Below are 57,671 nucleotides of genomic sequence, written 5' to 3' on the forward strand. Positions count from 1 at the left end.
AGATGCTCGTATGGATATCTTTGAATATATTGAGATGTTCTACAACGTAAAACGCAGGCACGGTTCCAATAATCAATTATCGCCTGTAGAGTATGAAAAGCAGTATGAAGAAAGGCTAACTAGTGTCTACTGACTCGGTGGCTATTCACAAGTGAGTGGTATTGCTATTCAGGGGCAAGATAGCATCGGTGAAGTACAAGAGGGTCTAGCTCAAGTTAGGCAAGGTGTTGAAGACCTAGTCCATTCAGTACATAGATTAAAACCATAAAATATTTGTAGGGTAATTACTTTATATCTGTCTATTTTTTGATGGAATGGTTAGCAAAAAATTATCCCATCTTAATTTAGTAACGCCTTCAATTTGGCATAAACTGTAAGCAAACATGCGAATGTGAGCACCAAGTCCCGTGATAAATCTGAGGGAATATCGGTTCCAAATGGGCGCTACCTGTATTGGTTCAATATATGCAGTGCTTCCATCCCGCCATACAGGAAAGAAGCAACTATTAGTTGGCGTTGACTTGGCATGAATGTATCTAAATTCAAAATCTTATCTGAATCTATTTCTATTTGTCTAAAGGTGTCTCAACTAAATCTACGAAGATCTTTGCTACTTCTATCGAAAGTTGAACTTGGTCGTTACCAGACGAGTTCAAGCTATCCCATAATTCTGTTAAGCGGTTTTTTGTCCTTAGCTAAAACCTCACAAATTCTGACTTATCTGCTAATAATTAAAGAAAAGAAAAACTTCTATCTTTTAGTTGAGGATGAAAAATAATGTTATTAAGCCTTAGACGAGCCAAAGTGAGCTCTCGCCTTACGCTCCTTCTTATAGCAACTGTTGTTATTGCCTCCATTCCGTTTATCAGTATGGTGCGGAGTTACCAAGCTGACCTTATACAAGCTAAGCAAGACAAAACCAAACAGATTATAGAAGTTGCGTTTGGCATGCTTGAACATTACTACCAACAAGAAAAATCTGGGGCAATCAGTTTAGAAAATGCCAAGTTGCTTGCCGCGGATGCCATTCGTCAACTGCGTTACGACCAAGGCGACTATTTCTGGATTAATGATCTCACTCCCAATATGGTGATGCACCCAATTAAACCTCAGCTTCAAGGCAAGAATGTCGGTGGCGTGAAAGACCCTTCAGGAAAAACGCTATTTATTGAAATGGTGGACGTGGCCAAAAGCCAAGGAGAAGGCTTTGTCCATTATCTTTGGCCAAAGCCTGGCTCAGAGGTCGATGTCGAAAAAGTTTCTTATATCAAACTATTTAAACCTTGGGGTTGGGTTGTGGGGACTGGAGTCTATGTGGATGATGTCGATGCACTGGTCATGTCACGTATACAAAGCATGGTGGTATATGTGTCGGGTGCGCTAATCTTGTTGATTGCGTTCTCTTTCATTATCGGACGCAGTATCACTAATCCAAGTAAAGCAACGCAACTTGCATTGGAAGATATAGCCAAAGGGGAAGGCAACCTTTCAACTCAGCTTGCCGTTGAAGGCAATGATGAATTCACGGCGATTGCAAAAGCCTTTAATCAATTTACACAAAAAATTCGTTCCTCTATTCAGAATATTACCCCTGTATCCCATTCCATTACGCAATCAGCACAGCTTATCGATGACATTACCGACATCGCAGCAAGAAAAGCCAATGAACAAATGGTCTCAGTAAATTCCGTAGCTGCCGCGATGACCCAGTTACAAAGCAATAATCATGAAGTGGCCAACTCAGCACAAAATGCCGCGCAAGCCGCGCAGGTAGCCAGTGATAAGAGTAATCATGGACAGGATGCAATTAATAAAGCGTCTTCCTTTATGACATCCCTATCGCACTCTTTGAATGAAACCGAGCAGAGCAGTATTAAACTATCAGAAGAAGCTGCCAATGTAGGCAGCGTACTGGAAGTAATTCGAGGTGTAGCGGAGCAAACCAATCTACTCGCACTCAACGCAGCAATAGAAGCAGCACGAGCGGGAGAGCAAGGACGTGGCTTTGCTGTGGTTGCTGATGAGGTGAGAACCCTTGCAACGCGCACACAAAAAAGCACTGATGAAATAGAAGAGATAGTTGACAGCCTTCAAACTCGAGCGAGAGAACTTTCGACTTCTATGGGGAAAACGCAACGACAATCGACAGCAACGTTAGAGCAAGCGGATTTAGCTAAACAGATTCTCGATGAAATCAATCAGCAAGTACATGATATTATGGCGATGAATCACCATATTGCTGAAGCATCGACTCAACAAAGTGCTGCAACGGAAGAAATTAACCGTAATCTGTCGCAGTTCACTGAGCACGCAGATCAAACGCATCAAGACGTGCAGCAACTCACTCAAACCAGTGAACAATTGTCCAAAGATAGTCATACCCTTAGTGAGAGTGTGAACGCCTTTAAACTGTCATAAATGAAATGTTAAGCCGCGTTCTTAAAGTGATCCCATAAAGTTGGACATTTCTGTTAAGCGGCTTTTGATTAATCACTTCATTAAATAGAAAATTCGCATTATGAATTTTCTATTTAATGAAGTAGTACAAACGTCATTCGGGATACTAAATTAAAAATATCTAACATTGATTTAGCCATTTATTGGCTAAATCATTCCTGCCCCAAAGCTTTCTAGCACTCGTTTAGTGAATCGAAAATTGACGAACTACTTGCCCTAACCGTTCTTATTGATTAACCCTGTTTTTAGCGCTTCTTCATGAGTGTGCGGAACTGGATGGGTATACATTATATTCTAATTTAAGTAGATTTTTGCGTTTTTCCAGATGGTGTATTTGATGGAGAACTGATAAGTTTTTTACATACAGATAGTTAACTGTGCTCGTTTCCACTGTTCTGATCTAACGCAGTAAACGCGCATGCGCACTAATAAAATGTTAGGCATCAAGAAGAATACTTACGAAAAGGATTGCTAATTGAAAGTTTATAAGTTTCGAGGTCCAGAGCAGATGGGCTTTTGTCTTTGACATCTTATTTAACAAGCAACTTTATTGTGCTGAGTGGCATACACTGAATGACCCTGTGGAAGGCGTATTCGTTTACTCTCATAGTGGTAGCAATCAAGAGTCAGCCACCAATTTTATGAAGAAGGTCGAGCAAGCCAAGCAACCTCTCCGTGTTTGCTCACTATCCAAAACCTTTGATGATCACTTACTTTGGGCTCACTACGCCAGCGGTTTTTCTGGAGTTGCTATAGAGTTTGAAATTGATGCTACAGAGGATGAAGTTGTAGATATTACTTACAGAGGCGTATTTGCTGGCGTTAACGAGTCAAACAGTGCAGATCCTTCTTCTGTCGCTAGGGCGGTTCTATCTTCTAAATATGATGCTTGGTCATATGAAAAGGAAATACGTATACTTACGACTGATATTTTTTATAAACTGAAAAATCCAATCAAGAAGGTTATTGCTGGCCATAGGATGTCTCAGCCACTATTTGATGCTCTTATAATCGTCTGCGAGAAGCTGGATATTGAAGTTGCTCGAACAGGTATAGGGGATGAAGGTATCGATGCAGATTATGTTTCGCCGTATGGAGCATCACGCTAGTCATACCTAACAAGCGCTCAATCGAACTATGACATAGAGAGCTTTAGTTGCAGCTAAAGCTTGGGTCTCACTTTACCCTAATTTGGAGTAGTTATTATCCATACAAAGCATTTAAGACGGATTCCCAACGCTCGGCATTTCCGGTTTGCTTCAGCTTAAGTGTTTACGGCACAATACGTTAAGTGTAGTGGTCTGCGTTGCTCACCACTTAATGCGGCGTTAGGTTTCTTTGAGCCACCCCGTAAATACAGGGTGGTTCATTAAAGACTAGACAGTTGCACCGAGGTGGTGTTCAATTCTATCCACCACTTTAGCATCCTCTAACAGATCAAATTTTCGAGCGAAAAGATTAGGGCTCGATATTAAGTTGGAAATATCGGCCATTGTAAACGTCCTTGGCCTTAGCTTTATGTCTCCATCTGGTACCCAATCGATAAAACGCAAATCATCTTGAACTATTTCACCATGACAATCGTTATTCATCATAACCGTTTGGAAAAATCCCTCATCAGCAATAAAAGTATTTTTATAAAATTCTTTATAGGGCTGAGATGCATCCGTATTACAGACAAAATCACAGAACTGTCGCGACACAATCATCCATTGAGTGCCAATAAACGGTGTTATTCCTGACATGAACTTTCTGGCTATTTTAGGTCGGTAAATATGTTCTTCATATTCAAAACACATATTTTCTATGCGATTCATCGTTTCGGGCCTAGCTTCATTTTGGTCTAGTGCTCGAATGAATTCCTTGTCTGGATTATTTGACAAAAAGTCATGAATATATGGCTGAGTTTTCAATGGAAAATCTTGTCCACTTAGGTTTATAAAATGAGTCCAGCTTTTATTCATATTTAATAACTTAGCCATACCACGAAGTTCAATATTAACTAGGCTATATCCACCCCATAGCGCATTTTCTGATTCAAGAATTTCGGCATTTTTGTAGTCACCTATAAACAAAGATATTTCATCTAAAATTTCTTTGCCAGAAGTTTTGTCAACATGGATAACGTAGTGATTATTTGGATGGTATATGGCATGAAATAACCGTTTAAATTGATCTGGATAGCGGTGAACGAGAATAAGATAAGCAATCATTAGATCATTCCTTGAGAAATCTGGAATATTTATTTTCACGCTCCAGTTGTCTCAGTTAGGGAATGTATGTTCTGAGTGGTAAGGCGTGTTCTTATCCTTATACTATATGGGGGCTCTGTCTTGATTAATCAATAGCAATGAAATATAAACCTAACAAACAGCGTAAGCTGGACAAATTTTCCACTCCGCTCCAAATTTGCCCTTTCGCTGGGCGTTATAAGACAAGGGAGGTTACGTGCACGAATTCATACAACTGATAAAGTCACGTTCAGATGAGCACGAAATAGCGTTTTCTCGCATACATGATCTTCCCGGTTCAATGATGTCGATTCTTAGGCAGGAGCTTGATTCATTAATTAGGGTCCTTTACCTATTAGCCATATCAGATCTAGAAGAAAGAAACAAGCTTATGGCATGTACCGTTAATGGTGAACGGTGGAAAATAGCAACAGCAAAGGGAAAGCAACAAGTTGTCACTGATGCAATGATGGTAGAAGTCTCAGAACAATTTGTTGCGGGTTGGGCGCGTTCTGTCTACAAGTTCGGTTGTGCTTTTATTCATCTTTCTAATTTTCATGGTTATAACGCTTCGAATCCCCTTGAAACTCTATCCAATGAGGAAAAGAAAGATATTCTTGATCACATGCGCCATTATCATGATGGCCCTGAATCGGACAATCCGACCTTTCAGGAGCTAGCTCATTACTTTCCAAGGGTGTTTGAAAAAATCAAGGGCAATCTTGAGTGCTATTTAGAGCACTTGGCCGAGGAAGAGCCGTCCGAACATGTCTTATAACAATCGCAGGCACAGCGAGGGTTTTTCCGTTGCGGCTTCCCTACAAAGCCGTGCGTGTTACGGGCGTTAGGCTTCTGGAAGAATACATAAAATGTTTAGTCGAAATTATAGATTACTTACCCAAGAGGGGCATTTGACAATGTCAAGTCTTTTGGGGGGGGAAACTCATTAAGAAACGCTAATATTGATGAGATTCATCGAGGTTTGTTTTATTCGGGTTTATTCGAGCTTGCAACAGGCTTTGAGCGTTTAATGAAAATAGTGCTTATCCTTGATCACCAGCTCAAAAACCATCTCAAAAATCCAACAAACAAAGAGTTGAAAGCTTTTGGTCATGATATAAAAGATCTTTTCAAAAACTGTTCGGTACTACCTCAAGCATATGGATTACGACAAGAATTAAGTCTTAATGATAAGCAAACAAAAATAGTTTCTACTCTTACAGAGTTTGCGAAAGGTTCGCGATACTACAACCTTGATGTGTTAACTAACCACAATAAAAATGATGATCCTATTAGTCTTTGGTTATCTGTAATTGATGACCATATTTGGAGCTTACGTAGCGATGTGCGTATAAAGCTACAAAATGATGCAATTCAAGTTATTGATCGCTCAGGTATGACTAGCCGTTGGCAGCAAAATGTAGATGGTGAGTGGATCACAATGCTCGACTTTTACTATTTGATGTCTGCTACAGAAAAGGCTAATCCTCATGTAGTGTGGTCGGTTATTGAGATACTGCGCCCATTTTATGGATTGTTGCGACACCAATGTCATGAGTTACACGAACTATATGCGTTGCAGGGTAAGGAAAATGAAATACCTTATATGTATGAGTTTTTCCCTTTTTTCCTAATACCAAAAAGTTCCGCTTTGAGAAAGAAACAGTGGGTTTGGGGAAAATAAGCCCATACAAGATTTTAAGGTTTCAAGATATTTTTACTAATCTGATATAAGCGGTTTACCAGATTGCGCGTAACTCACTTTTGTCCGTGCGACCTGAAGTCGTATGAAGCGTTGTTCACCACGACAAGAGTGAACCATCTGTATCACCAGATGCCCCTAGGATTCTGAATAAAGCAGCGAATCCGACAATGTAACGAAACTCGGTTGTTAGACCGAGTGGGAACTGAATCGTGAGAGGACGTTCTTCCTGATAACCACAAATCGGGTAAGTGCTAGGGTGTCAGTATGATGAACGTAAGTGAATCCACGTAAGGCGCGTTATGTGATGAAGCAGCGGAAGTGGTTAATACGCTGTGGCCAAAACGGCAATGAGAGTCGGAAAGATGTTGGACAGTACTCTTTCGTGATCGTTGAACTCTCCGCACTATAGTGGGCATCTAACCTGATGTTTTACGCAACATACGGAACAGGGTAAGCCTGTATATCTCCCTTTCGGGAAAGCAGTCTGCGAAGACTGCCGATAGGTGTGCAGGTAAAGGAGGTTAGAAAAAGCAAATGCCGCTTTGTAATGAAGTGGATACAGGTTTATATCTGGCGCGAAAGCGAGCTGACTTCTAACTGGTCTCCCGTTGCAAGATGATTTGAAGAACTTTATTTAAGGAGAAACGCAAATGGTGGCTTCATCAGAAGTTAGTGCCTCTCCTAATGGTACTCTATGGCAATCCATCGATTGGAAAGCTGTCGAGTCGCACGTGTTAAAGCTTCAAATGCGCATTGCAAAAGCAACTCGAGAGGGAAAACACAGTAAAGCGAAGGCTTTGCAGTGGATCTTAACGCACTCCAGATCAGCGAAATTACTTGCTGTGAAGCGGGTGTCCCAAAACAAAGGCAGTAACACTCCAGGAATCGATGGTGTCATTTGGAATACGGATGCCCGTCGAATGACCGCAGTGGATCAATTGAATCGCAAAGGCTACCGAGCTAAACCGCTCAGACGTATCTACATCCCGAAAAAGAATGGCAAACTCAGACCTCTAGGCATTCCATGCATGATAGATAGAGCGCAACAAGCGTTGTATCTGCTTGCTCTGGAGCCAATTTCGGAAACAGTAGCAGACCCAAATAGCTACGGTTTTCGCCCTAATCGCAGTACGGCTGACGCAATAGCACAATGCTTCAAATGCTTGTGTCTTAAACGTTCAGGTCGCTGGATTTTGGAGGGAGATATTAAAGCTTGTTTTGACAAGATTGGGCATGAATGGCTACTTGAACATGTTCAAATAGACAAAGGGATGCTAAAGCAGTGGCTAGACTCAGGCTATATCGATAAGGGCTTGTTCTACCGAACGTCGGAGGGAACCCCACAAGGCGGAATTATCTCTCCAACGCTTATGTTACTGACACTTGCCGGCCTAGAAAAGCTCGTAAAAGAAGTCGCTAAGAAATCGGGTGAACGAGTTAACTTTATAGGTTATGCGGATGATTTTGTGATAACGGGTTCATCAAAAGATGTGCTTGTTAACGAAGTCAAACCACGACTGATTGATTTTCTAAAAGAAAGAGGGTTGGCTCTCTCGGAAGAGAAAACTCACCTTACTCATATAGATGATGGCTTTGATTTTCTGGGTTTTAACCTTAGGAAGTACAAAGGTAAACTGCTCATCAAACCGAGTAAAACTAACGTTCTCTCTTTTTTGGGAAACTTGCGTGAACTCATTAAGAAGCACGCAACAATGCCAGTCAATGATCTTATCAGGCTATTGAACCCTAAACTGAAGGGGTGGGCGAATTATTATCGCCACAGCGTTGCAAAACGTACTTTCGGTTATCTCGGTCATCAAATCTTCTGGTTACTGTGGCGATGGGCGGTAAGACGCCATCCTACTAAATCAAAAGACTGGGTAAGGCGCAAATACTACATGAACAGAAGTGGTGGTTGGCAATTTCATGGTTGGCAGAAAATCGCGAATATGGACTGTCACTACAACTTAGCTCAAATAGCGAAAACGCCAATTAAAAGGCATGTGAAGATCCGAAGTGCGGCTACACCGTTCGACCCTAAGCACCAAGATTACTTGGCAAAGAGGCAGTTGAAAAAGGAAAGTCGTCACTCTTGGTTTGATCCTGTCTTAACTGCTATCTAGGTTGCTGGGTAACGTAATACGCCTTAGCGGAGGCTTGAGCCGTATGCAGTGAAAGTTGCACGTACGGTTCTTAGGAGGGCGGCACTTGGTAACAGGTGTCGCCTATCCGACAATTTCAATTTACAACTTAGTAACGAAGATGAAATTTTAACGGTCTAATGCATAGGCTAAATTGGGTGTTAAGCTCACAACTATTACCCTTCGTCACTTATATCTTCATAAGTCACCAGATCTTCAATACGACAGTTAAAATAATGGCATAAGGCATCAAGAGTTTTGGTTGTCGTTGTATACCCTTCGTCACGAATCATCTTCGCCATAGCAGATCTTTGAATTCCAATCTCACTAGCAATCTCAGCTCCTGATATCTTGCGGCCTTCTTTTAGAGACTTTGCTTCTATTAATTTCTTTAAGTTATAACGAATCAAGTATATCTTCCAAAATCAATTTAGTTTGTGTCTTGAAAAGACACTCGGATTGTTCTATATTGACCATGTGTCTTGATAAAACACGTGAAAGGAGGTCAATATGGACCACACACTATTAACGGTGAAAGAGCTCGCAGCTCGGATCAAATTTAGCGCCAACTATATCAATTCAAAACTGCGAGACTCGATCTTTATCGAAGGTAAACACTACATCCGACCTTTTAATGGTAGAAAAATTCTTTACATATGGGAAGAGGTAGAAGCGGAATTATATCAAAGCGCTACTCGAAATGCGGTTTATATTCCAATGGCAGCAGGGAGAGTGTGTTATGGGTAGTGTTAATGCAAGAGGCAATAAGTTATATCTTGATTTCCGTTACAAAAGTGTTCGATGCCGAGAGCAGACTCTATTGCAGAACACCGCAGCTAATCAACGGAAGCTGAATAAATTACTTAACCAAATTGACTCCGATATTCGACTTGGTTGCTTTGTCTATAGTGAATACTTCCCTGATTCAAAAAACGCCGTTAAGTTCGTCAAAGAAGATATTCAAGCGAGGCGGAAGAAGGAAGAGTTGTTGGGAGTATATAAAACTGCTGCAAAAGAGCTTCAGGGTATAACAACCATTCCATTTGAAGAGTTTGCTAAGGAATGGTTTGAGGAAAATGAGGTTAGGTGGAAAACCAGCTATGTTCAGAGCATGAGAATCTATCTGTTTAGCTATTTGGTCTCGGAGTTTGGTGATACGAACGTCGACCAAATTACTCGACCTGATATTTTGAAGTACAGAGCTAAGTTAATGCAGCCAAAGCCAGATGGTACAAAGCTATCAACTGATTTCGTGAATCATGTAATGACTCCGCTGAGGATGATTTTGCGTGAAGCTGCTGATAGATATGGATTTCGCTGCCAGTTTGAAAATATCAAGCCACTTCGAGTTGAGCGCCGGGATGTTCATCCATTTACATTAGAAGAAGTACTGCAGTTTCTTGATACGGTTAAACAAGATTATCGTAATTACTTTGCAGTGCGATTCTTTACCGGAATGCGAACATCGGAAATTGATGGCCTCAAATGGCGATATGTCGATTTTAAGCTGGGTGTGATTAGTGTGCGGGAAACGTATGTCCAAGGTAAGATGGATACGACTAAAACGTTAGGTTCTGCACGAGATATTCAAATGTCGAGTATGGTGATAGAAGCACTGAAAAGGCAGTATGACATCACTGGTGACGGTGAGTATGTATTTTGTAATGCGGAGGGCAACCCTCTAGATAAAGGTAATATTCGCGATAGAGTATGGATGCCTGCATTGGAAAAAATGGGGATTGAATACCGGCGCCCTTATGAAACTCGTCATACTGCTGCGACGCTCTGGCTAGCCGCTGGGGAAGCCCCAGAATGGATAGCACGACAAATGGGTCACTCCAATACGAAAATGTTATTTGAAATCTACAGCCGTTATGTGCCCAATTTAACTCGTCAGGACGGCTCTGCATTTGAACGGTTACTGCAGCAGGTTAAGGAGAAAAGCGAATGAACTACAACGCTATGACAGTCCATTGTGCCAGCCTGTGTTTGGATGTGATAAATCAAAACCAGTTCTTTAATTATTCGGAGTCAGACATCTTTGGTTTCCAGCATGAAGTGAAACAACTTATTAAAGAGAGGCTGCAGTCCTCTACCTATAGAATGACAAATGAAGACGAGATAGTTAAGGCATTAGCTGAAGGTGTGATTAACGTTCTATTGCATTACAGACGTCATATCCGTGGTTATTCGACAGAATTCATTCTTGGTTCAATCCAAAGCCAGCTTATAGATCTCTGTATGGATGATATTTATAGACGTAATACATATGGTACTAATGGGTAGGTGATGACATGCTGGAGTACTTAGACAGACCCATCGCATTTCATCGTTCATTTGTAAATTTAGGTATCGGGATAACCGGTGCCTTACTGTTGAGTCAGGCGTTGTATTGGTCAAAACGAACCAAACATGATGAGCGTTGGTTTTACAAGACTCAAGATGAGTGGAGTGAAGAAACTGGAATGACTCGCCGTGAAATTGATACTGCGAGAGGAAAGCTTAGGAAGTTAGGGATTCTTTTGGAGAAAAAACAAGGCATTCCATGCCGGTTACACTACAAAATTAACGAGCCAATCTTGATTGGCTTATTGGAGCAAACTAGTTTGGCGGAAAGCGTCAGACTAGATGTGACAAAAGAGCCAGGCTGTGCTGCACAAAAGTGCCAAACTATTACAGAGAATACACAGAGATTAACAGAGACTACTAAACATAGTGACAGAATCCGCCAAACTGGAATAAGGAGTCAACGTCGTGAAAATATGTTAACGATGAACAGTAAATTTGGATTGCCAGAGGAATTAAAACGATGAATAATCGACTACCAATCTGGGAAAAAATCCCCTCGCACATTACGCCCAAATCGTCTGATGAGATGAAAGCAATTCGTTCTCAAGTCCCACAGTTTAGCATGCCCGATGGAAGTGAGAAAACAATTAAAACCGGGATTGTGGCAGGGGTAGGTGAGCGATTTAAAACCAGTTCATTTGGTAATTATCTAATGCCTACTCAATCTCAGATGGATGCTGTGAATTGCGTACAGAACTGGGCTCAGAAGGTGCAAGACGGACTAGACACCAACTTAGTGTTGGCGGGCAATCATGGTACCGGAAAAACCCATCTTGCTACTGCGGTTTTGCGGTTACTTAGTCTCACCGGTATCAACAGCGAAATTATTACATTTCGAGATATGATGCTTGAGATACGCAGTACTTATCAGTCCAGCACTAAGCAAAGTGAATTGATGATACTGCAACGATTGAGTTCTTGTGATGTGTTAGCTTTAGATGATATTGGTAAGCAGCGTAATTCCCAAAGCGAACAACTGAGCTTATATTCACTCCTTGATAAACGCTACAGTAATAAGAAACCAACAATACTTATAACCATGCTTCCTGGGAAGGCTTTCTGTGAACTGCTTGGTGAAGCGGCTCTTGACCGAATTAGGCAGGGACATCTAGTCTGGGTTGAGTGCTCTTGGAATAGCTTTCGTATACTGGGCGACGAATAAAAGGTACATGACACTGTCTGTTTCAGAAAATGCAATCTCTATTGATTCAGACTAAATAAAATTTTTAATAAGGCGCTTCATATAATTTTATCGTGAGAACTATTTATTAGAAGGAAAATACTGTGTTCAGTAGCTTTACTTGAATTGACATAAATTGTTAAATGATTAAGCATTAATATAAGATACGATAATTATAGGTAATAGAGTTTGTTCTTTAATAGCCCTTGGTGCATAGGGATTGGGCCTTTAGGATTGCTAATAAATGTCGTATTGCCGTTAGCAATCTGTTTCTCTACAGAATCGTGTTGATGACCTGCAACCCAGAATCTCGCCCTTGCTACTAATTCATCGCTTAACGATGCGTGATAGAAATCGGTATAGGCATTAGTTATATTTTCGCTTTTAGCAAATGCTTCAATATTGGGTAGGTGGTGTGAAATAACCAAGTCAACCCTATGCGGTAGATTATTAATGAAGGATTTATGCTGCTCTTCTATAATGCGATGGTTGATGAATTTTAGGTCGTTCATTAACAGGGCGTAATCGGATACTTGAACATCTGAATATTCATGTATCGGAAACCACAATGTACCTCCGTATATTTTAAACCCATCAATTTCTACCGCTTCGTTATCAAGGAATATAAAGTTTTCAATCTCAGCACTATGCCTTTTAAGCTTTGAGATTGGAGAATTTTTCATCACCCGTGTATAGGAAGGGTTAGTGATGTATTCTTTACGGAATGTAGAGCTATTGATACGAGCAGAAAGGTTCTTTTTACTGTACCACTCATGATTGCCTGCGATAGCAATAACTACCCTAAAATGCTTACAAAGTACATGCTCTACATAGTTGAAACCCGATAGCGAATTTGAAACATCGCCTGCGATAATTAATACCGCATCTTTATCAAAATCATTCCAGAAGTCTCGGCGGATACTATACGCATCGATGTGTAAATCTGATGTTACATAAAATTTCAATAGAGTGGCTCCTTTTCAAAAGTAAAATTGTCACTATATCTCGTGCCACTTCAATAATGCTTAAAGATTGCCCTTATGTACACTAATTAAACTAGCTAACCTTACTGACTGGTTTAATTCTTACTGTCTTTTCTAATGCTTAATCATAATGTGGCGTACAACCGTATAGTCTTGTAGACCATACATGGACATATTTTTTCCATAACTTGGCAGTTTTGTCGCCCCCGCTTTATAAGCGTAAATACCCGTTTTTGACCTTCCTTACTCAAACCTAGCGCTACTTGTTAAAAGAGTTCTGAGACAGAGAAATTTGTTGGTGTTTTTTTACTATGCCTATTTTTCTAGATATCGCTTGAACGTATCGAAACTCTCCACGTTAGGATTGGGTGCATCCTCGCTGTTGACAGTCTGTTTCATCCGCTTTAAGTCAAATGTAAAGGAAAGATCTTTTACATTCCATTTAGGTGTGTTCTTGGGATTATATGTTTGGGCTCGTTCTGTTTTCATCTCGACCTCCGACATCAATTAACTTCTCACATGAAGCGTATCAGTCTGCTTAGTAAACATAAATCACAGCAGGGACAGTTACAACAACTCAGGATGTTTATTCTAGCTTTGATTTTATGGTAAATCGACTTGCATATAATTATAAGTTATTGAATATATATTAAATTTAAAAAAATTATAATTGTCTGGTAGTATATTAGCGTTTACTGCGTAGGGAGGTTAGTTTGTTTTTCGTTTGTTAAAGAACCGTACTTGAGACTTGAAGTTTAGGCCAAATTGATAGCAGTTTTTTTATCAGTATAGAAGGGTACTTTTGTTTGGGTATGAAGCCGAACTATAGATTATAAAATAGGCTTTGGGATAGGGTGCTTTGCAGCGCTTGGAGAAATCTAATAATGGAGTAATTGAAATAATAAACGTATAAGGTTTCAAGATACTTTGCCTACCAGCCTAGCTGGCTAAAAGTTTTTTCTCTATTACGTTTAAGCATTCTGCTATTTTACATACAAAGCCATTCATTATGGGCAACTTTTTCTCAGGGCGAATTAGCTTATTGAAAGCTTTGGAGCTTATTTCTTAGCTTGTTGCAAGCGATGAATTTTTCTTAACACCCAGCTAGAACTATTGACGACAAAGATACCAGAAAGGATGAAAACTGAGCCTATCAGGAATTGCTTATCGAGGTGTTCTCCCAGCAAGAGGTAACCAAAGACCACACCAAACAATGGGGTCATAAATGAGAGAATGCCAATTTGTGACGCTTGATAACGGCCCAGCAGCCAGAACCAGACTAAAAAGGCCAGAAACGACACGATTACTGATTGAAATATCAGATTAATCCACACCAATGGCGTCGAATTAAAATGCCACTGTTGCGTCACGGTAGAGGTCATCGCCAGTAAAGTAAATCCAACAATGAGTTGATAGAAGACCACTTGCTTTGCTGGTACTTTCGAAAGGGAAGTACATCGCACAATCACCGTTGTCAATGACCAGGCTAATGCAGCAAGAAAGGCAAGAATATCTCCGATGAACGTACCAGAAGCATCCATTGAGCTCGGTTCCCAGAAGATGATGCCGATACCGGAAAACGCAATCAGAATCCCACCCCATTGAAGTAACGACATTCTTTCTGATGGAACAAACAGATGAAGGATTAAAGCGGTAAAGATGGGAGAACTATATAAAAATACAACGGCGTGAGCTGCGGTCGTTCGGGTTAGTGCTTCTCCCAATAAGAAAAATTCCAATGCGAAGAAGATTCCCGCAAGAATTCCATATTTTATTGCACCCCATTCAGAGACAAAACGTTCTTTTTTATAACGCATGTACGTTAGGATCAAAACGGCTGCAAATAATGAGCGTAAAGCAAGTTGGACGATTGGATCCATGTCGGTACTGACGGCTTTAATGGCGACTTGCTGCCCTCCCATGATCATACAAAAGATGACCATCAGAGAGAAGGCGGTTACATCGATCGGTTGTCGTTGTTGCATGGTTGTTTATCTTCTGGTGATTGTTGTTAATATTTATATTGCCTGTGACGCATTCAAAATATATAGTTTAAAACTGACATGTAACCGCACAGAAGTGACACTTTCGGTTATGAAAAAAAATTGCAGTTTAGTTCCATTTCAAAACCACATCCCTGAGCCGATGTATTTTCGTGTCGCCGAAATTCCTGCCGATTCGTGTTATCCTAACCACAGTCATCCTTGGGGAGAATTTGTCTATTCTTACAATGGTGTTTATGGAAGTGAGGATCGGTAGACGCTCCTACTTGGCTCCCTCTCAGTATGGGATTTGGCTTCCACCGGGAATCGAACATCAAGGTTTCAATCAATATGAGGCAACACATTGTTCGTTATATATTGAGCCGTCTTATGCTAACGCATTGCCAAACAGAGTATGTGCGTTACAAGTCACCCCATTGGTTCGCTCTGCGCTTGAACATTTAAAACAATTTTTACCTGTGTCGCCTTATTCTGCTGAGCAAACTCGCCTAATCCGAGTTATTTACGATCAACTTAAGAAGACTAATTCTATCGAGAGTTTTTTACCTTCTACTGATGATGCAACGTTATCGCGGGTACTTGACCATATCGAAAATCATCTTGATCAAGACATTCCTCTTAAAACGCTGGCTGCTCATTTTTACCTCACAGAGCGTACTCTCATGAGAAAAAGCAACAAAGAATTGGGGATGCCGCTTACTACAGAGTGGAAGCAAAAGCTTAAAGTACTGAAAGCCATGAATCGATTGGAGGTGGGCGATAGTGTTGAAGTTATCGCCCTTGAGCTGGGTTATTCAAGTTCGTCTGCGTTTATCGCTATGTTTAAACGAATCATGGGAGTGACCCCCAAAGAATACGTTAAGATGAACGTGTAATGTTCTGAGCAATATGGCTCCACATACTGACAGGGTTTGAGTACATAGGGAAATGCCCGCAGTGCGGTATTTCTCCCAGTTTTACTCCTTGGCTCTCAATATGAGATAAGTAGGACAGATGTTGATTCTGCTCTCCATACATGAACATCTTAGGGCAAGGTAAGTTAAGAAATTTATCCATCAATTCTCCTTTATCGGACAATTCAACCATGGATGTGAAAATGGGTTTAACCGTATCAACTCGTACTTTGTGCCGTAAACTGGCCGAATATAACGCGCTGGCGTAGTCAGGTGCATGACGAGTTCGGGTAATGAATTCATCAAAGAAATCTGCCGTGTTGTCCGCTGGATAATTGACAATTTGGCGGCTCAGGAAACAATCTTCCGGTGCAATATTTCCTTCAATATCGGTGAAGCTAAGTACACGGTCTGGGTACTGATGTGCCAGCATTAACGCGGTTAATCCTCCCATGGAATGTCCCACGAGATGAAACCGTTTGAATCCAACTTGATCCAGTATCGCAATGGCTGTTTTCAGCAGAAACGGGATCGTTACGGATGTGGGGTCGCTGCATTGTGTTTCGCCGCATCCCGGTGCGTCGTAGGCAAGAAAAGGATGACCGTTAAACTCTGCATAGTGAACGATGTCGGCGTAATCTTCTTTGGTGGAACCAAATCCATGGAGAAAGACAATCGGAGCTTTTTCGCCCGATCTGGTTATCGCGGAAACGCTAAGGTGTATACCTTCTATTAATAAAGGGAAACGTTGGCTTGAAAATAGCTCCATACAATACTCACATCTGTTGTTGATGTTGCCAATGTACAACTTTTGATTGATAGTTAAATTCTAATATTAGTATCTCTGTGATACGAAAATAGAATTAGAAGTATAGCATTAGGCATTTTAACGTACTTCATTGTTGCGTCGTTAGGGACTATTGATGAGTAAAATCGATTACAGGTTGATAAAACAGCTTTATCTTTTTCTGGCGTTTGCCGAAGAAGAGAACTTTGGTCGTGCGGCAAAGCGACTGGGGATGTCTCAGCCTCCTTTAACGGAGCAAATCAAAATACTTGAGCAGTCGTTGAAGCTCACTTTGTTTGAACGCTCTCGACGCGGTACTAAACTTAGCGCGTCGGGAAAAGCTATTTTTCCTCATGTGCAAAAGTTTGTTGTTCAAATGTCATCTCTGGAAAAGATCGTTCGAGAGGTGGCGCACGGACAATCTGGTGTCATTCATATTGGTGCCATCACGTCTGCTATGTTTGAAGTTGTGCCAGCCTTTCTAGAACATTTCAAACAACGTTACCCAAATGTAACGGTTTTTGTGGATGAAATTGACAGCGCTGAAGCCATCACATCGTTATCTTCTGGTGAATTGGATCTGGCGTTTGTTCGGGTGGAAGGTGAGGTCGGTATGGGATTAAGCACGTTTCCTTTAACAGAAGATAAACTCGGCGTTGCGTTACCACTGAATCATCCGATGGGGGAAGCGAAGAGTATCTCGTTGAGAGATTTGAAAGAGGAAGCATTTGTTATGTCTTCCAGGCGAGTTAATCCAACGTATTTCGATCTATTAACTTCAGCCTGTAGAAACCATGGGCTTAATCCACGCATACTCTACGAAGTTCGTTCGGTTACTGCTCAGATTGCCTATGTGAGTTGTGGTCAGGGGGTTGCTTTAGTACCTATGAGCATGGTCAGCATGATCCCCACTAATGTAAAGCTTGTCCCGCTTGAAGAGCTGATATCCATCGTGACCGCCGCGTTAGTATGGGATCCTAAGCGAGGACACCCTTTAGTCGAATACGGTATTAAGTGGTTGAAAGAACATATCACTGATAAGAAAAACGTATCAAACTATTAGTTAAATAGTATTTTTCACCCATTCAAGAACGACTGACAATAGTACTTCTTTCTTTACTATAACGAGTGTCATCTTGGATACCTATTTCAGTTTTGCTGCTATTGCATTAGCCGTTGTATATATGCCTGGCCCAGGTACCTTAAAATCCATCACGAACGCGATTAACTTTGGTTTTCAAGGATCGGTCGTTGGGATATCAGGTCTAACGCTGGGCGTTTGTTCTGTCGCTCTGTTCTCTGCTACAAGTCTGGGGCTGCTGTTGGTGTCCTCGCCTATGGCTTTTAAAGTGGTTTCTTATTGCGGATCTGCCTACTTATTTTACTTGGGACTTAAACTGTGGTTTAGCAGCCGCAAGACTCAGGTGATTTCTACTGACGTGGTTTTCAAAAAGAGGCAAGTGTTTGGGGAAGGTGTCCTGTTACAATTTAGTAACCCGAATGCTATCCTGTTCTTCTTTTCTGTTTTCCCTCACTTTATCAAGCCAGATGAAAGCTACGTTGTACAGTTTTCGGTGTTGGTAGGGATATTCAGTCTGGCATTTATCTGTGCGCATTCAACCTATGCGTTACTCGCCTATAAGGCCAAAACACTCTTCCTGGGCGAACATCGGCACTGGTTGAATAGGAGCAATGCTATCCTGTTTATATTGTTGGCTATCTACTTAGTATGGAGTTCATCCGTTTAATCACGTCATAACTTCAAAGGAGAAAGGAATTTGAACATTAAGCACCTTGACCATTTTGTTTTAACCGTGGCTGATATTCCGACATCGGTGGCTTTCTTTCAATCGGTGATGGGTATGAATGCTGTCACCTTCGGAGAAGGACGAGTCGCCTTGGAATATGGTCAGCAAAAGATCAATTTGCACCAGCTAGGCAGTGAGTTTGAGCCTAAGGCACAACATGTACAAGCGGGTAGTGCCGATCTCTGTTTTATCATTGACGGGGACCTAGAAAGCGCAATGCAACATGTTCAGGCTCAAGGGATAAAAATTATAGAAGGGCCTGTCAATCGAACGGGAGCGCTGGGGCCGATTACTTCCTTTTACTTTCGCGATCCTGATGGAAATCTGATTGAGTGCTCCGTGTATTATTCTTAACACGTTGAAAATGCTTTAATTAACTCGTATTTATATGAATCAAATAGGAACTCGAAACCACTTTGTCCAAAGACTAGTAACTCAATCTAATTAATAGAGATAACACCAAGGCCACTCCAAATAGAATATGCGATACCGAAGGGCATAGATTTAAGAGGTAACGACAAAAAAGATAGATACTAAAGCCTAAACCTGAATGAAGAGAGCGGCTTAGTAAAAATCATCTATATACTTCAAACTCAAATCGTAATTAATTTGCCAATATTGTAATTTGAGGTTGACGATAGCACACTCTTAAGTGTGCTATCCATTCGTAGTTATTCTAGGTTTACCCAAGTAGCGTTTTTATATGAATCCTCAGCAGCATCAATGACTTTTGTTACTTCCCAGGCAGCTCTGAAATCAGGCCACATAGGCGCATCACTGGCAATTCCTTCGATAAGGTCACGAATTTCGACTGCTTTCATATCGTTATATCCAAGACCATGACCGGCTGAAACACAGAAATTTTCATAATCAGGATGTTCTGGTCCGGTTAAAATTGTTCTGAACCCTTGTCTGGCTTTTTGATCTTCGGCAGTAAATAATTGCAGTTCAGACAAATGTTCCTGATCATAAATGATGGTTCCCTTGGTTCCGGTAACTTCAAACCAAAGTCCGTTCTTGCGTCCCCAGGCAATTCGCGATGATTCAATGGTTCCGATCGCGCCATTTTCAAAACGCACCATCATATGAACCTGATCGTCGTTTTCGATAGTTTGAGGCGTCGTATTATTTGGTTCGTATCTGGTTTTGTTGACCGTGCTCATATCCGCACAAAGGGAAGAAATTGGTGAAACAAGGAATTGAGCCATATTGATAATATGTGAGCCCATATCACCTAACGCACCAGTACCGGAAAATTCACGTTTTAAACGCCAGCTGAAAGGTACTTTTTCATCAGCCAGATAGTCTTCGTTAAATGTACCTCTGAAGTGAACCACATCACCAATTTCACCATTAGCGATGATCTGTTTGGCCAATTGAACGGTAGGATTTTTAATGTAGTTAAAACCGGTTAGTGTTTTTACTCCCGCTTCTTCTGCTGCCAATGTCATGATTTTGGCATCTTCAGAATTTAGGGCCAGAGGCTTTTCTGAATAAACATGTTTACCATTTTTAATCGCGGCAAGTGCAATATCTTTGTGTAAAAAGTTAGGAGCGCAGATATCTACAATATCGATGTTTGGATCGCTAACCAGTTGTTGCCATTCGTCTGTATAGCGATTAAATCCAAATTCTTCTGCTTTTTGTTTTGCAAGATCAACATTAACATCAGCAATCATTTCACATTCGATCGATGCGGTAAGTGGGAACACAGCACTGGCATTTCGATACGCAATCGCATGTGCTTTGCCCATATATCCAGTACCAATCATACCAATACGTAGATTTTTCATAGTCCAATCCTTTTTATTCTTCATGTTATTTTTTGTGTGAGACAGATTCATAAATTCAATTTAGTTTCACGCTATTCTTTGTCCACGAGATTAATCATAAAATTAGAGAAGGCTGTGAGTACATGTCCGAAATATTCGACAATATATCTGAAATTAATTTCGATGGTTTGAAGGAGGTCTATTTTGGTAGTGTAAAATATCCGCCTGGAGGTTACCATGGCCCGAGAATTCAGCGTGGGTTGCAGCTATTTCATTTGCTATCTGGTGAGGTGACTTTTTATGTTGAAAAAGTTGAAGTGAATCTCAAACCAGGTGATTTTTGTCTGTTACTTCCCGGTCAGCATGAATTTCATCAATTCAGTAAAGATCAGGAAAGCCACCATACATGGTGTCAGTTAGATTTTTATGAACGACCTGATTATTACAACGATATTATTAAAAACGCACCGTTAGTGACCGAGCAGAATATGGATTTGCTGCGTTTTATGGAATTAGGACTGTCTTTAACCAGAAATCCCGTTATCCCGACAGTGGAATCGTTGATGTTACTCGGTCCGGCACTCATTCGTTATTACATTAACTATGCGAACGGTTATACATCTGAGTCTTCAGAAACAAAAATACCGCGCGCAATTACCAAAGCCTGTGACTATATGAGTGCGCACCTTGCCGAACCGATCACGCTCTCACAAATAGCTGAGGACGCAAACATAACAGCCAATCATCTGGTGGTGATTTTTAATAAATATTTATCTATTACACCGATGAAATACTTGTGGAGATTGCGCTGTCAACAGGCGGCGGTACTACTTAAAGGGACCAGTATTCCCATCGGTAATATTGCGGACCAATTTGGCTTTAGCACGCAATATCACTTTTCCAGATTATTTAAGCAGCATTATGGTGTCGCTCCTTCCATATACAGGAAAAATTAGCGCCATTTGATACGCAAATGGCGCTCAGCTTATTGATTAAGTTGCTCTGGCAGTTGTAATAATTTTCTCAATTCCTTTACATCTTTTTCGGATACTTCATTCGCTGTATTACCCCAACTATTTCTAATGTAGGTTATAGCAGCTGCAACTTGTTTGTCGGATAATTTCCAGGCAAAGCTCGGCATAGCGCCACTTGTTGGATTAGATTGTGTCACAGCTCCTCTTCCTCCCTGGAGCACAGTCGTAATGAGAGATGATGCATTAGGCGAGACTACACCAGGATTATTTGCTAACCCTGCTGCTAGATTTGGAATGCCATGACCATTACTATTGTGGCATGCAGAGCAATTTATACTGTATACAATTGAGCCTAGCTTCATCGATTCATTTGTGGGTGGGGGCGAGGAAACTTTTCGGTGTGGGGAAGGTGGTGTTGATTTTAAATACACGGAAATAGCTTGTAGATCTGTGGTGCTTAGATATTGCGTTGAATTAAAGACCGCTTCAGCCATTGGTCCTGATGCAACGGATACATGATTACTACCGACATGAAGGTAATCCATTATCTGCGCGTTAGTCCAACTACCAATGCCAGTAGTCGGATTAGACGTTATGTCTGGTGCAAACCAATTCCCTAGTTGTCCTCCATGTAAATACTCGTCTTTATCACCACCAAAAATATTTTTTGGTGTATGGCATGACGCGCAGTGTTCAAGTCCTTGGACAAGATATGCACCACGATTCCATTCCTCAGAAGCATTTGAAATTTTTTGGAATCCTTTATTATCAAAAAATAGAAGATTCCAACCCATCATAGCCAATCTAATATTGTACGGAAATGGAAGATTAGTTTTGGGAGAGGGCTTACTAACAGGTTTTAATGACCGAATATACATCCATAAGTCATGCATATCAGAATTGCTGACTTTCACGTAAGCATTATAAGGCATTGCAGGATATAAAAATTTTCCATCTTTACCCCTACCGTGTCTCACTGCGTTAAAAAAGTCTCTCTCAGTCCAATTACCAATACCGAACTCGGGATCCGGAGTGATATTTGTAGAGTATATTTGGCCAAATGGTGTTTCAATTGCATATCCACCAGCATATTTATCTTTACTCTCTGGAGATGTATGACAAGCAACACAGTCTCCCGCAAGCGCTATATATTTGCCTCTTTCAACGGCCGCCATATCGTTTTTGGTGAGTGGAGTTTTTGCTGTTATTACGTTGTCTGCTACGTCATCTGATGATGTATCGTTATTTAGCAATAATAAAAAGCCAACGGCGAGCATACAAATTATTGTTATGCTGAAAAATACGGTTGTTTTTTTCATTTATCAAACCTCCACCAATGGACCAGGATTTTGACGATACTTCTCTATAATCGCTTTTGCTGTCCATAAGCTGAGGGCACCGATGGTTCCTGTTGGATTATATCCTGCATTATTTGGAAACGATGAAGCCCCAAGAACGAAAACATTATGTTGGTCCCACGATTGTTGATAACGGTTTATAGCGCTTGTCTCTGGGTCATTGCCCATTACTGCGCCACCAATAGTGTGGTCGCTTGCGAAGTTATAGGGAGAGTAGTGTCCACTAGCAGAATTAGTTCCTATTACTGTTTTTGCGCCCATAGCTAAACCAATTGCAACGCTTTTCTCCTCGATAAATTTAGCGGACAATCGATCATTATCATTGTAATCAAATGTGACTCTAAGTAGCGGTAATCCATAGTCATCGGTATATTCTGGGTCGAGGTCTAGGTAATAGTCTTCGTGTGAATAACTAGTGCCTTGTCCAAAAATAAATGTCGCGTTTTGAAATGCATGCGTATACGCTTTCTTCCAATCTTTACCCCACCTAGGTGTCCCAGGAGGAAGTGCATCTGCATTTCCGATAGGGCGAGCTCCTCTGGCGACAACTAATATTCCAGCACCTCCAATGAAACCTAGAGATTTATGATCAAAATTATCTCCATTAAAGTCGTCAATTTGAGATGACAACGCACCAGCACCAATAAACTGGTTTAAATTCTCATCTTCAAAAAACAGATTTGCTCCGGATACAGTTTGAAAGCTATACGCTCTACCAACTACACCTGTTTTAGTCACTGGATCATAGGGCGTTCCTAATTTCGAGAGCAACATCAGTCTTACATTCTGCATTTGAAAAGCGGATAGAATGACGATGTCTGCAGGCTGGTACCATTCTTTATTATTTTTGTCGAGGAACGTTACGCCCGTCGCGGTTTTACCGTCTTCTGATTTATCTACTCTGATAACAGTCGAGTCAGTTAGTACGCTAAAGTTGTCTCTTTGCATTAATGCGGGTACTACGCATGCATTTGGACTTGATTTAGAAAAATTACCACAACCGTAGTAAAGACAGTATCCACAGTAGGTGCATGGTCCCATTCTTACACCGAGTGGGTTGACATAAGCTTTAGATGCTTGACCTGCGGGAACCATAAAAGGGTGATAACCAAGACTAGATGTTGCTTCCGAAAACATGTCAGTGAGACGCATACTTTCAAGAGGTGGTAGGGGATACTCACTCATTCTGTTTCCCTCGAATGGATTTCCACCGGAAACGATTTTACCTTTTAATTTGCCTGCCTTACCGGAAACCCCTGCTATTTTTTCGAAACGCTCGTAAAATGGTTCCAGTTCCTCGTAAGTTACTCCCCAATCTTGCAAAATAAGTCCTGGACTAATTTGAGATTTACCATAGCGTTTAACTGTTTGAGTGTAGGGTTGGAAATCATATGGTGAAAAGCGCCATGCCATTCCAGCCCAGTGTGTTCCCGAACCGCCAACGTTATAGCCCATTTCATTGAGGTTCCAATCTCTTGATGGAAGCGCTTTTTGACTAGAATCATTTCTGAATGTCGTTGTTTCTACGGCGGGTGGAAGTAGCATACCGCGACGAGTATCCCAACGAAGTTCGTCGGTATCAATTGACGGTGGGAAATCAGTAGCTGTTTCCCACCAAGGACCACGCTCGATTGCAACAACATTAAGTCCTGCTCGTGTGAGTTCTTCGGCCATCAAGGAACCACACCAGCCTAACCCAACAATAACAGCATCAACTTTTGGACGACTATTGCTCATTTTTTTTCCTTTACGACTTAAGATTATAAAGAGTTATCTATCAAACTAGTGGGAATGATGTCTAAGCGCTGACCTTTCTTACCCAGCAGGTCTCTGAAATCATAACGAGCGCCAGGAAAGCCAATCATCTTCCAACTTGTCATATCTTTATTGCCGCCATAAATAGGATCTGAAAGAAAGCCCTCCCTGACATTTTGTAAAAGCAATTCAAAAAACTCTTTTGTATCTATTTCTTTGCCAAGATTATATTCATTTTTCTCCATTGCGCTGAGCACAAGGTTTTGCTGTGACTCAGCAAGATCTTTGAAATTTTTATTGAAATCTGCGTTCGTCGAGAGGTCCAAAGCAATCAGTCCTCTACGATATCGTTCTGCGGGTGTATAGGGGGTTTGAGGCCCTTGCTCTTTTGTGCCCTTTATAAAACGTCCTCTGCGATAGACCGTTGATGCTTTTCCATAATCACCTGCAAGCTGCCTATCTATGAATATGGCACATCCAGCGTCTCGTCCACCTAAACTAAACTCGTCAGAGGGGATAAATCGCTCTGCGATTTCTTCGATGGTCTCGAGTTCATGTTTTGATAAAAATTGGAGGCCACCATGCTTTGAAGATATTTTTGGAAGAGATACTTCACCTGGTGTCCATGGTTGACCACCACTAATTTCTTTACCGAGTACGGTCGATGCGGCTCCAAGTGCCGCGATAGAACCGAGAAATGTTCGTCGCTTCATATTATTTCCTGTGTACTGACTTTATGAAATTGTTATTTATCACGAGCGAGACTTACTCAATATACAGAAACGTAATGAGGACATGCATTAGATGTAGTGAATATGAATATTGGAAAGGACTCATGATTAAAGTTTGATGATTAACAAAGAAGACGATTAAATTCTGGGGCAATTCAATTACTCTTCTTGTTAATCATCACTACTAGTGTAACCAAATATTACAAAAGTTAATAACCTTATAATGATGGCTTTCCATCATTTAAAGTATTGATTTTTAATATGTATTTAATATAAATTTTCTATTTGTTTTTTTATCTAGGCTAAGTGGTAAAATTACGAATAAGTTAATAAGTAAGATATTAAAACGATGAAAAAATCGACACTTTCTTTGATTGCGGAAAAAGCTAAAGTTGGAATTGCTACTGTTGATAGGGTGATAAATGAGAGAGGTGGAGTCTCTCCTAAAACAGCAGAAAAAGTGATTAAAGCAGCAAGAGATCTTAACTTTAATAGAATATTACCTGAAATATATCAACCTCCATGGGAGGTGGAGATTATTTTAAGTACAAATCCATCGTCTTTTTTTAAGTATATTTTGTCTGGCTTTAATAAAATAATTAAGTATCACCAATATCGTAATGTAAGATTAAGATATACGTTAATATCAGAAGAAAATCCAGATAGACTCGCTTCTCACTTATTTAATAGTTCTGAGAATTTTGATGGTATTATCGTTTTCGCAAATGATACGCCTGAAATATATAGTGCGTTAGAGGAGTGCTATAAAAAAGGCACTCCAGTCATAACTCTCGCAACAGATTTACCCTTTAGCAAACGCCTTTGCCATGTAGGTATAGATCAATATCAGATTGGTCGGACTGCAGCATCACTTATGGTAAAAACGGCTCAGAATTATGGGAATATTCTGTTGATTAGTGGACGATTTGATTATCAGGCTCATATACAGAGAATGCGCGGGTTCACCGACGTAATTAAATCAAAAGAAAATTTCTGTGTCAGTCAAATTAATTATGGTAATGATAACCCAGACATTATTGCAAAGTTACTTGTAGAATATAAATCAAGGAGTCTGGTTGGTATTTATAATTCTGGCGCTGGTAATAGTGCGATAGGTGCGTGGTTGAAAATGAACAAGAATGACATGAAATGTTCATTTATTAGTCATGAGATCTATGAAACAACAACGACTCTTCTTGAACAAGGCATACTTTCTTTTGCATTAGATCAGAATGCCCTCCGTCATGCCGAGCTATCATTAGATATTATGTTCAATTATTTATCTGGTAATCTTATGCCATCTGAATATGGTGATGGTAAGGTGAATTTTAATATATTTACAGATGAGAATTTATATTAAACTGATTGTGTAGTTACAACGCAACTAATTGAGTTTTTTATACTCTGTAATTATTGTCTATTGTACATCGTGTTTTAAAACTATTGATGGGATTTAATCAAAAAAGTTCTTATGTAAGAAATTAAAAATCGACACCCATCTCATACACACTTTCTCAGAGTGAATAGAATCGTCCATACATTAAATATGTAATTTAAATTTCTGTACTCTCATAATTATTCTATGAATCTGAGGAAAATGTATGACTCTAAATATTGGTGTTATTGGCGTTGGTGCAATAGGCAAGGAACATATAAAGAGAATTAATTACTCTCTCCAAGGGGCAACTGTTGTTGCTGCAACTGATGTTAACCTTGATGCAGTGCGTGATTTTCTAAAACAAGAAAAAATCACTGCAGAGGTTTATGCTTCTGGCCAGGAATTGGTGAATTCATCTGATGTTGATGCCATTTTGGTTACATCGTGGGGCCCAACTCATGAGGAGTTTGTTTTAGCAGCTATTGCAGCGGGTAAACCCGTTTTTTGTGAAAAACCATTAGCGGATACTGCTGCTGGCTGTAAACGTATCGTTGATGCTGAAATGGCGACGGGCAAAAAGCTAGTTCAAGTTGGTTTTATGCGCAGATATGATGCTGGTTACAAAATGCTAAAAGCTGCAATTGATAATGGGGATTTAGGTGAACCGCTATTGATCCACTGCTGCCATCGAAATCCTGAAGTCCCAGAAGCCTACTACGGTGATATGCCATTTTCAGATACATTTATCCACGAAATTGATGTACTACGCTGGCTTGTCAATGACGACTATAAGTCGGTACAGGTTATTAATCCTAAACGAACAAAATACACTCATGAGAAATTACAAGATCCTCTTATGGTGATTGTAGAGACTCGTGGCGGTATTCACATTGATGCTGAAATTTTCGTCAATTGTAAATACGGTTACGATATACAGTGTCAAGTCGTTGGAGAAGAGGGGGTTGCTAATCTTCCCGAGCCGATGAGCCTATTAACTCGTAAGGATGCTAAGCTTTCTACAGATATTCTAACTGATTGGAAAATACGTTTTTATGAGTCATATGATGTAGAACTTCAAGACTGGATCGACTCAACGATCAAAGGTGAAGTCAATGGTCCAACTGCATGGGATGGGTATTTTGCTGCTGTGACATCTGATGCTTGCGCAGAAGCAAGAGTTTCAGGGAAAGTCGTCAATATAGACATGCCAGAAACACCAGCTTTCTACAAATAATAATCGATTTTAAATTCAGAAAGCTAATTACGTTTTCCTTTCAGTAGTGCTTATTTTTATGCACTGGATTAAGGAGGTTGTATTTTGCTCCACAACAACAGCCTCCTTATTTTAGAAATTAATATAAGTCTATCCGGAGGCTTTATGTCCAATAATGAAAATATTAATAAAAGTTATAATTTAAAATATATCTTAGTCATATGTGCTGTAGCAGCTCTTGGAGGATTGTTACTAGGTTATGATACTGCTGTAATATCAGGTGCTATAGGTCCTATTCAGAACTTTTTCGAATTGAGTCCACTTGGTGTGGGCTGGGCGGTTTCCAACGTTGCGATTGGTTGTATTGTTGGTGCCTTTTTATCTGGTAGCATTGCGGCTAAATGGGGCCGTAAAAAAGCTTTAATTCTCGCCGCCGTATTGTTTACGATTTCTGCGGTAGGTGCTGCGGTTGTTGATTCCTTCTTCTGGTTTATCGTCTATCGTATGATTGGTGGTTTGGCAGTCGGTATCGCATCATCTGTTTCTCCTATGTACATGTCAGAAGTCTCACCAAAACAAATTCGTGGCCGAGCTTTGAGCTCACAGAACTTTGCAATTGTATTTGGTCAGGTTGTTATCTTTATTGTGAACTTTCTAATCGCTAAAGGTATGACTCACGAATGGATGACTGATATTGGCTGGCGTATCATGATTGGCTCTGAAGCCATTCCTTGTACTCTCTTTGTGCTAGCTTCATTCTTCATTCCTGAGTCCCCTCGTTGGTTAGTTATGATTGGCAAAACCGAAGAAGCGCAACGTATTTTGGGTCGCATCTTTAATCCCGAATATGCACCAATGGTCGTTGCCGATATTCAACGCTCATTAGATGCAGAGAAAAAAGAGAAAGCGGAGCAATCTAAACTTAAAGTGCACAAAGAACGTCGTTTCTGGTTGTTTGTGTATATCGCTGGCATGATTGTTATTTTCCAACAGGCAAGTGGTGTGAACGTAATTATGTACTTTGCTCCAGTGGTATTGGAAAAAGTCACTGGCGATAACGAAGTTGCTCTGTTCTTGACTATCTGGGTTGGTGTGATTCAACTTGTTGGTACTTTCATTGGTTCATTACTGATGGATAAAGTAGGGCGTTTGCCATTAATGAAATTGGGTTCTTTGGGTGCAACGGCTGGTTTATTATTAACTTCTTATTTTATCTACCAGTCTGCAGGCCTGGAAGGTGAAGCTGCAATTCAAATGGGTTACTGGACTCTGCTTGGGATGATGGCATTTATGATTTGTTTCGCCTTCTCATGGAGCTTAGGTGCCTGGATCATCGTTTCTGAAATCTTCCCTAACCGTTACCGTGCATTGGGTATGTCTTTCGCGGTTGGTGGATTATGGGTAAGTAATTTCATCATCGGTTTGGTATTCCCGGTAATGAACGACAGTCCATATTTGAATGAACATTTCAAAGGTGCTTTCCCAATGTGGGTATTTGCGTTCTTTATGGTTCTGTCTTACTTCTTTATCCGTAGATATCTTCCTGAAACCAACGGTGTTTCACTAGAAAAAATGGAAGATCACATTATGGCTAAACAGTATGCCCGTAAAGGAATCATAGCAGAAGAAGCTGCAGAAGCGAATATGTAAGTTACTACTGGCAATATAATATATCTTTGAGACAAAACCCCTTGAGTGATCGAGGGGTTTATTTTTTTCTGGTCGAATATTGTATATATTGGCAGGATAGTCATTGCGCACAGATGTATCAGTATCGGAAACCGGATATGCTCAAAAATATCAACTTAAATCTCTTGAGATCGCTATATGCGCTTTTGCAGGAAGCTCATGTGAGTAACGCAGCGAAGCGACTGCATATCACCCAATCAGCGGTAAGTCGTCAGTTGGCTCAGTTAAGAGAGTTGTGCAATGACGAGTTACTCGTTCGCAATGCAAACAGTCTGGTGCTAACGCCAAAAGCCGAGATACTCAAAACTAAATTAGATGTATTTTTTGGAGATATTGAACATTTATTATCGGATGTTAGCTTTGAACCGGAAACGTGGACCGCAGAATTGGTCATTTCTTCAAGTGATTATGTTGCTCAGTATGTATTACCCGATATTTGTTCTCGACTGAATCGTCAAGCACCACAATTAAGCATTACTTATCATTTATGGAAACCGGAATATATCGGGCAGTTACATGATTTGGGGATAGATATTGCTTCAACGATGCTTCCTGAGGAACCTAAAGGGGTGTCGAGCCAATGCATTGGCAGTGATTATCTGGTTGTCGTCATGAGTCGTAACCATTTATTAGCCAATAAAAGTCAGTTGAATGTCGAAGACATAGTTCAGTACTCGCATATAAAAATAACAGGCGGAGCCGATAAAGACAGCATAGTTGACGAACAATTAAAGCGATTCAATTATCACCGCCATATTCAATTGCAGGTGCCGTTTTTTACTGCAGCGGTAAGCCATTTACAGCAAACAGATTGCCTGATGGTAATGCCATTACATATCGCGGAGAATTTATCGAAATACTGGCCTATTACGCATAAGAAACTGCCATTCGACGTCAGTAGTAATAAGTATTGGTTAATATGGCATCCAAAATTTGATCATGACTTAAGCCATAAATGGGCGAGAGAACAAATTGTTTCTGCAATGCAAGATTGTGATAGTTCGATACATCTTTGATTTTTTAATTTCGGCTATGACTTAAAATCATAGTCATAATGATTAATTATGATTTCCAAGAATGATTTGGCTGGACTTAAGATACCACCAAATGGAGGAAATCATGACAGCTACATTATTTATCACTTTATTACCGATATGTCTTTTAGGTGCGATGTCTCCCGGCCCAAGTCTGGCTGTTGTCGCTAAACATTCCTTATCTGCGGGGCGGATACATGGAGTGGTATCTGCATGGGCGCATTCTTGCGGAATTCTTATTTATGCATTGCTAACCATTAGCGGGTTATCCGTGGTTCTTCAGCATTCTCCCGTTTTGTTTAAATGTATTAACTATTTAGGCGTGTCCTATTTGGTATTTCTGGGGATAAAAGCGCTGCAATCCAAAGGCGGAATTGCAGAAAAAATGCGAACAGGGGAGAAAGGAACAAAAATTCAAGCGGCAAGAGACGGTTTTGCTATATCGATATTAAATCCTAAAATTGCCTTGTTTTTTATTGCGTTGTTTAGCCAGTTTATTAATCCGTCGTACACCATTGATGAAAAGGCAATGGTTACCTTGATGCCAGCATTTATTGACGGGGTATGGTACACAATTATTGCGATGATCTTGTCGAGTTCTGCAATGGTTGAACGCATACATGGAAGAGCTTCTTTAATCGATAAAGTTTCAGGAATCTTTTTACTGCTAGTGGCGATTATAGCGATAACTAATTGAGAGTTAATATTATTTTTTGATTATTCATACTTTGTGTTTTCTTATTTTACAATGATTAGCTTATAGCTATATCTTTTATTGGATAGTATACGCAACCTGTTTTAATAATGTATCCACGCTTGTAAAAGGATAAGTATCTTTTTATGATTTGTAAGAAAATACTACTGGAGAATCTCATCTATTCAAATGATGGCTATGGTAAAATAAGAGAAAGATTATTGATTAGTGCATCAAATAAAGATATTTAAGAACTGATTTCCTTTATCATCGAAGAAACTCCGATAAATCTATTTTTTAAAATAGAGAACACTTTATATATAAAAAATATATATTATGGTATTGAGGTTCAAGTGAGTATAGAAAACAATAAAGTAGTCTCAGCAGGCAGACTTCGGTAATAGTTATATATTCCTTAATTTTATTTTATATGTTTTTAAATATTTGACTAGAAAGGGTTTTATATAAAAATTCGACGCATATTCTAGTCTTTGCAGATATGGCTAAACGGTTTGGATACACAGCCCAAATATCGGCTGGTTGTGAATATTCAGGAAGAATTTGTATTAGTGCTCCAGTTGTGATTAGATTTTGAATATCCTATTGGGAGCGTAGCATGATCCCACAACCATTTAGAGCCCATTGTCTGACGATATCTCCGTTATTCGAAGATAGCGAACCTGCTATTTTTATAAAATGGTTTTTATTTTTTCTATCTGTTAATTTCCAAGCTCCATTAGTGACATGTCTGTCTTTGATTACTAAGCATTGATGCTGTTTTAAATCATGAATATGTTGAGGAGTCCCGAATCTATCTAGGTAATTTGGAGAAGCATATAGAATGCGAGAATTTTTGGCTAGTCGTTTGCTTATATGTTGCTCAGGAAGATCATTTCCAATAAATATTTCTAGATCAAATCCTTCCTGTACCAGATCAATTGTCCGGTCAAATACTTCAAAGCTAATATCCAGTTCGGGATATTGTCTTGATAGATCTGCGACAGCAGGAGCTAAATGTGCTCTCCCAAAACCAAAGCTACTGCATATATTTACTTGACCGTGTGCAATTAGCGCATCGAGCGATAAAATACTAATTAGCTGATCATAGTTTTCTAGCATTTCAATAGCCCACTCAAATACATGATGGCCATTGGTTGTTAAAGCCAATTGTCGCGTTGAGCGGTGTAGGACCCTAGTGTTGAGTGTACTCTCAAGTATTGTTATGCGCTTACTAATGTATGCTGGTGATTGACCTAATGCTCTTGCCGCCTGAGCAAAACTACCAGTTTGGACTATAGCGATAAATACATTTAAATCCTGTGGTAGTGGATACTATTTACGAATCGTGTTCTCAGGTGTCATTCTTATTATCTTGTCATTACATATTGTGCTTAATACTATTACGTCATTTTCCCTGTAGCAAATTAATTTAATGACCACAAAAGTTTATATCTTTAGTGAAAACGTGACGCGCTGACTTTGTAACGCAAAAAATCGAATTGCATCTGATTAGTAAGAAGTTTTCACGTAATGCGCTAAACGGTCAGCGCCAGTAGAACGTATTGTTGTTTTGTTATCGAAGTTAAAGTAGATACTGCATTGAAGAACCTGAATAGATAAGGTTTTAGAGGCTATTGAAGGTACTGTCAGAAGTACTCACGTGAAGGACCGGCCAAAATCATTTTTCGAAAAATCGGCCAGGAATTTTATTAAACTTGAAACTTTTTAGGGAGAGTAGCTCGTTTTAATATTTTCGGTTAAACATTGGGAGCCGCATCTAATATGCCGTTTGGATCACTACCTTTTGATTCCGGAAATAAATCTTCTATTTTAATTGATGGTTTTTCATCTTAATTTTGTGATTCATTATTGTTAATGATTTATTTATGATTGCTATTATATCTTTCGTTGATTTAATGCATCAATAAACATCAAGAGGAAGAGATTATGATTAAAGCCCTACATGGAATATCGACAAACTATTGCAATGTAATGACAGAAACTCGAATTGCACATGAAACTGGATATGATGCAATGGAGTTTATCCAAACAAAATTGCTCAGATATTTAGATAACGGTGGAACAACTAAAGAGCTCAAACGGCGAGTGGATAATTTTGGTCTTAATACAGCATGCGTCAATGCACTACTAAGCATTGAAAGGCACCAAGGTGAAGAACGCGACCAAATGTTGAAAGAGGCAGAACGTCTGACACAGATTGCCCATGACTTAGAATGTCCTACAGTGCAAATTCTACCTTTATTCAGTATTGATCATTTGCCTAAAGAATCCATAATGAAAATTATGCTAAATAATATTGATGCTATATCCGATATAGGTCTGAAATACGGTGTTAAATATCAGATTGAAATTATAACTGAGACTCAATTTAATACCATTGAACAAGCAAGTAACATAATAAATACTTTAGATAAAGGTAATATTGGTATTGTTGTCGATTTTTGGCACTTACACTGCTCTGGCTATACTGCTGAAGATATTGCTAAGTTAAATAAAGATATTATCTATGGTGTTCACTTTTGTGATGGACGCAGGCCTTATGCTGGTGAAGAGTGGAATGAATTGGTCCAAAGAAACTACTTCCCAGGCGAAGGTGACGTTGACATCCAAGGTTTTTCTGACGCGGTTAAGTCAACAGGATTTGATGGGGTATGGTCTACAGAACTCTTCAGCCCGAATAGATGGGAAGATGATTTATGGGATGCTGCAAAAGCGTGTATCGATAACATGAGCAAATTTACAGGTTAATATTCTAATAACCTTTCGTGTAGTACGCAGAAGTTTCATAATTCTTAAAACAAAAAGTGCAATATGTTTAGTAGCAAGTGAAGTCTTTTATCATGTAATAGCGAAAACATTTTAAATGTTAATACTACGTCGAAAAGCTAAATTGGCGTGCTATTCAAGTAGCACGTCAGTGCATTTATGCATTAGAGTGTTTAAGCATGTAGCTGCTATCCCCAATAAGTCACACAATGGCTCGATGGTATCTTAGGAATATTTAGAGTTTAAATTTAACATCATCGAGTTTATGGAATCTTTGTTCTGATTAGTCAGGTTGAGTCAGGTCACTGTAACTCAATGTATTGAAACGTCATTAGTAGTGGTATTTCGACTAAAGAGGATTGCTAGTAATTACTGTGCAGTCTAATTGGCTGAAATAATCTTTTGCTACGGTATTGTTTGGAGAGCAGATTAGGTAATCAACATCTTCAGATGTCATAAACGGGTATGGGCCTAATGCCTCTATTTTGTCCTCAGTACACAGCGCAACAATAGCTCCGGCTTTAGATGCTGCATGGCGTTTGAATTCGCCATCCTGATAGTGAATAGCGCTGAACCCTGCTTCTGATGACCAACCACAAATCCCCATAAAGCAGAGATCAAATCGAAATTTGCTTAACGCTTCTACGGCGCTAATGTCTATGGCACCACCCACTGCATAATTCAGTTCGCCACCGATAAGAATGGTTCTAATATGTTGTCTTTCCAGTAGTCGGGTTGCTATAGCAGGGCTATTGGTAACGACAGTCAGACCAATATCGTTAGGTAACAGGCTTGCGAGTAACATATGCGTACTGCTGGCATCTAAGAAAATGACTTGCTCTGCTTTGATAATGGTTAACGCGGCGAGCGCCAGAGCTTGCTTTTCGCTATTTCTGTTTTCTAAACGTTGCTCTTGCGTCCCTGTCGGTGGTACGAGAGACAGCACTCCACCATGAATTCGTTTACACAATCCTTCATTGGCAAGAAAACGTAAATCTCGACGAATAGTGGCTTCGGTCGTTCCAAGTTGTACGGCTAAATCGGTCGCCATTACTTTGTTATGAGATTCCAGTAAATTCAGGATTAACTGATGACGTTCTTCTGGTGAAAATTTTTCCATTATCATTTTCTATTCGTGAGCGATGACAATCATTATAAACAAACACGCTTTATGTTCATATCTGTTCGTTTACACTTGTCGCATTTTGAGCTTTAAGTGGTCACGCCTTTCGTCACGCCCACTTAAAGAAACCGATTATGATTTTCTTTGGAGTGCCAGGAGCTGTAATATCGTGTGCATTACACCATCCTCATCATTCGAACGGGTAATATAGTTTGCCGCCGCTTTCGTTTCCTCAAAAGCATTACGCATAGCAAAGCTAAAATGAGCACGTTCCATCAGCTCAATATCATTGAATCCATCTCCAAATACCATGGTTTCAGCTTCCGTCGCTCCGACGATGGATTGTAGCCTTTCAACGGTGGTGCCTTTGTGAACCCCTGCATTCGCAATATCGATCCATGCGGCTTCCGATACAACGATATAGGCTTGTTCGTCAAAGTGAGAGATTTGAGGACGGATTGTTGGGCACTGTTTATTCTCGTCATAAACCGTGATCTTAACGAAATCAGAATCAATATCTGCATATGAATCGACCAGTTTTACCTCAGCATATGAACGTCTCACTAAGGTGCGTAAATGCTCGGGAGTATCTCGTTTGATGGCTGCAAAATCGGGAGTACACGCAATGACAATATGTGAACCTTCGATAGATTCTAATTGCTGAATAATATTAAGCCCTAATGTGTTGTTGAGAAGAGATTGATAAATAAACACTCCCTTGTGTTTGATGCGAGTGGCACTGTCTCCGAGTATCCAAAAATCTTTGCTTTGTTCACCAAATAGTTCTTCAACACGTTCAACTTGCTTGCCAGTACAAGGGGCAAATTTCACACCATGCTCCTGCATGCTGGCCACGACTTCCTGAAATAATTCGCGGTTGTAATCCCCATGGCTGTTTAGAAAAGTGCCATCCATATCAGTGATAATCAGTTTAATCATTTTTGCGTTTCCCATTTATTTATTCGTTTTTACTCAAACAATAAGAACACAAATGAACACATGCATCAATATATGAACAATTTATTTGTTTTATTGTGTTCGCTTTTGTTTGTTTTTGTGTATACTTCCTTCCGAGTAGTACTTGATGGTTTGACGAAATAGCGATTAGTCAATTTGTATGGAGAGTTGTGCGATGGTAACGATGCAGGACGTTGCAGATTACGCTGGCGTATCTAAAGCTAGTGTTTCAAGAGTGGTTAATGGTCTTGCAGTATCACCTGAAATTACTCAAAAAGTAACGGCCGCAATGCAAGGGTTAGGATATCGTCCCAATACACTGGCACGAGCGCTTACAACAAGAAAGAACTCAGTCATTGGAGTTATCATCTCTGAAAGCCTGAATAAGGATCCTGTAGTAACAGAATTTCTTTCTCAGCTCTTAGAGATAACTAGTCAATTGAATAAACCGTTGATAGTGCTGCGAGACCAGAATGAGCACTTTTCACGACTGAAAAGCTTCCAGACATTGATAGAGCAGAGATGTGAGGGAATTATTCATGTGTCCTCAGGTAATAATCCATACCTGGACTCCTCATTATTTGAATCGGGACTGTGTGATGGTATTCCAATGGTTGTTATTCAAAATAAAGAAGAACAGGTCAATTCTTGTCTTCAAGGTCATGAAAAGTTACTCGTTAGTACTACCGATTGCAGTGTTGTGATTAATTCAATAAAACGTCAATCTCTGAGCATAGGTGAAAGTATTAATCGCATCATTTCAGTTTTTTCAATTCAGGCAAGGTAATGATTTGTGGATGAATTTCAGAAAATGCTCGCTGGAGAGCTATACAATCCAAGTGATAACAATTTGAGTCTGATGCGTGCCCGAACAAGGAAATTGATTGATAAATTTAATCATTCCTCTTTTGAAGAAGAAAGTCGTCTGAAGCTTCTGAAAAGCTTACTGGGCAAAGCGGGTGACAATATCTCGATTCATCATAACTTTTATTGCGACTACGGCTGCAATATCTATGTTGGCTCCAATTTTTTCGCCAATTACGATTGCGTGATTCTGGATTGTGCTGAAGTACACTTTGGCGATAACTGCCTGCTGGGTCCCCAAGTGGGTATCTATACCGCGACACACCCACTTGACCCAATTGAGCGAGCCAGTGGGCTAGAGTCAGCAAAGCCGATTCTCATAGGAAATGATTGCTGGATTGGTGGGCATGCGACGATAAACCCTGGTGTCACTTTGGGTAACAATGTGGTTGTTGCCTCCGGAAGTGTGGTCACTAAGAGTTTTGGTGATAACCTAGTCATTGGTGGTAATCCCGCTCGCGTTATTCGCGAACTTAAATGTTCATCGGTCACTGCATCAGAAGAGAAGGAATCGAAATAATGAAAACCAATTCTTATGTTGGTGAAGTGGTGTTGAATGAAGTTCAGATTCAAGAAGGAGTAAAACGTGTTGCTCAACAGCTTAATCAACAATTCGATGATGCTGTCGTGATTACCGTTGTCCCTGGCGGAATATTATTTACGGCTGATCTTGTTCGCCAGTTATCCTTTGATATTAGTATGGATTATATTTCTTGCCCGCATACTCCCGGAAATAGAAACAATAATTCTGAAATTGTGTATCACCAGAGCATCAACATTACGGGAAGAAATGTCATTTTGGTTGATGATGCGATTGAATCTGGAGGTACTATGAAGCGCCTGACTGAGAATTTGAGCAACAAATTTGATATTAAATCTTTATCAATAGCAACTCTGTTTGTGAAACCCAGTCGAGTAGATATTCCAGTTCCTCAATACTTTGCTTATGAAATGGATAATGACGAGCTGTTAGTCGGTTATGGCCTACCGTGGAAAGATAAGTCCCGCAACCTACCTTTTATATCTAAAGTGATTTAATTTCTACCAGACACAACGGGCTTTTTTATCTCTGAAAAGCCTATGTTCATGCCTGTTACGTGAATGGATGGTGTGGAGGTTTTGGGAATAATGGGTTAAACCATTACTACAATCATTATTACCACTCGTCAGCGATTGGAGGTAACGATTGTATTTGGTCAATCAAAACGAACCCATGGAATCAAACGTCCTTTTAAACTTGATGAAATATGGCGTATTCGCACTAGGCTTGAGTTGGAAGGTAACCTGATGGAATTGGCGCTTCTTAATCTTGCGATTGATTCGAAGTTACGATCGTGTGACTTGCTGAACCTAAAGGTACAGGACGTAGCAGCTCAAAGGATGGTAAATGAACGGGCTCAATGCAAACAATGAAAAACCGGTATTGCAATTCAATTCGAAATTACCCCAAGAACTCAGCAAAGTATAAGCCATTGGATATATCACAGCGCCCTTGAACCAAAGGACTTTTTATTTCCGAGTATCCGGAAGGAAAACCAATCTTTAAGTTATTCCTATTATCGAAAAATTATTAAATCATGGGCCGAAAAGTTAGGTTTAGATGTCGATTTATACGGTACTCATTTAATGCAAAGAACGAAAGCCACATTGATTTATGCAAGAACAAAAAATATCCGAGCAGTGCAATTGCTGCGAGGTCATACAAAAATCGACAATACAATCAGGTATCTTGGGATTGAGATTGAAGATGCTTTAAAACTTTCCCTTGAGACTGATAGTTAATGGTTTGTTGGTTTAAACGGTAGCTTTCAGTCAGCTTTGACCATATGCCTGACTGAAAGCTGCCCCTAAACGTTCTACTGCCTAATTACAATTATTCCAACCTGTTTGTTTATCGACCAATTTTATCTAATGAATATGAGACTTTTACCTAGTAATAATGTAGGAATAAGTTCACAATAATTTGAGTGTTTGGGCGGCTAATAATTTGCTCCCAAAAGAGATGAGATTGATTATCAAAGGGAGTTGGAAATCCGTTAGTTCGTTTTTCTTCAGAATTTAGTATGACTAATTATGTCGTGTTATTACTGGTCGCATTTGCAGGTTTTATATCTGCTGCTGACAATTGGATTGCTTCGTTATTGTTACCTAGTATTGCGAATAGTTTTAGTGTGGATATTTCTACTGCTAGTATTGTATTAACGGTATACCTGATTCCATACGGAGTGATGCAGCCAGTCTATGGTTTCTTCAGTGATAAATTGGGGAAAGCTCGAATTCTTAAATCCTTAGTATTGCTGTTGGCAATCTCAACATTTCTATGTGCACAAGCTCATACTTTATCGCTCCTGACTTGTTACCGATTTATTACTGGTTTTTTTGCCGCCGGGATTATTGCTGTTTCTCTGGGGATTTTAGGCGAAACATATGACCAGAGTCAGTTGACCAAGGTAGTAGGATTATTTCTGGGAATTGTTTTTTTAGGACAAGGGATAAGTGCGGGTATAGGTGGATGGTTAATTGAACATATTGGCTGGCGGCAGATTTTTCTGATTTTCTCTGGAGCGGCAACTATCTCATTTGTCTCACTATTTCTGTTGCCATCAATTGGTCTTGTAAAAGAACAGGCTAAATTTTGGTCCTCCGTTCTTAATTTATTGCGAACCAGAAATCTGAGAAATATGTACTTATTGGCATTCTGTAACGGTTTTGCTGTATTAGGCGGCTATTCATTTATTGGTTCATATCTTCATATTAGCATTGGTATTGATTATTCCTATGTCGGGATGGGGCTTATGCTTTTTGGATTTGTGAGCTTCGCAGGTGGATTTATTAACAAACTCCTTTTAGCTAAGTTTTCTCATAATATGGTATTGAATATTGGTTTTATAACATCATGTATAGCGCTCATTATTTTTTCCACGGGTAATGTTTTTGGGTTATATGTTGCCATTCTCATGCTAGGTCTTGGCTATGTCTGGGTACAATCTATCCTAGCTAGTAAAGCTTTGGAACTTGCCGAAAATAATAAGGGACTATCTTCAGGGATTATTGGTGTTGGTATTTTTTGTGGTGGCGGATTAGGTACTCTTGTTGGTAGTTCATTCCTTAAATATTTCAGTTTTTCGTCTTTATTTATCGTATTTTCGGTTGTGGTAGTGATTACTTTAGTTTTTCTAAACAGTAAGGGGAAAAATCGTTTACAAGCCAGAAAAATTTAACAAAATTCAAAATTCACAGTACTTTTTTCATCTAAATGGTTCTCAGGTTACTCAAATCAGTTCTATCACATATATTTAGACACTGGTCTTTTTCAAGGATCTAGTGATTTAGATAAAGAAGAAGTGGGAGTATTTTCTAATTTGAACAGCAAATTCATGATGGTGAAGTAAAAGATACTACTACCATTACTGTATTCTTAATGTGTAAGTTTAAAAATTTTATTTAGTCCAGTCTGTAAAGATCAAATAAATTAAAATGGCTTAAGAGCTATTGGGAAACCGTCGATTTTACATACTAAAAGTTATTCGAAAAAATTACTGGGCTAATGGAACGTAACACGAAAGTTGTCCACTTTCGTTTCAGTCTGCTCTGGCTGAAACGTGCCCCAAACCTTCTTAGGTCTGATTTACTGGACGTGACTGATGCTTCACTTTATTGACTTTTTGACCTAGAGATCTTACTGTGGGTGTGTTTTGAAAAAAGAATATTCAATCAACACTTTTATACTTCAATATTTTTGGTGGCGCTCTTTCTAAAGCGGCTCAGAATACCCATGTTCCTTAGCCGCCGTATGGTAGCTGAGTGAGTTCCTTCTTCCCTTATGTTAGCTTCGGTGGTCAAATTAATCGGAGTAAATAAATGGAATATTTCAGCAAAATAGAACCTAAAAACTGTTCAGGAATGGACGAAATTCGAAACGAAATAGACGAGTTAGATCGGTTAGTTATCACAGCGCTCGACAAGAGATTTGAGTATGTAAAAGCTGCTGCCAAATTTAAGACATCTATAAGTTCAGTCAAAGCTCCCGAGCGTCTCAAATCTATGCTTATACAGCGGAGGGTTTGGGCTGAAGAAAAAGGCCTACATCCAGATATTATTGAAAAGATCTATTCTGATTTGGTTAGTTATTTCATATCAGAAGAAATGACGAACTGGGAAGCAGAAATAAATCATAAGTTTGAATGAATTTTCCTACCTCTCTGATGGTTATAGGCCTTCAGGCTCGTAGTCTTCCCTAACGCGTGCTAGCGAGATCCTCGCTGGCACGAAATGTTCCTTTTCAGCTAGCAATCCGACATGTGTTCAGTTTTGGTATCTGGTATCGGCTAAATTTTTGTAATGCGACTGAGTAACTTTAGTGCTGTCGATTGAATCCAATTGTAAATGAAATATCTGATTGATTTTAGCGGAGAACGTGCCATGATATCCGTTATGCGCAATAGTTTGAATAAGGATCATTCAGTGAAGTGTCTAGTTGTAGTTACCCATCCACTTAAGAACAGCCTCTGTCATCACTTAGCCAATGAGACAATCGAGCATCTCAGTTCAAAAGGATATGACATTACGGTGAAAGATCTATATCAAGAAGCATTTGATCCAGCACTAAGTAGCTCTGAGCGACAAAGTTATTACCAAGAACAATTTGATGCTAGTAAATTAGAAGGCGATATCGATCAGTTAAAAGAAACAGAATCGTTAATACTGGTATTTCCAACATGGTGGTTTGGTTTCCCAGCCATGCTTAAAGGATGGTTTGATAGAGTGTGGGCACCGACTCATGCATATAATCACGCTTCAGATTTAGGAGCAATAACACCTTGTCTAGTTAATCTGAAAGAAGTCAAAGTAATCACTACTTTAGGTTCCCCTTGGTGGGTTGATATGTTTGTCCTTTGGAAGCCTATTCACCGAACATTTAGAATTGCTTTGCTTGGAGCGTGCGCTAAAAAATGTAAATTTCAAATGCTTTCTCTATATAAGTGTGAAGCTGCTTCCCAGTCTAAAATTGATAGTTTTGTAGATAAAATTAGGTCTAAGTTTTAGCTGAGAGATGAAAGCGATTTGATCGTTACAGTTTCATTAGATACTGTGGTTTTCCCATAACAAAATTAATCCATGTATTGCTAAATTGAGTAGCGACTCTAAACAACTTCTGTTCATGCCTGTTGCGTAAATGGATTGTCTGGAGGTTTTGGGAATAACGGGGTAAACCATTACTACAATCGTTATTACCACTCGTCAGAGATTGGAGGTAACGATGGTAATTGGTAAATCAAAACGCATCCATGGAATCAAACGCCCTTTTAAACTTGAAGAAATATGGCGCATTCGTACTAGACTCGAGCTGGAAGATAACTTGATGGAATTGGCACTTCTTAATCTTTCGATTGATTCGAAGCTTCGATCATGTGACTTACTGAATTTAAAGGTACAGGACGTAGGTGCTCAAAGGATGGTATATGAACGGGTTCAGTGCACACAAAGAAAAACTGGTATTGCAGTTCAATTCGAAATTACCCCGAGAACTCAGCAAAGCTTAAGCCATTGGATCTATCACTGCGCTCTTGAACCAAGGGACTTTTTATTTCCGAGTCTCCGGAAGGTCAACCAGTCTTTAAGTTATTCCTATTATCGAAAAATCATTAAATCATGGGCCGAAAAGTTAGGTTTAGATGTCGATTTATACGGTACTCATTCAATGCGAAGGACGAAAGCCACATTGATTTATGCAAGAACAAAAAATATCCGAGCAGTGCAATTGCTGCTAGGTCATACAAAAATCGACAATACAATCAGGTATCTTGGGATTGAGATTGAAGATGCTTTAAAACTTTCCCTTGAGACTGATAGTTAATGGTTTGTTAGTCTAAACGGTAGCTTTCAGTCAGTTTTGACCATATGTCTGACTGAAAGCTACCCCATACGTTTTTACTACCTAGTTACGACCATTCTCAAATCATCAACGATTGCCCCAATTTTTTAATGTATGGGTCTGGACGTTTCTTTCTCGATTGGGATGAAACTATTATATTGTCTAAACATTTTAATCGCACGGTAACTGAGTATTCCGTTGGTAAGTCCACTGAAGATTATGTTTACCACCTCCCAGAGAGGTGATGGTCTTATATTTATTAACACAGTAATTATGTAGTGAAGTACAAATATAGTTACCAAAAAAACAAGTAGATTTTTTTTACCGGGTAAGTAAATCTGTTGATCAGTTCCACGATAAGAGTTTTTGATCTGAGTGCTAAATAGAAAATATCCTACAACAAAACCTATTATTAATCCTATCAACCATATGAATATTGACAGATGCGTACCCTGAATTTTAACTAATGAAAAAATGAAAAAAGAAATCGTTAATACTCCAGTTTTTTGGATATGGATAGGCTGATCACTCAGACCTTGGAATCCGATTCGGAGTAGGTAAATAAAAACAAACCAGACCCAGATTGGTGTATGAAAAATTATAGAGATTAGCATTATTTATGACCCTTAATTATGAGTAGCAGCTAGAGTTGCCATTTTGCTGAAATCTCAAAAAATGACCACGACACGAACCTGACATAATGATGACATCTTAAATATATAACTGATTTTATTTGATATTTTTGTCGTTGCTAGATGCGAATATAATAGGCATGTTTTATTAGTACAGCAGAAAGGGATTACTCGGTGATTGTAAGAAAATTGAGATTACAACGAGGCTGGTCACAAGACCAATTGTCAGAATTATCTGTATTGAGCAAGTTAAAGACATCAAAAGCTTTTACTCAAATCTAGTTACTTATATTTTGGTTATCGCACTGTTATTCGTTATTAACTATGTTACAAATCCTGAAAATATTTGGGCTTGGTGGCCAGCTCTGGGATGGGGTATTGGAGTTGTAAGCCATGGTTTAAGGGCTTTTGAAATTGTAAATATTTTCGGCCTAGAATGGGAGAAAAAACAAGTTGAGAAACGAATAGGTCGAAAATTATAGGTATATAAGTAATTCACCTTTGGTGAGCTTATGTGTGTTGTGGACATAAAAATATCCCGTAATTTTAGAAGTAGCTAGAAATTTTCTCGTCTGACATGAGTCAGTGTTGTTTCTATTTGTAAAACAGTTCCGTCCATTTAAGTGTTTGAGCAATACACCATCGATAGACTTCATCACTAGTTTTGTTTCAAGTTTATTATTTCAGGCTACCCTGGTGGTGAACGGAAACTCCCAGAAGCTATCATATGTGGCATTTACAAAAAAATACTTAAGGTGCATAATCATTTGGTTGAAAGAAGTTCGCGCCGCAATTTCATTTGCGTCACGAACATTATGAGTGGGCTTTATACACTATCTGTTACCGCAATGTCGCGTTTAGTTAAATTTCTAATAATGTCTTCCATTGCTCTGTTCGGCCATAAAACTCGGTATGAGGCAACCTCTTAAATTCCCCATTGTCTTCAATCATAAGTGTTGGGTAACCCTGAACGCCCAATCGGGTCATCATTTGATGGCTAATATCGATTACGGCGTCTTCTAAGGGTTCCCTTGTTTGCATTTTCTCTCGCCATAACTGTTGGTCGAGCCCTAGTTGAACAACCAACTCTTCCAAACTGCTAAGAGTATTGACGGCTTTGCCTTCAATGTAATGTGCTTTTTGTATTGCTTTTAACATGTCAAATGGATCAAGCCCTAAAGATTCTCCAACAAGAATTGCCCGAGTAGGAAGATAAGAGTCCATAACAAGTTGCTCATTACCTGCTACACGTTCTATATAATCCTGTCCGAACTGAGCATTGGTCTGTTCACTAATTCGTCGGTCACTATTTAAAATATGCTGACGAAACGATGGTGCTATCAATTTTGCTGGAAGCATCCCTCCGGGGTGCATTACTAGCTGATACTTACTGCTGCTTGCAATTGATTCTACCAATGGAGTCGCGCCATAGCACCACCCACACATAGGATCATAGAAGTAGTGAATAGCTACCATGTCATCTCCCCCATATGAACTTTCGCACCAATGCTTAAAGCAATAGGTAACTTCGAGCCTTTGTATTTCTCAGACATTTTTTCAATGAGTTGTTCGCTATTTTTACTGTTCTTTTTTGACTCACTGAAATCTTCAAGATACTGCAAAGAGTAGTTAATGGATTCAACGTTTAACGCAGTTCCCGATTTCATATGTCCCGGAATAACCGTTTCCGGTTGTAAAGCTTGCATCTCCTTAAGTTGCTCACTCCATGCATGTTGACTCTGCTCGGTTTGCGTATCTGCAGTCCAAAGATGCAAATTTCCAAATATTGCTATGTTACCTAATATTGTTTTACTTGAAGGAATCCATAAGTATGGGCGGTGCGGTAAAACGCCATCCGTACCTTTTATCTCAATCTTGTGTCCTTCCAAAATAAGACTTGTCGCCTCTATTACTTTAGGAATATAAGGCGTAACAGGTGCATTACTGCCCATTCTAGGACTCCACACCTTGAGTTTGGAAGGCAGTTTCTTTTTTATGACTTCTTTTACCGCAGGCGTTGTCACAATATCTGCATTGGGAAACAAGACGTGTAATACTTCAGCGCCAAAATAGAAGTCAGGGTCGGCCTGACTAATGAAAATAGTTTTTAATTCTTTACCCGTATCCTGTATTTTTGCTGCAATCCGCAGAGCATCTGCTTTAGTAAAGCCAGTATCTATCAGCATTACCTCACTTTCTCCAACAATCAATGTTGAGTTTGCGTGGAAGCTGTTTTCGTCTGCGTTATAAATATCAAAAGTCAGTGTCGTTTGCTCTGTGGCAAAGGCGCTACCTGCGACTAAGATGGATGCGGCTAATAGGCTGATTCTTTTCATGACTTGCTCCGTAAATTATATGGCTTGTTTTGATGTGATAAACCATAAATGATTGACATGATCTGAAAAACATACAAAATCAAACATCATTATTTCTTAATTCGAGCAAATAAATGGATAAATTAACCGCTGCAAAAGTATTTGTTGATATTGCTCAATCAGGCAGTTTTACCGCTACGGCTGACAGACTTGAGATGTCTCGCCCCATGGTGACACGTTATGTTGAAGCTATGGAGAAGTGGTTAAACGCCCGTTTACTACATCGAACAACCCGAAAGGTAACGCTCACAACGACCGGAGAGCGGTGTTTAAAAGAAGTTGAGGTTTGGCTTGAGCAAGCGAACGGGTTAGTCGCTTTAAGTGATAATAGTGAAGAGCTAACCGGGAGAGTACGAGTTGCGACAAGTATGTCATTCGGGTTTTCGCAGCTTGTCCCTGCGCTTTTGAATTTCATGGCTATGCATCCCAAAGTCCATGTCGATATCGATCTACAGGATTCAGTCGCTGACCTGACAGAAAAACAAATTGATCTTGCGATTAGAATCGCTTCTAATCCGGAACCATCTTTGATTGGTAAACCGATAGCCATTTGCGAATCGGTACTAGTTGCTTCATCTGCATATTTAGCAAGCAGGAAGGACCTCTCGGAGCCAGAGGAACTGAGTATGCATAACTGTCTGGGGTATAAAAACTTTCAGCGACACGTATGGCACCTCACGAATGGTACTCAACAAAAATCAATAGATGTTGAATGTAAACTAACCGCTAACGAGGCTACGACATTACTCCATGCAGCACTTATTGGTGGAGGTGTCGCCATTCAACCAACCTACTTAGCTAATCAATACATCGAAAGCGGCACATTACAGCCAGTCCTATCAGAGTGGAAACCCGCCGATCTGACAATATATGCGCTCTATTCTTCAAGAAAACATCAATCTCCAACCGTAAGAGCATTAATTGATTATTTGCATGAGTATTTCAAAGACAATCCTTGGTAGAACTTGGGGGGCAGAGAGTGGTGGAACAAGAGATTTCTGTCCGCATTCGAAACTTACAATAGCCTATAGGTGGTTTGTGCCTCCCCTCAATATCTAGCAGAACATGTCGCTCCTTTATCCCCGAAGACTTACTCGATCACAATTGCTTGATCCACAAACGAATAGGCAATGATTGGCTGTTTGTTCCTAAGGTCGGCTCTAAATACGCTCAGCCCGTTAATGTGTGACGATCACAAGTAACTACTCTGTAAATGATAATTCCATACTTCTCAATGCCGTGATTAATGGCAAAAGTATATCATGTTTAACATTGCCCTTTATTGTCAACGAAATACAAACTGGGACTTTGACTGTCTTATTGGAAGACTTTAAATTCAAACAATTGGCATATGGGCTCTGTACCCCTCAAGGCAATATCGCCCCAAACTACCTCGACACTTTTTGGACTTCTGCATAATTGCTGCCCGTAGAGTTACGATACTAGAAGTTATGTGAAAGTTCAGCGTGTCTGATGGTTCGTAACTCAGAATTGTCCATCTTCGTTTCAGTTTTATCTGGCTGAATCGTTTTTGCATCAAACCATTTTATAACATGTCATCTTTGCAACAGTGTTGTTTTAATTTTAAACGTTCTGAATTTTCCTTTCTGAAGATTAACTCTTCAGGTTCAATTTCTGTTCAAGAAAATGGATATTTGTTCCGCCATGTCGAAAGCTATTATCATCCATAATGGATGACTGCAATGGTATGTTAGTTTTGATCCCCTTAATAATCATTTCATCTAATGCACTCTTCATCCGAGCAATTGCTACCGCTCTTGTTTCCCCATATGTTATTAGTTTTCCAATCATGGAATCATAGTGTGGAGGTATTGTGTACCCTGCGTATATATGTGACTCCCATCGAACACCCATACCGCCAGGTGAGTGAAACTCTGTGATTGTCCCCGGAGACGGAAAAAAATTTGCAGGATCTTCCGCGTTTATTCGACACTCTATTGCGTGCCCGCATACATCAATATCTCGTTGAGTAAAGGATAAAGGTTGTCCTGCTGCGATGCGGAGCTGTTCTTTGATAATATCAATACCAGAAATCATTTCAGTAACGGGATGTTCGACCTGAACACGAGTGTTCATTTCAATAAAATAGAACTCACCATCTTCGTATAAGAATTCGAATGTACCAGCACCTCGGTAACCAATTTCGAGACAAGCTTGAGTACAACGTTCACCAATATAGTTACGTAATTCTTCTGTAATTCCTGGGGCTGGCGCCTCTTCAACAACTTTTTGATGTCGGCGTTGCATTGAGCAATCACGCTCCCCTAGATGTATAGCGCCTCCTTGACCATCAGCTAATACTTGGATTTCAATATGACGTGGATTTTGTAGGTACTTCTCCATATATACCATGTCATTATTGAATGCAGATTTCGCTTCGGCACGGGTCATGTTAATAGCATTCATGAGTTCTGATTCATGATGAACAACGCGCATACCGCGACCACCACCTCCGCCCGATGCCTTGATAATTATTGGATAACCAATACTTTTAGCAAATTCTTTGTTTTTCGCTTCATCATTATCCAGAGGGCCATCAGAGCCGGGTACGCAGGGAACACCCGCTTTTTTCATTGCGTTGATAGCTGAAACTTTATCGCCCATCATGCGAATCGTTTCTGCTTTCGGACCAATAAAAATGAATCCCGATTTTTCTATCTGCTCGGCAAAATCGGAGTTCTCTGACAAAAAACCGTATCCAGGATGAATGGCTTCAGCACCAGTTATTTCGGCTGCAGATATAATTCGTGGGATATTCAGATAGCTGTCAATGCTCTTTTCTGGGCCAATACAGAGCGATTCATCAGCAAGTAGTACATGCTTTAAATTTCGGTCAGCAGTCGAATGAATCGCAACAGTCTTTATACCCAACTCTCGACATGCTCTTAGGATTCGAAGTGCAATCTCACCTCTATTTGCGATCACTACTTTTTTTAACATAGTTCTATCCTCAATTATTCAATGATGACAATAGGTTGATCGAATTCAACGGTCTGACCATCCTGAACCAGAATGTCTGTAATAATGCCAGCCTTATCAGATTTGATTTGGTTCATCATTTTCATCGCTTCCACGAGGCAAATTGTGTCGCCAGATTTTACAGTTTGGCCAATGGTGACAAATGGGGCTGCATCTGGACTAGGGGCACAATAAAAAGTACCGACCATAGGAGACAGGATGTTATGATCGCTATTTGAAATCGTTGTTTTTTCAGTAGCCAATTCTGGTTCAGTATCCGCTTTGGCTTCTATCGGTGTTGGTGTGAAAATGTGCTCTGGTGTTTGTAGCGTAACTGTATTATTGAAGCCGTTAATACGTATTGACTCTCCACCTTCTGACACTTCCAGCTCACCAATCCCTGATTCTTGAAATAACTCAATAAGCTGCTTAATTTTGCGAATATCCATAGTCGTCTCTATTTATCTTAAAGTAGGTATTGATTCAAACTGAGTAGTAATAGAAACTTAGTTACTACTAATGACATTTATGTGAGTGATCTCTTTTTGGTTCTTCGGTGTAAATAATTATCCTGCCAAACAATATACAGTCCAGATATCGCAATGATTGAAGCTCCTAATACTGTTGAATATGTTGGTAGGTGATCCCAGATAATGAATCCCAGAATTGTTGACCACACGAGTGTTGTATAATCAAAAGGTGCAAGTAGCGAGGCATCGCTGTATCTTAAGCTTAAAGTAACTAATATTTGTGCTAAGCCACCAAATAGCCCACAGCCGATAAGAAGCAGCAGTTGAGTGATTGACGGTAGGGCCCAACCCCAAAAGACAGTCGATAAACCGATGAATGTGGTCATGATCGAAAAGTAGAACACAATTGCTCCGGGCTTCTCTTTCTGTGCCAAAAACCGTATCTGTACGTTTGATGTAGCCGCGCAGAATGCGCCACAAAGTGCAAAGATTACCCCGATTGATGCAGTATTTCCGCCACTAAGAATGGATGTATTGAATAGTGAGCTTGATGCATTTAAAAGGGGTAGCATCATAATACCAATGCCGAATATACCTAAGGCTATACCGAGCCAGCGGTGCCACGTAACCCTTTCTTTCAAAAGTAATACTGCCATGATGACAGTAAATAATGGAGCTGAATAACTGATAGCAGTGGCGTCTGCGAGCGAAATATATGCCAGAGCCAAGTAGTTAAAGTACATCCCTCCAGTTCCTGACATTCCTCGAATGAAGTGACCAAAGACGTTTCGAGTATAAATGTTTTGCTTGATGCCACCTTGGTTATGCAACCAGATAATAAGAGGAAACAGAGCCACAAAAGAACGGAAAAAGATTACTTCACCAGTTGGAATCTCACCTTCCAACCCTTTAACGCAAGCCAGCATAAGCGTCGCACACAGGGTTGCTAGTAGCTTAAAAATAACCCCAATTTTTGTGTCCTTCATATTTAATCCTTAACTCGGCAAGTCATCGACTGAACCATGGTCGTATTGATGACAAAGTAAAGAATTAACCGGGAAGGGGATAACACATCTTTCCTCTGTAAAAATAAGAATTTCTTATATTGGCCTTAGAAAACTACCGTTGAAATTGAAGATCTACAACGTCATATGAAAAAGATATAACGATAAATAATTTACGTCTTACCTACATAATTTAAAAAATTAATATAGTGGATATGTAGCTTTTTCACGTTGAGTAAATTTAAGAAAAGCTAAAAGGACGTATTTTTTCATAACCTATAGGGAAATAAGACTATGAATTTAAAAACTTTTACAAAGGTGTCATTGATTGCGGCACTGGTATCTACTGCTTTCTCAACCTGTGTTAATGCAAATGTACTTGATAGTGTGAAATCCAGTGGTGAACTTAAATGCGCGGTGTATACAGATGTACCTCCATTTTCTTCACCAGATCCAGAAACCCGTAAGCTATCAGGTATGGATGTCGATTTATGTACAGCCCTTGCGAAAGAAATGGGGGTTAAAGTTAACTTGATGCCTATTTCGATTGAGTCTCGTATCGCTGTTATCGTGACAGGTCGTGCGGATGTCATCATTGCAAACTTGGCTTATACCAAAACCCGGGCAAGGCAAATTGAATATAGCGACCCTTACTATGTAGCTAAAGAGCGTCTGCTGGTGAAGAAGAAAGATGAAGAAAAAACTGTTGCTGATTTTAAAGGCCAGCGAATTAGCTCTACCAAAGGCACAACGTCAGAGCAGTCTATTCATTTGAAAGGTGGTAAAGCGGTTACATTCCCTGACTCAGCATCGGCATTCCTTGCCTTACAACAAGGAAAGGTCAAAGGATTTGTGACTAATACGATGACAGGCATCAAGCTTATTGATCAGGCCAAAAAGGACGGCATTGATCTAGCGATGCTCGAAGAACCAATGGCATTAGAACCTATTGGTGTTGGTATGAAAAAAGGCGAGCCAGAGCTTCTAGCTGCCGTCAACAAGAGTCTTAAAACTATGGATGACAGCGGTGTCATTGATGGTGTTTGGAATAAATGGATCGGTCCGAAGACTATATACAAAATGACACGTAAAGAAAAAGTACAGCCATTATCTTCTCTTGATTTTGAACCTTTGGACTAACATATGGCTAAAAACATCACATCTGTTTCTAATTTGAATGTGGTGCTAAAAGCGGAGGGAGTTAAATTCTCTCCGCTTGGTGCTAAAGCATGGCTCGTTGAATCGTTAAACGATTTCAACTTAGAAGCTCAACGTAAAATTTGGTTCATGTCAGAAAGCATTTTACTTAATGATTGCGTCGAATCGGTTATTCCTGGTGTAACAAATCTGTTAGTAATTTTTAGGCAGATTAATACGGATATCGATTTTAGAGTTCAGTTACTTCTTAAGTACTGGCAACAAGCTCAAGAGGTATCTCCAGATAGCAAAACGATTGAGATCCCTGTTTGTTATGGTGGGGAGCATGCAATAGATTTAGAGCGTATTTGTACTCATAGTGGGTTATCAGAGAAAGAAGTCATAAAACGGCATTACTCTGGTAACTATACCGTTATGTGTGTTGCAAGTGCTCCAGGATTTGGTTATTTACATGGACTTGATCCCATGTTGGCGACTCCTCGCAAAACTGTACCTTCACTAAATATGATTAAAGGTTCAGTGACGATTGGAGGAATCCAAACTGGTGTCGCAGTCTTAACCGGGCCAAATGGTTGGAACTCTATTGGTTATGCTGACCTTGATATGTTTGATTCATCTTCTTCGACTCCATCTCTTATGGGGCCTGGGGATGCAATTAAGTTTGTTCCAGAGAGGATTGAACTGTGATTGAAGTAACAAGAACAAGCCCTTTAAATTCAGTTCAAGACTTAGGCCGGTTTAATTACCGTCATATGGGAGTTTCTGTCAGTGGCGTAATGGATTCGTTAGCACTTATCGCAGCGAATACAGTACTTGGTAATGATAAGAACCATGCTGGAATTGAGATTCAAACCTATCCATTTGAAGTTGTATTTCATCAAGACACAGCTATCTGTATTACAGGAGCAAACAGTCGAGCACACTTGGATTCTACTGATCTGCCTCCATGGTGGGTATGCCACGTTAAAAAAGGCCAAAAGTTAAGTATTCAATTTCCTAAAAGTGGATGTCGAACTTATCTTTGTGTTGCAGGAGGTATACAGGTTCCAACCGTCCTTTCATCAAGAAGTACAGCTTTACGGGGCTCATTTGGTGGATTTGAAGGCCGGTGCCTTCAAGTGAATGATCAAATAGTCGTACATGAGAATATGGATCTTTCACATATTCCTGACGGTATGGGAATAGAACCCCCAGATATAGCGTTAAAACATTTATTCCCAACAAATTGTTTAGGTGTTCCGTTAATGAGAGCAATACCTGCTGGTGATTACGAACTGTTTAAAGATACTGATTTTTGGGAAACTAACTGGACTATTTCTATGCAAAGTGATCGAACTGGGTACCGGTTAACTGGTCGTCAGCTTGTTCCATCTGAAACTATAGAAATGCGTTCTTACGGATTATTGCCTGGTATTGTACAGGTTCCCCCGTCAGGACAACCAATCATCCAATTAAGTGATGCAAACACCGCAGGTGGATATCCTAAAATAGCCTGTGTCATCGAAGAAGATTTATGGCGTTTAGGTCAATTATTACCTGGCTCTGAGTTTCAATTTGTGCCATCGACGGTCGAGGAAGCATCGAATATTCGTTATGAGATAGATAGATGGTTAAAGAAAATTGAAGTCATGTCTCAACGAGTGAAATCGTTAGTTTCTCCACGAATTTAAAAAACTAAGGAGAGTTTATGAAAATAGATATTAATTCAGACATGGGTGAAGGGTTCGGTGTTTACTCGGTTTGTGATGATGAACAAATGATGGAAACCATCTCATCAGCAAATATAGCCTGTGGTTTTCATGCCGGTGACCCTTTTACTATGACAAAAATGTTGCGCTTGGCTAAGAAAAACTCCGTCTCAGTAGGAGCGCATCCTGGGCTGCCTGATCGATTGGGTTTCGGACGAAAAGAAATTCATTTTACTAATGAAGAGCTATGTCAGATAGTAATATATCAAATTGGTGCTTTGAATGCTTTGGCTAATCTGGAAGGTATTAAAATATCCCATGTGAGTTTTCATGCAGCTTTAGGCTCTATGATTAATCGCGATAGCGAACTGGCAGATCAAGTGATGGAAACAATCAGTAAATTGTTTCCGAACATAGCCATATGCTCATTACCAAATACTGTTATTCAAGATTCAGCACTAAAATTTAGATTAAAAAGCATCACATTATTTTTAGCTGATCGTGCATATGATCGATATGGCGCGTTAGTGCCGAGAGGAGTTCCTGGAGCGCTCGTTACAGATGAAACAGCTTTAAGAGCTAGAGTTAGACAATTTTTGCTTGAGCGAACTGCGACCACTATCGATGGTTCACTTATTACTGTTCAGGCGAACTCAATATTAGTTCATAGCGATACTCCGGGTTCTGAGCGGCTAGCACAAATAATCAAAAGTGAGATTGAGTTGTTAGGAGCTAAGGTTACGTGTTTGTCTGAACTTATTTGATTTATTCCAAAATATCCTTTCATCGGATGATGTTGCCAAACTCATGTCGTTTGGCTTTTTCTAATCATTTCTTTTGATATTAACTATGTCCAATCAAAACACATATCTGAACTAGCAATCAGTTCAAAAAAAGCCACATTCTTTAAAAATGTGGCTTTTTGATAATTATTCATTTTAAGATAACTATGAACAAGAATTACAAAATTCTTCTATGCGGTTACAGCCTTTTTCTAGTTGTTCAAAGCTTGTTGCGTATGAAATTCTTAGGAATGGACTCATACCGTATGCGGCACCTTGTACTGTCACCACGTGTTGCTCTTCCATCAAAGCCATAACAAAATCACTGTCATTGTTTATTTTTGTTCCAGTCGTTGTAGTTTTACCAATATAGCCTGAAACGTTGATAAAGAGATAGAAAGCACCTTGAGGCACATTGCAACTGAGACCATTGATTCCAGCGATACGCTCTAAAACATAATCTCTTCGTTGCTGATATATCGTCGCTCGCTCTTTTAATAATGTTTGCGGCCCGTTCAAAACCGCTGCGGAAGCCGCCATAGAAAACGTCGCAGCGCCGCTACTGTTTTGTGAGTTTATATTACTTATAACCTTAATTAAATCGCTTGGACCTGCACAATATCCCAATCTAAAGCCAGTCATAGCGTAAGCCTTTGATACACCGTTAACCACAAGAGTTCGGTCTTTTAGTTGTGGCTCTACTTGTGCGATGGTGAAAAATTTTTCGTCATCGTAAATTAGGTGCTCATATATATCATCTGAAAGGATATGGACATGAGGATAGTCCAACAATATTCGAGCAATTGATTTTAAATCATCGTACGAAGCTGTCGCGCCTGTTGGGTTATTAGGATAATTGATGATAATCCATTTAGTTTTTTCATTAATTGCTGCATCAAGTTCGCTAGGTAGTGGTTTGAAGCCGTTATCTTCTGAACATGGGAGCGGTACGGGTGTACCACCTGCAATACTAACGATGTCAGAATAACTTATCCACGAAGGGGTCGGAATAAGTACTTCATCACCCTCATTTAACGTAGCTAGCATGGTATTGAAAATGACTTGCTTTGCGCCGCCAGCAGTTGTGATCTCATTGAGATCGTAATGTAGTTTGTTATCTCGAATGAATTTTTGTTGGATGGCTTTCTTTAACTCCGGTGTGCCATCCGTTGGAGGATAACGGGTGTCACCAGATAAACCTGCTTGGTACGCCGCTTCTAGAGCATGCTCTGGTGTAGGGAAATCCGGCTCACCAGTTGATAGGGCAATGACATCAACACCGTTGGCTTTCAATTCCCTTGCTCGTTGTGTCATGGACACGGAAGCCGAAACGGGAATGTTTTTGATCCGATCTGAAATGGTCAGCATAGAGTTTCATCCTAGTTGAAAAGTAAAGTGATGCGGCCTGTGAATTAAGGAGCGCGTTATAAAAACTATTTTCAAATGATAGGGTGATTAGTTATTGGCTAGGAAATATAGGTTGGCTTTGGGGTCATAGTTTATTCTGATAGTTGGCTCCTTGTTAGAATATAGACAGAGCGAAATGCACTTTTTTGGTGCTTTCATGTGCCAAAAACATAAGAAAATCTTATCCCCCTTCGTTATTTCGATTATTTTTCTTTAAAAACAGTTACTTATTTTTTGGCATCGATGCTGCATTGAGTTGATTATTCTAGCGATTAGGGAAAATCAATATGAACCTTAGGCGGCTCAAGTACTTTGTTAAAATTGTGGATATAGGTAGTTTAACCAAATCCGCGGATATTCTTCATATAGCTCAACCGGCTCTGAGCCAGCAACTCGCCACCTTGGAATCTGAGGTTAAACAGCAGTTAGTTATTCGAACTAAGCAAGGTGTTACTCCTACTACTGCTGGTAAGGTCCTTTATGGCTATGCTCAATCTATCCTTAGGCAGTGTGAGCAGGCACAATTTGCTATCGATAACTCTGGAGAAGCACTTTCAGGTAATGTCTCTATTGGCCTTGCCCCTGGAACGGCAGCTCAGTTACTTGCAGTCCCTTTGATTGAAGAAGTAAAAAAACGACACCCGGGAATTGTCTTATACATAAATGAAAACTATGGAACAACTCTGAGTGAACTGATTATGAACGGTCAAATGGATATGGCGGTCCTTTACGATAATCGTGAAATTCAAGGTTTATCATTCATTCAACTAATGAAAGAGGAATTGTATTTTGTATGTCCTTTTGAATTAGGCGAACCCAAATCAAGTGTCAAGTTGGCTGAAATTGCCAGATATGAACTCTTCTTACCCAGATTGTATAACATTATGCGTAAGACACTTGATGATGCATTCAATTCAGAAGGTATCACTTACCAGGTTAAGTGTGAAATAGAGTCACAAATCACACTCAATGCGGTATTAGCTGCAGGTATGGGGTGCACTGTCTTGCCGAAATCAGCAGCTCAGGGACTTGCAAGTACATCTCAGTCTTGGATGGCTAAAATCATAGAGCCTAACGTCCAAACATCACTTTCTTTTTGTATTTCTGATCATCTTCCATTATCTCAGCCAGCCGAGGCCGTTAAAACAATTTTGTTGGCGTTAATGGCGAATAGAAATGATGCAAACCAGCCCCTTACGTTAGTCGGGTAATAAGCTCTACTTATTACCTTAAATATAAATGTTCTTATCCAAGATTTTAAATATGGGGCTAAATACTATTTAAGTAATTTGACGAATAACTTATGGGAAACTCTATGCCTGAGGAAAAGCTCCGAGTGCCGGAGATTCGCACACTTACGGACTTGATGAATCAAACTAGGATCCAAGAATTAGATATTCAATCTAAAGATTGGTCTTTAAAGCTCCGTAAACAAATACCGCAATCAGAAATATCGCACGGAGATTTTTATGAAACAACCGATGAAGTTAATCAAAGTAAGGGAGAACAACAAATTTCACTAATATTGTCTCCTTCAATTGGTATTTTTCTTCCATGTCACCCTAGTGACAAAGAAAATATCGTAAAGGTTGGTGAAATAGTTTCCGTTAATCAAGTAATAGGATTCCTGAAAGTGGGGCCAATTTTCTTACCAGTAACAAGTCCATTTAACGGACAAGTAAAAGAAATTTATGTTGGCTACGGTGATCTCGTTGGTTTTGAAGATAAATTAGTGGCTATTAATCAGTAGGTTATGTTCTTTCATAAGCTCTTCTTATATCGATAAACGTTTTAAATGTTATGTCTTAATTCAAGAAGAACCGTAAAGTCAATGTGTACCAATTTTTAAGGACAAATTTATTAAATAAGGAGTATTTATGCCATTTAGTGACTACAAAACAGCTTTGGTAACGGGGGCCTCAGCTGGCATGGGTGAGGCTATTGTTGAGCGCTTAACTAAAGAAGGTATTCAAGTTCATGCTGTTGCACGCAGTAAAGAAAAATTGCTTGATTTAGCGGAACGAACAGGCTGTATCCCTCATGTGATTGATGTGGCCGATGTAGACGCTTTAACCAAACTTTGTGAAGGTTTAGAAGTTGATATTTTGGTTAACAATGCAGGTATTTCACATCCGGGGTCAATTTTAAATGCTGATGAAGACAGAGTGAATACTCAAGTGGATGTGAACTTGCGTGCAGTACTCCATTTGTGCCGCATGCTCGTTCCCGGAATGGTTGAAAGAGACCGAGGTCATATCTTCAATGTGACGTCTATTGCAGCTATTTACAATTTTGGTGGTAACTCCATCTATCATGCGACAAAAGCGGGCTTGCATGCACTCTCTCGTCAGTTAAGGGTTGATTGCTGTGGTAAGCGAGTTCGTGTAACTGAGCTCTGTCCTGGGCGTGTAGCGACCGATATTTTTGGTAATGTA

At 39.8% G+C, this 57,671-nt stretch carries 57 protein-coding genes and 5 pseudogenes (1 of these 62 running past the window's edge); 40 read left to right on the forward strand and 22 right to left on the reverse strand.

Annotated elements, in window-relative coordinates; genetic code table 11:
* From EES38_RS20430 to EES38_RS20440, 3 genes are all read left to right on the forward strand, one after another.
* Positions 1–133: IS3 family transposase (locus EES38_RS20430; protein WP_148090379.1), on the forward strand; the 133-nt coding region annotated here is incomplete at its 5' end.
* 644 nt (positions 134–777) lie between these two features.
* Complete coding sequence (locus EES38_RS20435; RefSeq protein ID WP_124939081.1) at positions 778–2,418, forward strand: methyl-accepting chemotaxis protein; 1,641 nt, start codon at positions 778–780, stop codon at positions 2,416–2,418.
* A gap of 680 nt (positions 2,419–3,098) precedes the next feature.
* Positions 3,099–3,566, forward strand: coding sequence for a DUF2971 domain-containing protein (locus tag EES38_RS20440; protein ID WP_208020486.1), 468 nt, complete (start codon positions 3,099–3,101; stop codon positions 3,564–3,566).
* A gap of 267 nt (positions 3,567–3,833) precedes the next feature.
* Here the strand turns inward: EES38_RS20440 and EES38_RS20445 are convergent, their stop codons facing one another.
* The gene (locus EES38_RS20445) at positions 3,834–4,670 is read right to left on the reverse strand and encodes a beta-1,6-N-acetylglucosaminyltransferase (protein WP_124939082.1); all 837 of its coding nucleotides are present in this window, start codon (positions 4,668–4,670) and stop codon (positions 3,834–3,836) included.
* Between the two features lie 235 nt (positions 4,671–4,905).
* Here EES38_RS20445 and EES38_RS20450 point away from each other — a divergent pair, with 235 nt between their 5' ends.
* The 3 genes from EES38_RS20450 to ltrA all read left to right on the forward strand — a co-directional run bounded on the left by EES38_RS20450 (position 4,906) and on the right by ltrA (position 8,516).
* Positions 4,906–5,466: a hypothetical protein gene (locus EES38_RS20450; protein ID WP_124939083.1), complete on the forward strand. Its 561-nt coding sequence runs from the start codon at positions 4,906–4,908 to the stop codon at positions 5,464–5,466.
* Between the two features lie 252 nt (positions 5,467–5,718).
* The gene (locus EES38_RS20455) at positions 5,719–6,372 is read left to right on the forward strand and encodes a hypothetical protein (RefSeq protein WP_208020487.1); all 654 of its coding nucleotides are present in this window, start codon (positions 5,719–5,721) and stop codon (positions 6,370–6,372) included.
* A gap of 671 nt (positions 6,373–7,043) precedes the next feature.
* Positions 7,044–8,516 carry a group II intron reverse transcriptase/maturase gene (gene ltrA / locus EES38_RS20460; protein ID WP_124939084.1) on the forward strand — a complete coding sequence of 491 codons (1,473 nt, stop codon included), beginning with the start codon at positions 7,044–7,046 and terminating at the stop codon, positions 8,514–8,516.
* A 194-nt stretch (positions 8,517–8,710) separates the two neighbouring features.
* On the opposite strand, the gene EES38_RS20465 is transcribed toward ltrA, so the two are convergent.
* Positions 8,711–8,944, reverse strand: a complete 234-nt coding sequence (locus EES38_RS20465; RefSeq protein ID WP_124939085.1) for a helix-turn-helix domain-containing protein — start codon at positions 8,942–8,944, stop codon at positions 8,711–8,713.
* A gap of 100 nt (positions 8,945–9,044) precedes the next feature.
* Between EES38_RS20465 and EES38_RS20470 the strand changes: the two genes are divergently transcribed.
* Genes EES38_RS20470 through EES38_RS20490 form a run of 5 tightly spaced genes read left to right on the forward strand, consistent with a single transcriptional unit; the run spans position 9,045 to position 12,045 of the window.
* Complete coding sequence (locus EES38_RS20470) at positions 9,045–9,281, forward strand: hypothetical protein (protein WP_124939086.1); 237 nt, start codon at positions 9,045–9,047, stop codon at positions 9,279–9,281.
* Entirely contained in the window at positions 9,274–10,485 is a 1,212-nt protein-coding gene (locus tag EES38_RS20475; protein WP_124939087.1) for an Arm DNA-binding domain-containing protein, read from the forward strand. The genes EES38_RS20470 and EES38_RS20475 overlap by 8 nt, the downstream gene beginning before the upstream one ends.
* The gene (locus EES38_RS20480) at positions 10,482–10,820 is read left to right on the forward strand and encodes a hypothetical protein (RefSeq protein WP_124939088.1); all 339 of its coding nucleotides are present in this window, start codon (positions 10,482–10,484) and stop codon (positions 10,818–10,820) included. Before EES38_RS20475 ends, EES38_RS20480 begins: the two co-directional genes overlap by 4 nt.
* Before the next feature lie 8 nt (positions 10,821–10,828).
* A complete protein-coding gene (locus EES38_RS20485) occupies positions 10,829–11,347 on the forward strand; it encodes a hypothetical protein (RefSeq protein WP_124939089.1) in 519 nt (172 codons plus the stop codon).
* Positions 11,344–12,045 (forward strand): ATP-binding protein, encoded by a 702-nt coding sequence (locus EES38_RS20490; RefSeq protein ID WP_124939090.1) that lies wholly within the window; start codon positions 11,344–11,346, stop codon positions 12,043–12,045. The genes EES38_RS20485 and EES38_RS20490 overlap by 4 nt, the downstream gene beginning before the upstream one ends.
* Positions 12,046–12,236: 191 nt before the next feature.
* On the opposite strand, the gene EES38_RS20495 is transcribed toward EES38_RS20490, so the two are convergent.
* Together EES38_RS20495 and EES38_RS20500 are read right to left on the reverse strand one after the other, a co-directional pair.
* Entirely contained in the window at positions 12,237–13,028 is a 792-nt protein-coding gene (locus EES38_RS20495; protein ID WP_124939091.1) for a metallophosphoesterase, read from the reverse strand.
* Positions 13,029–14,104: 1,076 nt separating this feature from the next.
* Entirely contained in the window at positions 14,105–15,031 is a 927-nt protein-coding gene (locus tag EES38_RS20500) for a DMT family transporter (protein ID WP_124939092.1), read from the reverse strand.
* 170 nt (positions 15,032–15,201) lie between these two features.
* Between EES38_RS20500 and EES38_RS20505 the strand changes: the two genes are divergently transcribed.
* On the forward strand, positions 15,202–15,924 hold the full coding sequence (locus EES38_RS20505) for an AraC family transcriptional regulator (RefSeq protein WP_243694237.1): 723 nt from the start codon (positions 15,202–15,204) through the stop codon (positions 15,922–15,924).
* Here EES38_RS20505 and EES38_RS20510 read toward each other — a convergent pair.
* Positions 15,908–16,711 (reverse strand): alpha/beta fold hydrolase, encoded by an 804-nt coding sequence (locus EES38_RS20510; RefSeq protein WP_124939093.1) that lies wholly within the window; start codon positions 16,709–16,711, stop codon positions 15,908–15,910. The genes EES38_RS20505 and EES38_RS20510 overlap by 17 nt on opposite strands.
* Positions 16,712–16,865: 154 nt before the next feature.
* Here EES38_RS20510 and EES38_RS20515 point away from each other — a divergent pair, with 154 nt between their 5' ends.
* From EES38_RS20515 to EES38_RS20525, 3 genes are all read left to right on the forward strand, one after another.
* Entirely contained in the window at positions 16,866–17,792 is a 927-nt protein-coding gene (locus tag EES38_RS20515; RefSeq protein WP_124939094.1) for a LysR substrate-binding domain-containing protein, read from the forward strand.
* 73 nt (positions 17,793–17,865) lie between these two features.
* A complete protein-coding gene (locus EES38_RS20520) occupies positions 17,866–18,477 on the forward strand; it encodes a LysE family translocator (RefSeq protein ID WP_124939095.1) in 612 nt (203 codons plus the stop codon).
* Positions 18,478–18,507: 30 nt separating this feature from the next.
* Positions 18,508–18,891 carry a VOC family protein gene (locus EES38_RS20525; RefSeq protein WP_124939096.1) on the forward strand — a complete coding sequence of 128 codons (384 nt, stop codon included), beginning with the start codon at positions 18,508–18,510 and terminating at the stop codon, positions 18,889–18,891.
* Between the two features lie 86 nt (positions 18,892–18,977).
* On the opposite strand, the gene EES38_RS20530 is transcribed toward EES38_RS20525, so the two are convergent.
* Positions 18,978–19,058, reverse strand: a complete 81-nt coding sequence (locus tag EES38_RS20530; RefSeq protein ID WP_439333281.1) for an SMR family transporter — start codon at positions 19,056–19,058, stop codon at positions 18,978–18,980.
* A gap of 150 nt (positions 19,059–19,208) precedes the next feature.
* Positions 19,209–20,330 carry a Gfo/Idh/MocA family protein gene (locus EES38_RS20535; RefSeq protein WP_124939097.1) on the reverse strand — a complete coding sequence of 374 codons (1,122 nt, stop codon included), beginning with the start codon at positions 20,328–20,330 and terminating at the stop codon, positions 19,209–19,211.
* 122 nt (positions 20,331–20,452) lie between these two features.
* Here EES38_RS20535 and EES38_RS20540 point away from each other — a divergent pair, with 122 nt between their 5' ends.
* Positions 20,453–21,265, forward strand: coding sequence for a helix-turn-helix domain-containing protein (locus tag EES38_RS20540; RefSeq protein WP_124939098.1), 813 nt, complete (start codon positions 20,453–20,455; stop codon positions 21,263–21,265).
* A gap of 29 nt (positions 21,266–21,294) precedes the next feature.
* Here the strand turns inward: EES38_RS20540 and EES38_RS20545 are convergent, their stop codons facing one another.
* Genes EES38_RS20545 through EES38_RS20555 form a run of 3 tightly spaced genes read right to left on the reverse strand, consistent with a single transcriptional unit; the run spans position 21,295 to position 25,109 of the window.
* Complete coding sequence (locus tag EES38_RS20545; protein WP_124939099.1) at positions 21,295–22,602, reverse strand: c-type cytochrome; 1,308 nt, start codon at positions 22,600–22,602, stop codon at positions 21,295–21,297.
* A gap of 3 nt (positions 22,603–22,605) precedes the next feature.
* On the reverse strand, positions 22,606–24,378 hold the full coding sequence (locus tag EES38_RS20550; RefSeq protein ID WP_124939100.1) for a GMC family oxidoreductase: 1,773 nt from the start codon (positions 24,376–24,378) through the stop codon (positions 22,606–22,608).
* Between the two features lie 23 nt (positions 24,379–24,401).
* The gene (locus EES38_RS20555) at positions 24,402–25,109 is read right to left on the reverse strand and encodes a gluconate 2-dehydrogenase subunit 3 family protein (protein ID WP_124939101.1); all 708 of its coding nucleotides are present in this window, start codon (positions 25,107–25,109) and stop codon (positions 24,402–24,404) included.
* Between the two features lie 367 nt (positions 25,110–25,476).
* Here EES38_RS20555 and EES38_RS20560 point away from each other — a divergent pair, with 367 nt between their 5' ends.
* The 5 genes from EES38_RS20560 to EES38_RS20580 all read left to right on the forward strand — a co-directional run bounded on the left by EES38_RS20560 (position 25,477) and on the right by EES38_RS20580 (position 31,138).
* Positions 25,477–26,487, forward strand: coding sequence for a LacI family DNA-binding transcriptional regulator (locus EES38_RS20560; RefSeq protein WP_124939102.1), 1,011 nt, complete (start codon positions 25,477–25,479; stop codon positions 26,485–26,487).
* Between the two features lie 241 nt (positions 26,488–26,728).
* Entirely contained in the window at positions 26,729–27,739 is a 1,011-nt protein-coding gene (gene iolG / locus EES38_RS20565) for a bifunctional inositol 2-dehydrogenase/D-chiro-inositol 1-dehydrogenase (protein ID WP_124939103.1), read from the forward strand.
* 144 nt (positions 27,740–27,883) lie between these two features.
* Positions 27,884–29,368 (forward strand): sugar porter family MFS transporter, encoded by a 1,485-nt coding sequence (locus tag EES38_RS20570; protein WP_124939104.1) that lies wholly within the window; start codon positions 27,884–27,886, stop codon positions 29,366–29,368.
* A 137-nt stretch (positions 29,369–29,505) separates the two neighbouring features.
* On the forward strand, positions 29,506–30,423 hold the full coding sequence (locus EES38_RS20575; RefSeq protein ID WP_124939105.1) for a LysR family transcriptional regulator: 918 nt from the start codon (positions 29,506–29,508) through the stop codon (positions 30,421–30,423).
* Positions 30,424–30,526: 103 nt separating this feature from the next.
* Positions 30,527–31,138 carry a LysE family translocator gene (locus tag EES38_RS20580; RefSeq protein ID WP_124939106.1) on the forward strand — a complete coding sequence of 204 codons (612 nt, stop codon included), beginning with the start codon at positions 30,527–30,529 and terminating at the stop codon, positions 31,136–31,138.
* Positions 31,139–31,735: 597 nt separating this feature from the next.
* Here EES38_RS20580 and EES38_RS22355 read toward each other — a convergent pair.
* On the reverse strand, positions 31,736–32,254 hold the full coding sequence (locus EES38_RS22355) for a LysR substrate-binding domain-containing protein (RefSeq protein ID WP_279432227.1): 519 nt from the start codon (positions 32,252–32,254) through the stop codon (positions 31,736–31,738).
* 39 nt (positions 32,255–32,293) lie between these two features.
* A pseudogene (locus tag EES38_RS22645) lies at positions 32,294–32,443 on the reverse strand (LysR family transcriptional regulator); the annotation flags it as partial.
* 639 nt (positions 32,444–33,082) lie between these two features.
* Here EES38_RS22645 and EES38_RS20590 point away from each other — a divergent pair.
* Positions 33,083–33,904: a sugar phosphate isomerase/epimerase family protein gene (locus EES38_RS20590; RefSeq protein ID WP_124939107.1), complete on the forward strand. Its 822-nt coding sequence runs from the start codon at positions 33,083–33,085 to the stop codon at positions 33,902–33,904.
* Positions 33,905–34,271: 367 nt separating this feature from the next.
* Here EES38_RS20590 and EES38_RS20595 read toward each other — a convergent pair whose 3' ends face one another.
* Both EES38_RS20595 and EES38_RS20600 read right to left on the reverse strand, forming a co-directional pair.
* On the reverse strand, positions 34,272–35,042 hold the full coding sequence (locus EES38_RS20595; protein ID WP_124939108.1) for a DeoR/GlpR family DNA-binding transcription regulator: 771 nt from the start codon (positions 35,040–35,042) through the stop codon (positions 34,272–34,274).
* A gap of 135 nt (positions 35,043–35,177) precedes the next feature.
* The gene (locus EES38_RS20600; RefSeq protein WP_124939109.1) at positions 35,178–35,984 is read right to left on the reverse strand and encodes a Cof-type HAD-IIB family hydrolase; all 807 of its coding nucleotides are present in this window, start codon (positions 35,982–35,984) and stop codon (positions 35,178–35,180) included.
* A 193-nt stretch (positions 35,985–36,177) separates the two neighbouring features.
* Between EES38_RS20600 and EES38_RS20605 the strand changes: the two genes are divergently transcribed.
* The 8 genes and pseudogenes from EES38_RS20605 (at position 36,178) to EES38_RS20640 (ending at position 42,723) form a co-directional block, all read left to right on the forward strand.
* On the forward strand, positions 36,178–36,789 hold the full coding sequence (locus EES38_RS20605; RefSeq protein ID WP_166434316.1) for a LacI family DNA-binding transcriptional regulator: 612 nt from the start codon (positions 36,178–36,180) through the stop codon (positions 36,787–36,789).
* Between the two features lie 6 nt (positions 36,790–36,795).
* Positions 36,796–37,386, forward strand: coding sequence for a sugar O-acetyltransferase (locus tag EES38_RS20610; RefSeq protein WP_124939111.1), 591 nt, complete (start codon positions 36,796–36,798; stop codon positions 37,384–37,386).
* Complete coding sequence (locus tag EES38_RS20615; protein ID WP_124939112.1) at positions 37,386–37,904, forward strand: phosphoribosyltransferase; 519 nt, start codon at positions 37,386–37,388, stop codon at positions 37,902–37,904. Before EES38_RS20610 ends, EES38_RS20615 begins: the two co-directional genes overlap by 1 nt.
* 147 nt (positions 37,905–38,051) lie before the next feature.
* Positions 38,052–38,648, forward strand: a pseudogene (locus tag EES38_RS20620) (tyrosine-type recombinase/integrase).
* Positions 38,649–38,929: 281 nt separating this feature from the next.
* Positions 38,930–40,087 (forward strand): MFS transporter, encoded by a 1,158-nt coding sequence (locus tag EES38_RS20625; RefSeq protein ID WP_124939113.1) that lies wholly within the window; start codon positions 38,930–38,932, stop codon positions 40,085–40,087.
* A gap of 640 nt (positions 40,088–40,727) precedes the next feature.
* A complete protein-coding gene (locus tag EES38_RS20630) occupies positions 40,728–41,054 on the forward strand; it encodes an isochorismate lyase (protein WP_124939114.1) in 327 nt (108 codons plus the stop codon).
* Between the two features lie 198 nt (positions 41,055–41,252).
* Positions 41,253–41,912 carry an NAD(P)H-dependent oxidoreductase gene (locus tag EES38_RS20635; protein WP_243694238.1) on the forward strand — a complete coding sequence of 220 codons (660 nt, stop codon included), beginning with the start codon at positions 41,253–41,255 and terminating at the stop codon, positions 41,910–41,912.
* Between the two features lie 214 nt (positions 41,913–42,126).
* Positions 42,127–42,723 (forward strand): tyrosine-type recombinase/integrase, encoded by a 597-nt coding sequence (locus EES38_RS20640; protein WP_124939115.1) that lies wholly within the window; start codon positions 42,127–42,129, stop codon positions 42,721–42,723.
* 125 nt (positions 42,724–42,848) lie between these two features.
* Here the strand turns inward: EES38_RS20640 and EES38_RS22730 are convergent, their stop codons facing one another.
* Entirely contained in the window at positions 42,849–43,355 is a 507-nt protein-coding gene (locus tag EES38_RS22730) for a DUF6622 family protein (protein WP_124939116.1), read from the reverse strand.
* A 192-nt stretch (positions 43,356–43,547) separates the two neighbouring features.
* Here EES38_RS22730 and EES38_RS22665 point away from each other — a divergent pair.
* A pseudogene (locus EES38_RS22665) lies at positions 43,548–43,855 on the forward strand (2TM domain-containing protein).
* Between the two features lie 379 nt (positions 43,856–44,234).
* On the opposite strand, the gene EES38_RS20655 reads toward EES38_RS22665, so the two are convergent.
* Positions 44,235–44,849: a DsbA family protein gene (locus EES38_RS20655; RefSeq protein ID WP_124939117.1), complete on the reverse strand. Its 615-nt coding sequence runs from the start codon at positions 44,847–44,849 to the stop codon at positions 44,235–44,237.
* Positions 44,843–45,709 carry an MBL fold metallo-hydrolase gene (locus tag EES38_RS20660; RefSeq protein WP_124939118.1) on the reverse strand — a complete coding sequence of 289 codons (867 nt, stop codon included), beginning with the start codon at positions 45,707–45,709 and terminating at the stop codon, positions 44,843–44,845. Before EES38_RS20660 ends, EES38_RS20655 begins: the two co-directional genes overlap by 7 nt.
* Positions 45,710–45,822: 113 nt before the next feature.
* Between EES38_RS20660 and EES38_RS20665 the strand changes: the two genes are divergently transcribed.
* Positions 45,823–46,710: a LysR family transcriptional regulator gene (locus EES38_RS20665; RefSeq protein ID WP_124939119.1), complete on the forward strand. Its 888-nt coding sequence runs from the start codon at positions 45,823–45,825 to the stop codon at positions 46,708–46,710.
* A 69-nt stretch (positions 46,711–46,779) separates the two neighbouring features.
* A pseudogene (locus tag EES38_RS22960) lies at positions 46,780–47,205 on the forward strand (LysR substrate-binding domain-containing protein); the annotation flags it as partial.
* A gap of 157 nt (positions 47,206–47,362) precedes the next feature.
* Here EES38_RS22960 and accC read toward each other — a convergent pair.
* The 4 genes and pseudogenes from accC to EES38_RS20685 form a co-directional block, all read right to left on the reverse strand.
* On the reverse strand, positions 47,363–48,709 hold the full coding sequence (accC, locus tag EES38_RS20675) for an acetyl-CoA carboxylase biotin carboxylase subunit (RefSeq protein ID WP_124939121.1): 1,347 nt from the start codon (positions 48,707–48,709) through the stop codon (positions 47,363–47,365).
* 14 nt (positions 48,710–48,723) lie between these two features.
* Positions 48,724–49,125, reverse strand: a complete 402-nt coding sequence (accB, locus tag EES38_RS20680; protein WP_500691478.1) for an acetyl-CoA carboxylase biotin carboxyl carrier protein — start codon at positions 49,123–49,125, stop codon at positions 48,724–48,726.
* Positions 49,120–49,176, reverse strand: a pseudogene (locus tag EES38_RS23150) (hypothetical protein); the annotation flags it as partial. The pseudogene EES38_RS23150 and the gene accB, both read right to left, overlap by 6 nt.
* Before the next feature lie 77 nt (positions 49,177–49,253).
* On the reverse strand, positions 49,254–50,183 hold the full coding sequence (locus EES38_RS20685; RefSeq protein WP_124939123.1) for a DMT family transporter: 930 nt from the start codon (positions 50,181–50,183) through the stop codon (positions 49,254–49,256).
* Between the two features lie 312 nt (positions 50,184–50,495).
* On the opposite strand from EES38_RS20685, the gene EES38_RS20690 reads away from it, so the two are divergent.
* From EES38_RS20690 to EES38_RS20705, 4 genes are read left to right on the forward strand one after another with little or no spacing between them, the layout of a single operon-like run.
* Entirely contained in the window at positions 50,496–51,341 is an 846-nt protein-coding gene (locus EES38_RS20690) for a transporter substrate-binding domain-containing protein (protein ID WP_124939124.1), read from the forward strand.
* A gap of 3 nt (positions 51,342–51,344) precedes the next feature.
* A complete protein-coding gene (pxpB, locus tag EES38_RS20695; protein WP_124939125.1) occupies positions 51,345–52,046 on the forward strand; it encodes a 5-oxoprolinase subunit PxpB in 702 nt (233 codons plus the stop codon).
* Positions 52,043–53,029 carry a 5-oxoprolinase subunit C family protein gene (locus EES38_RS20700; RefSeq protein ID WP_124939126.1) on the forward strand — a complete coding sequence of 329 codons (987 nt, stop codon included), beginning with the start codon at positions 52,043–52,045 and terminating at the stop codon, positions 53,027–53,029. The genes pxpB and EES38_RS20700 overlap by 4 nt, the downstream gene beginning before the upstream one ends.
* Positions 53,030–53,046: 17 nt before the next feature.
* Complete coding sequence (locus EES38_RS20705; RefSeq protein ID WP_124939127.1) at positions 53,047–53,811, forward strand: 5-oxoprolinase subunit PxpA; 765 nt, start codon at positions 53,047–53,049, stop codon at positions 53,809–53,811.
* Between the two features lie 183 nt (positions 53,812–53,994).
* On the opposite strand, the gene EES38_RS20710 is transcribed toward EES38_RS20705, so the two are convergent.
* Entirely contained in the window at positions 53,995–55,197 is a 1,203-nt protein-coding gene (locus tag EES38_RS20710; protein ID WP_124939128.1) for a pyridoxal phosphate-dependent aminotransferase, read from the reverse strand.
* 326 nt (positions 55,198–55,523) lie between these two features.
* Between EES38_RS20710 and nac the strand changes: the two genes are divergently transcribed.
* The 3 genes from nac to EES38_RS20725 form a co-directional block, all read left to right on the forward strand.
* Entirely contained in the window at positions 55,524–56,447 is a 924-nt protein-coding gene (gene nac, locus EES38_RS20715) for a nitrogen assimilation transcriptional regulator NAC (RefSeq protein ID WP_124939129.1), read from the forward strand.
* 104 nt (positions 56,448–56,551) lie between these two features.
* Positions 56,552–56,986 (forward strand): acetyl-CoA carboxylase biotin carboxyl carrier protein, encoded by a 435-nt coding sequence (locus EES38_RS20720; RefSeq protein ID WP_166434317.1) that lies wholly within the window; start codon positions 56,552–56,554, stop codon positions 56,984–56,986.
* A 127-nt stretch (positions 56,987–57,113) separates the two neighbouring features.
* Positions 57,114–57,671 carry the 5' portion of an SDR family oxidoreductase gene (locus tag EES38_RS20725; RefSeq protein ID WP_124939131.1) on the forward strand. 192 nt of this gene lie beyond the right edge of the window, so the window shows 558 of its 750 coding nt (coding positions 1–558); its start codon is at positions 57,114–57,116; the stop codon falls past the right edge of the window.

This window comes from Vibrio viridaestus (genome assembly GCF_003856525.1).
Lineage (GTDB): Bacteria > Pseudomonadota > Gammaproteobacteria > Enterobacterales > Vibrionaceae > Vibrio > Vibrio viridaestus.

Coding starts and splice junctions, on each gene's coding strand:
- EES38_RS20630 (WP_124939114.1), top strand. CDS start 40,728: ATGGAATATTTCAGCAAAATAGAACCTAAAAACTGTTCAGGAATGGAC.
- EES38_RS20480 (WP_124939088.1), top strand. CDS start 10,482: ATGAACTACAACGCTATGACAGTCCATTGTGCCAGCCTGTGTTTGGAT.
- EES38_RS20615 (WP_124939112.1), top strand. CDS start 37,386: ATGAAAACCAATTCTTATGTTGGTGAAGTGGTGTTGAATGAAGTTCAG.
- EES38_RS20485 (WP_124939089.1), top strand. CDS start 10,829: ATGCTGGAGTACTTAGACAGACCCATCGCATTTCATCGTTCATTTGTA.
- EES38_RS20435 (WP_124939081.1), top strand. CDS start 778: ATGTTATTAAGCCTTAGACGAGCCAAAGTGAGCTCTCGCCTTACGCTC.
- EES38_RS20535 (WP_124939097.1), bottom strand. CDS start 20,330: ATGAAAAATCTACGTATTGGTATGATTGGTACTGGATATATGGGCAAA.
- EES38_RS20655 (WP_124939117.1), bottom strand. CDS start 44,849: ATGGTAGCTATTCACTACTTCTATGATCCTATGTGTGGGTGGTGCTAT.
- EES38_RS20690 (WP_124939124.1), top strand. CDS start 50,496: ATGAATTTAAAAACTTTTACAAAGGTGTCATTGATTGCGGCACTGGTA.
- EES38_RS20640 (WP_124939115.1), top strand. CDS start 42,127: ATGGTAATTGGTAAATCAAAACGCATCCATGGAATCAAACGCCCTTTT.
- EES38_RS20575 (WP_124939105.1), top strand. CDS start 29,506: ATGCTCAAAAATATCAACTTAAATCTCTTGAGATCGCTATATGCGCTT.
- EES38_RS20720 (WP_166434317.1), top strand. CDS start 56,552: ATGCCTGAGGAAAAGCTCCGAGTGCCGGAGATTCGCACACTTACGGAC.
- EES38_RS20550 (WP_124939100.1), bottom strand. CDS start 24,378: ATGAGCAATAGTCGTCCAAAAGTTGATGCTGTTATTGTTGGGTTAGGC.
- EES38_RS20560 (WP_124939102.1), top strand. CDS start 25,477: ATGAAAAAATCGACACTTTCTTTGATTGCGGAAAAAGCTAAAGTTGGA.
- EES38_RS20590 (WP_124939107.1), top strand. CDS start 33,083: ATGATTAAAGCCCTACATGGAATATCGACAAACTATTGCAATGTAATG.
- EES38_RS20665 (WP_124939119.1), top strand. CDS start 45,823: ATGGATAAATTAACCGCTGCAAAAGTATTTGTTGATATTGCTCAATCA.
- EES38_RS20500 (WP_124939092.1), bottom strand. CDS start 15,031: ATGCAACAACGACAACCGATCGATGTAACCGCCTTCTCTCTGATGGTC.
- EES38_RS20555 (WP_124939101.1), bottom strand. CDS start 25,109: ATGAAGCGACGAACATTTCTCGGTTCTATCGCGGCACTTGGAGCCGCA.
- EES38_RS20705 (WP_124939127.1), top strand. CDS start 53,047: ATGAAAATAGATATTAATTCAGACATGGGTGAAGGGTTCGGTGTTTAC.
- EES38_RS20625 (WP_124939113.1), top strand. CDS start 38,930: ATGACTAATTATGTCGTGTTATTACTGGTCGCATTTGCAGGTTTTATA.
- EES38_RS20470 (WP_124939086.1), top strand. CDS start 9,045: ATGGACCACACACTATTAACGGTGAAAGAGCTCGCAGCTCGGATCAAA.
- EES38_RS20490 (WP_124939090.1), top strand. CDS start 11,344: ATGAATAATCGACTACCAATCTGGGAAAAAATCCCCTCGCACATTACG.
- EES38_RS20445 (WP_124939082.1), bottom strand. CDS start 4,670: ATGATTGCTTATCTTATTCTCGTTCACCGCTATCCAGATCAATTTAAA.
- nac (WP_124939129.1), top strand. CDS start 55,524: ATGAACCTTAGGCGGCTCAAGTACTTTGTTAAAATTGTGGATATAGGT.
- EES38_RS22730 (WP_124939116.1), bottom strand. CDS start 43,355: ATGCTAATCTCTATAATTTTTCATACACCAATCTGGGTCTGGTTTGTT.
- EES38_RS20440 (WP_208020486.1), top strand. CDS start 3,099: ATGAAGAAGGTCGAGCAAGCCAAGCAACCTCTCCGTGTTTGCTCACTA.
- EES38_RS20605 (WP_166434316.1), top strand. CDS start 36,178: ATGGTAACGATGCAGGACGTTGCAGATTACGCTGGCGTATCTAAAGCT.
- EES38_RS20545 (WP_124939099.1), bottom strand. CDS start 22,602: ATGAAAAAAACAACCGTATTTTTCAGCATAACAATAATTTGTATGCTC.
- pxpB (WP_124939125.1), top strand. CDS start 51,345: ATGGCTAAAAACATCACATCTGTTTCTAATTTGAATGTGGTGCTAAAA.
- EES38_RS20595 (WP_124939108.1), bottom strand. CDS start 35,042: ATGGAAAAATTTTCACCAGAAGAACGTCATCAGTTAATCCTGAATTTA.
- EES38_RS20510 (WP_124939093.1), bottom strand. CDS start 16,711: ATGGAGCTATTTTCAAGCCAACGTTTCCCTTTATTAATAGAAGGTATA.
- accC (WP_124939121.1), bottom strand. CDS start 48,709: ATGTTAAAAAAAGTAGTGATCGCAAATAGAGGTGAGATTGCACTTCGA.
- EES38_RS20540 (WP_124939098.1), top strand. CDS start 20,453: ATGTCCGAAATATTCGACAATATATCTGAAATTAATTTCGATGGTTTG.
- EES38_RS20570 (WP_124939104.1), top strand. CDS start 27,884: ATGTCCAATAATGAAAATATTAATAAAAGTTATAATTTAAAATATATC.
- EES38_RS20600 (WP_124939109.1), bottom strand. CDS start 35,984: ATGATTAAACTGATTATCACTGATATGGATGGCACTTTTCTAAACAGC.
- EES38_RS20455 (WP_208020487.1), top strand. CDS start 5,719: ATGAAAATAGTGCTTATCCTTGATCACCAGCTCAAAAACCATCTCAAA.
- EES38_RS22355 (WP_279432227.1), bottom strand. CDS start 32,254: ATGCTAGAAAACTATGATCAGCTAATTAGTATTTTATCGCTCGATGCG.
- EES38_RS20710 (WP_124939128.1), bottom strand. CDS start 55,197: ATGCTGACCATTTCAGATCGGATCAAAAACATTCCCGTTTCGGCTTCC.
- EES38_RS20660 (WP_124939118.1), bottom strand. CDS start 45,709: ATGAAAAGAATCAGCCTATTAGCCGCATCCATCTTAGTCGCAGGTAGC.
- EES38_RS20580 (WP_124939106.1), top strand. CDS start 30,527: ATGACAGCTACATTATTTATCACTTTATTACCGATATGTCTTTTAGGT.
- ltrA (WP_124939084.1), top strand. CDS start 7,044: ATGGTGGCTTCATCAGAAGTTAGTGCCTCTCCTAATGGTACTCTATGG.
- iolG (WP_124939103.1), top strand. CDS start 26,729: ATGACTCTAAATATTGGTGTTATTGGCGTTGGTGCAATAGGCAAGGAA.
- EES38_RS20515 (WP_124939094.1), top strand. CDS start 16,866: ATGAGTAAAATCGATTACAGGTTGATAAAACAGCTTTATCTTTTTCTG.
- EES38_RS20475 (WP_124939087.1), top strand. CDS start 9,274: ATGGGTAGTGTTAATGCAAGAGGCAATAAGTTATATCTTGATTTCCGT.
- EES38_RS20635 (WP_243694238.1), top strand. CDS start 41,253: ATGAAATATCTGATTGATTTTAGCGGAGAACGTGCCATGATATCCGTT.
- EES38_RS20685 (WP_124939123.1), bottom strand. CDS start 50,183: ATGAAGGACACAAAAATTGGGGTTATTTTTAAGCTACTAGCAACCCTG.